This is a genomic window from Aeromicrobium sp. YIM 150415, from assembly GCF_016918125.1.
GTDB lineage: Bacteria > Actinomycetota > Actinomycetes > Propionibacteriales > Nocardioidaceae > Aeromicrobium > Aeromicrobium piscarium.
In genome coordinates, this window is the sequence record NZ_JAERWM010000035.1 from 1 (window position 1) to 48,541 (window position 48,541).

38 protein-coding genes are annotated in these 48,541 nt (G+C 68.2%); 7 read left to right on the forward strand and 31 right to left on the reverse strand.

From position 1 onward, the window contains the following. Positions 1-140: 140 nt before the first annotated feature. From JL108_RS18970 to JL108_RS18980, 3 genes are read right to left on the reverse strand one after another with little or no spacing between them, the layout of a single operon-like run. Positions 141-893: an SDR family oxidoreductase gene (locus tag JL108_RS18970; protein ID WP_205199670.1), complete on the reverse strand. Its 753-nt coding sequence runs from the start codon at positions 891-893 to the stop codon at positions 141-143. After that, entirely contained in the window at positions 893-2,110 is a 1,218-nt protein-coding gene (locus JL108_RS18975) for an acetyl-CoA C-acetyltransferase (RefSeq protein WP_143912963.1), read from the reverse strand. The genes JL108_RS18970 and JL108_RS18975 overlap by 1 nt, the downstream gene beginning before the upstream one ends. 30 nt (positions 2,111-2,140) lie before the next feature. Beyond that, a complete protein-coding gene (locus JL108_RS18980; protein ID WP_205199671.1) occupies positions 2,141-3,286 on the reverse strand; it encodes an acyl-CoA dehydrogenase family protein in 1,146 nt (381 codons plus the stop codon). A 68-nt stretch (positions 3,287-3,354) separates the two neighbouring features. Here JL108_RS18980 and JL108_RS18985 point away from each other — a divergent pair, with 68 nt between their 5' ends. Continuing rightward, a complete protein-coding gene (locus JL108_RS18985; RefSeq protein ID WP_205199672.1) occupies positions 3,355-3,957 on the forward strand; it encodes a TetR/AcrR family transcriptional regulator in 603 nt (200 codons plus the stop codon). 203 nt (positions 3,958-4,160) lie between these two features. Here the strand turns inward: JL108_RS18985 and JL108_RS18990 are convergent, their stop codons facing one another. From JL108_RS18990 to JL108_RS19030, 9 genes are all read right to left on the reverse strand, one after another. After that, on the reverse strand, positions 4,161-5,492 hold the full coding sequence (locus JL108_RS18990; protein WP_205199673.1) for an acetyl/propionyl/methylcrotonyl-CoA carboxylase subunit alpha: 1,332 nt from the start codon (positions 5,490-5,492) through the stop codon (positions 4,161-4,163). A 162-nt stretch (positions 5,493-5,654) separates the two neighbouring features. Beyond that, positions 5,655-6,509, reverse strand: coding sequence for an ABC transporter permease (locus JL108_RS18995; protein ID WP_143912967.1), 855 nt, complete (start codon positions 6,507-6,509; stop codon positions 5,655-5,657). Next, positions 6,509-7,453, reverse strand: coding sequence for an ABC transporter permease (locus JL108_RS19000; RefSeq protein ID WP_143912968.1), 945 nt, complete (start codon positions 7,451-7,453; stop codon positions 6,509-6,511). The genes JL108_RS18995 and JL108_RS19000 overlap by 1 nt, the downstream gene beginning before the upstream one ends. Then, complete coding sequence (locus JL108_RS19005) at positions 7,450-8,445, reverse strand: ABC transporter ATP-binding protein (RefSeq protein WP_205199674.1); 996 nt, start codon at positions 8,443-8,445, stop codon at positions 7,450-7,452. Before JL108_RS19005 ends, JL108_RS19000 begins: the two co-directional genes overlap by 4 nt. After that, positions 8,442-9,431: an ABC transporter ATP-binding protein gene (locus tag JL108_RS19010; protein WP_205199675.1), complete on the reverse strand. Its 990-nt coding sequence runs from the start codon at positions 9,429-9,431 to the stop codon at positions 8,442-8,444. Before JL108_RS19010 ends, JL108_RS19005 begins: the two co-directional genes overlap by 4 nt. A gap of 14 nt (positions 9,432-9,445) precedes the next feature. Next, the gene (locus JL108_RS19015; RefSeq protein WP_205199676.1) at positions 9,446-10,960 is read right to left on the reverse strand and encodes an ABC transporter substrate-binding protein; all 1,515 of its coding nucleotides are present in this window, start codon (positions 10,958-10,960) and stop codon (positions 9,446-9,448) included. Next, positions 10,957-12,627 (reverse strand): class I adenylate-forming enzyme family protein, encoded by a 1,671-nt coding sequence (locus tag JL108_RS19020; RefSeq protein ID WP_205199677.1) that lies wholly within the window; start codon positions 12,625-12,627, stop codon positions 10,957-10,959. Before JL108_RS19020 ends, JL108_RS19015 begins: the two co-directional genes overlap by 4 nt. Position 12,628: 1 nt before the next feature. Beyond that, positions 12,629-14,170 carry a carboxyl transferase domain-containing protein gene (locus JL108_RS19025; protein WP_307837329.1) on the reverse strand — a complete coding sequence of 514 codons (1,542 nt, stop codon included), beginning with the start codon at positions 14,168-14,170 and terminating at the stop codon, positions 12,629-12,631. Positions 14,171-14,320: 150 nt separating this feature from the next. Continuing rightward, positions 14,321-14,533, reverse strand: a complete 213-nt coding sequence (locus JL108_RS19030) for a biotin/lipoyl-binding carrier protein (protein WP_143912972.1) — start codon at positions 14,531-14,533, stop codon at positions 14,321-14,323. Positions 14,534-14,687: 154 nt separating this feature from the next. Between JL108_RS19030 and JL108_RS19035 the strand changes: the two genes are divergently transcribed. After that, positions 14,688-15,353: a TetR/AcrR family transcriptional regulator gene (locus JL108_RS19035; protein WP_205199678.1), complete on the forward strand. Its 666-nt coding sequence runs from the start codon at positions 14,688-14,690 to the stop codon at positions 15,351-15,353. 76 nt (positions 15,354-15,429) lie between these two features. Beyond that, positions 15,430-15,930, forward strand: a complete 501-nt coding sequence (locus JL108_RS20345) for a thioesterase family protein (RefSeq protein WP_205199679.1) — start codon at positions 15,430-15,432, stop codon at positions 15,928-15,930. A 68-nt stretch (positions 15,931-15,998) separates the two neighbouring features. Here the strand turns inward: JL108_RS20345 and JL108_RS19045 are convergent, their stop codons facing one another. After that, entirely contained in the window at positions 15,999-16,544 is a 546-nt protein-coding gene (locus tag JL108_RS19045) for a YceI family protein (RefSeq protein WP_205199680.1), read from the reverse strand. Positions 16,545-16,776: 232 nt separating this feature from the next. Here JL108_RS19045 and JL108_RS19050 point away from each other — a divergent pair, with 232 nt between their 5' ends. Continuing rightward, complete coding sequence (locus JL108_RS19050) at positions 16,777-17,277, forward strand: MarR family winged helix-turn-helix transcriptional regulator (protein WP_205199681.1); 501 nt, start codon at positions 16,777-16,779, stop codon at positions 17,275-17,277. A gap of 150 nt (positions 17,278-17,427) precedes the next feature. Here the strand turns inward: JL108_RS19050 and JL108_RS19055 are convergent, their stop codons facing one another. The 7 genes from JL108_RS19055 to JL108_RS19085 form a co-directional block, all read right to left on the reverse strand. Then, a complete protein-coding gene (locus JL108_RS19055; protein ID WP_205199682.1) occupies positions 17,428-17,844 on the reverse strand; it encodes a DUF1810 domain-containing protein in 417 nt (138 codons plus the stop codon). A gap of 278 nt (positions 17,845-18,122) precedes the next feature. Then, complete coding sequence (ettA, locus tag JL108_RS19060; RefSeq protein ID WP_143912978.1) at positions 18,123-19,805, reverse strand: energy-dependent translational throttle protein EttA; 1,683 nt, start codon at positions 19,803-19,805, stop codon at positions 18,123-18,125. Positions 19,806-20,109: 304 nt separating this feature from the next. Further along, positions 20,110-21,660 carry a GTPase gene (locus tag JL108_RS19065; RefSeq protein ID WP_205199683.1) on the reverse strand — a complete coding sequence of 517 codons (1,551 nt, stop codon included), beginning with the start codon at positions 21,658-21,660 and terminating at the stop codon, positions 20,110-20,112. After that, positions 21,657-23,372: a dynamin family protein gene (locus JL108_RS19070; protein WP_205199684.1), complete on the reverse strand. Its 1,716-nt coding sequence runs from the start codon at positions 23,370-23,372 to the stop codon at positions 21,657-21,659. The genes JL108_RS19065 and JL108_RS19070 overlap by 4 nt, the downstream gene beginning before the upstream one ends. Before the next feature lie 58 nt (positions 23,373-23,430). Then, positions 23,431-23,625: a Trm112 family protein gene (locus JL108_RS19075; protein WP_143912981.1), complete on the reverse strand. Its 195-nt coding sequence runs from the start codon at positions 23,623-23,625 to the stop codon at positions 23,431-23,433. Between the two features lie 247 nt (positions 23,626-23,872). Continuing rightward, complete coding sequence (locus JL108_RS19080; protein WP_307837330.1) at positions 23,873-25,231, reverse strand: phosphomannomutase/phosphoglucomutase; 1,359 nt, start codon at positions 25,229-25,231, stop codon at positions 23,873-23,875. After that, complete coding sequence (locus tag JL108_RS19085; protein WP_205199685.1) at positions 25,228-25,569, reverse strand: DUF3499 domain-containing protein; 342 nt, start codon at positions 25,567-25,569, stop codon at positions 25,228-25,230. Before JL108_RS19085 ends, JL108_RS19080 begins: the two co-directional genes overlap by 4 nt. Before the next feature lie 48 nt (positions 25,570-25,617). Here JL108_RS19085 and JL108_RS19090 point away from each other — a divergent pair, with 48 nt between their 5' ends. Then, positions 25,618-26,061 (forward strand): metallopeptidase family protein, encoded by a 444-nt coding sequence (locus tag JL108_RS19090; RefSeq protein WP_143912983.1) that lies wholly within the window; start codon positions 25,618-25,620, stop codon positions 26,059-26,061. Between the two features lie 290 nt (positions 26,062-26,351). On the opposite strand, the gene tuf is transcribed toward JL108_RS19090, so the two are convergent. From tuf to JL108_RS19125, 7 genes are all read right to left on the reverse strand, one after another. Continuing rightward, positions 26,352-27,545, reverse strand: coding sequence for an elongation factor Tu (gene tuf, locus JL108_RS19095; protein WP_143912984.1), 1,194 nt, complete (start codon positions 27,543-27,545; stop codon positions 26,352-26,354). 92 nt (positions 27,546-27,637) lie between these two features. Beyond that, on the reverse strand, positions 27,638-29,749 hold the full coding sequence (gene fusA / locus JL108_RS19100) for an elongation factor G (protein WP_205199686.1): 2,112 nt from the start codon (positions 29,747-29,749) through the stop codon (positions 27,638-27,640). A 72-nt stretch (positions 29,750-29,821) separates the two neighbouring features. Next, positions 29,822-30,292, reverse strand: coding sequence for a 30S ribosomal protein S7 (gene rpsG / locus JL108_RS19105; protein WP_143912986.1), 471 nt, complete (start codon positions 30,290-30,292; stop codon positions 29,822-29,824). After that, positions 30,292-30,666, reverse strand: a complete 375-nt coding sequence (gene rpsL / locus JL108_RS19110) for a 30S ribosomal protein S12 (RefSeq protein WP_087622693.1) — start codon at positions 30,664-30,666, stop codon at positions 30,292-30,294. Before rpsL ends, rpsG begins: the two co-directional genes overlap by 1 nt. A gap of 468 nt (positions 30,667-31,134) precedes the next feature. Beyond that, on the reverse strand, positions 31,135-33,963 hold the full coding sequence (locus tag JL108_RS19115; protein ID WP_307837331.1) for an FAD-binding and (Fe-S)-binding domain-containing protein: 2,829 nt from the start codon (positions 33,961-33,963) through the stop codon (positions 31,135-31,137). Between the two features lie 10 nt (positions 33,964-33,973). After that, complete coding sequence (locus JL108_RS19120; protein ID WP_205199688.1) at positions 33,974-34,663, reverse strand: GntR family transcriptional regulator; 690 nt, start codon at positions 34,661-34,663, stop codon at positions 33,974-33,976. A gap of 42 nt (positions 34,664-34,705) precedes the next feature. Continuing rightward, a complete protein-coding gene (locus JL108_RS19125) occupies positions 34,706-35,995 on the reverse strand; it encodes a hydroxyacid-oxoacid transhydrogenase (RefSeq protein ID WP_205199689.1) in 1,290 nt (429 codons plus the stop codon). A 145-nt stretch (positions 35,996-36,140) separates the two neighbouring features. Here JL108_RS19125 and JL108_RS19130 point away from each other — a divergent pair, with 145 nt between their 5' ends. After that, a complete protein-coding gene (locus JL108_RS19130) occupies positions 36,141-37,292 on the forward strand; it encodes a hypothetical protein (protein ID WP_205199690.1) in 1,152 nt (383 codons plus the stop codon). A 166-nt stretch (positions 37,293-37,458) separates the two neighbouring features. Here the strand turns inward: JL108_RS19130 and JL108_RS19135 are convergent, their stop codons facing one another. Continuing rightward, a complete protein-coding gene (locus JL108_RS19135; RefSeq protein WP_205199691.1) occupies positions 37,459-37,944 on the reverse strand; it encodes an NUDIX hydrolase in 486 nt (161 codons plus the stop codon). 17 nt (positions 37,945-37,961) lie between these two features. Between JL108_RS19135 and JL108_RS19140 the strand changes: the two genes are divergently transcribed. Then, positions 37,962-39,104, forward strand: a complete 1,143-nt coding sequence (locus tag JL108_RS19140) for an acyltransferase family protein (protein ID WP_205199692.1) — start codon at positions 37,962-37,964, stop codon at positions 39,102-39,104. 424 nt (positions 39,105-39,528) lie between these two features. On the opposite strand, the gene JL108_RS19145 is transcribed toward JL108_RS19140, so the two are convergent. The 3 genes from JL108_RS19145 to JL108_RS19155 all read right to left on the reverse strand — a co-directional run bounded on the left by JL108_RS19145 (position 39,529) and on the right by JL108_RS19155 (position 48,129). After that, positions 39,529-43,350 carry a DNA-directed RNA polymerase subunit beta' gene (locus tag JL108_RS19145; RefSeq protein WP_205199693.1) on the reverse strand — a complete coding sequence of 1,274 codons (3,822 nt, stop codon included), beginning with the start codon at positions 43,348-43,350 and terminating at the stop codon, positions 39,529-39,531. 56 nt (positions 43,351-43,406) lie between these two features. Continuing rightward, on the reverse strand, positions 43,407-46,883 hold the full coding sequence (gene rpoB, locus JL108_RS19150) for a DNA-directed RNA polymerase subunit beta (RefSeq protein WP_205199694.1): 3,477 nt from the start codon (positions 46,881-46,883) through the stop codon (positions 43,407-43,409). A 262-nt stretch (positions 46,884-47,145) separates the two neighbouring features. After that, positions 47,146-48,129 (reverse strand): hypothetical protein, encoded by a 984-nt coding sequence (locus JL108_RS19155; protein ID WP_205199695.1) that lies wholly within the window; start codon positions 48,127-48,129, stop codon positions 47,146-47,148. Positions 48,130-48,541: the final 412 nt, after the last annotated feature.

Here is a 48,541-nt window from a genome sequence, read left to right on the forward strand (position 1 = left end):
CCCCCACTACCCGAGACTCGGTACGGCTGCGGCGGGCCGGTCGGTGAGCTATCCCGTACTTCGGGGCGCGTAGTACGGGATAACTCACCGCCCACCATTCAGGTGCGTGATAACTCACCGCCCACCGCTCGGGCGAGGGATCAGACCCCGCCGGTGAGGGTGAGACCGCCGTCGAGGGTGATGTTCTGGCCGGTGATCCAGCCGGCATCGTCCGACAGCAGGAAGGCGACCGCGGCGGCGATGTCCTCGGGGACACCGAGACGCTTCATCGGATACGCGGAGGCGACCTCCTCCTCGCGGCCCTCGTACAGTGCGCCGGCGAACCTGGTCTTGACGACCGCCGGGGAGACCGCGTTGACCCGGATAGCGGGAGCCAGCTCGACGGCGAGCTCCTGCGTGAGCCGGATGACCGCGGCCTTGGACACCCCGTACATACCGATCATCGGCGACGGCTTCAGCCCGGCGACCGAGGCGATGTTGACGATCGCGCCGCCGTTCTTGCCGAGGGACGCGGCATAGGCCTTCTGGGCCCACGCCGTCGCCGCCAGGACGTTCACGGTCAGGATCTTCTGCGCGGCGGCGAGGTCGATCTCGACGGTCCGGCCGTACACCGGGTTGATGCCGGTGTTGTTGACCAGGAAGTCGAGCCCACCGAACCGGTCGATCGCGGTGGCGATCGCCTCGTCCTGGTGCTCGGACACATCGGCGGCACCCGCGACGAAGGTCGCGTTCTCCTCACCCAGGTGGGCGACAGCCTCCTTGAGGGCGTCCTCCTTGCGCGCCGTGATGAGGACCTTGGCCCCCTCCGCGACGAGCCTCTCGGCGACGCCGAGACCGATCCCCCGGCTGGCGCCGGTGACGATCGCGACCTTGCCGTCGAAGCGCCCCGTCATCAGCTGAGCCTCTCCAGCACCATGGCCATGCCCATGCCGCCGCCGACGCACATCGACTCGACGCCGAACTGCTTGTCATGCCACTGCAGCGAGTTGATGAGCGTCGAGGTGATGCGCGCGCCGGTCATGCCGAAGGGGTGGCCCACGGCGATGGCACCGCCGTTGACGTTGAGCTTCTCCAGCGGGATGCCGAGCTGCTTGGCCGAGCCCCACGCCTGGACGGCGAAGGCCTCGTTGATCTCGAACAGGTCGATCTGGTCCAGCGACATGCCCGCGTGGCGCAACGCGGCCGGGATGGCCTCGACCGGGCCGAGACCCATGATCTCGGGCGAGAGGCCGGTCACCGCGGTCGAGACGATCCGCGCGAGCGGGGTCAGACCGAGCTCCTTGGCCTTGGTGTCGCTCATGATCACGAGCGCGGCGGCTCCGTCGTTGAGCGGGCAGGCGTTGCCGGCGGTGACGGTGCCGTCGGGACGGAAGACGGGCTTCAGCTTGCTGACCGCCTCCATCGTGACGCCCGCACGGGGTCCGTCGTCGGCGGAGACCACGGTGCCGTCGGGCAGGGTCACGGGCGTGATGTCCTTGGCCCAGAAGCCGTTCGCGATACCCTCCTCGGCGAGGTTCTGGCTGCGGACGCCGAACTCGTCCTGCTCCTCGCGGCTCATGCCGAGGTGCTGGGCGACGTTCTCGGCGGTCTGCCCCATGGCGATGTAGAGGTCCGGCAGGTCGCCGTTCTGGCGCGGGTCGGTCCACGTGTCGGCGCCGCCCTCGGCACGCGCGGCGGTACGAGCGCGGGCCTCGTCGAAGAGCGGGTTCTCGGTTCCCGGCACGTCGGCGAAGCCGTTGGCGAACCGGCTCACGGTCTCGACACCGGCCGAGATGAAGACATCGCCCTCGCCGGCCTTGATCGCGTGGAAGGCCATCCGTGTGCTCTGCAGCGACGAGGAGCAGTAGCGGTTGACCGAGGTGCCGGGCAGGTGATCCATGCCGGCGAGCACGGAGACCGCGCGAGCGATGTTGTGACCGGCCTCGCCCGCGGGCTGGCCGATACCGCAGATGAGGTCGACGATGTCGCGACGGTCGAGCTCGGGCACCTTCGCGAGCGCGGCCTCGACCATCTGGACGGTCAGGTCATCGGGTCGCATGTCCTTGAGCGATCCCTTGCCGGCGCGCCCGATCGGCGAGCGCGCGGTGGAGACGATGACTGCTTCGGGCATCAGTTGTCCCTTTCTGTGGAGACGGAGTTCTCAGAAACCGAGGTCGCGGCCGATGAGTTCCTTCATGATCTCGTTGGAACCGGCCCAGATCTTGGTCACGCGGGCGTCGCGCCAGGCACGGGCGACGCGGTATTCGTTCATGAAGCCGTACCCACCGTGCAGCTGCACGCAGTGGTCGAGCACGTCGTTCTGCACGTCGGCGCTCCACCACTTGGCCTTGGCTGCGTCGATGGCGGTGAGCTGGCCCTCGCTGTGCGCGAGCACGGCCTGATCGGTGTACGCCTCGGCGACCTCGATCTTGGTGACGAGCTCGGCCAGCAGGAACTTGTTGTGCTGCAGCGAGCCGATCGACTGGCCGAAGGCCTTGCGATCGTGGCAGTACTGGATGGTCTCGGCGAGGATCTGCTTGGCGTGGGCGATATTGGAGACCGCGGCGCCCAGACGCTCCTGGGGCAGCTTCTTCATCATCGAGATGAAGCCGTCGCCGAGCTCGCCGATCACGCGATCGTCGCCGAGGCGCAGGTCCTCGAAGAACAGCTCGGCGGTGTCGGACTCCTCCTGGCCGACCTTGTCGAGCTTGCGACCGCGGCTGAAGCCCGCGTCGCCGGCCTCGATGCCGAACAGGGTGATGCCGCGGGCGCCCTTGCTGGGGTCGGTACGCACGGCGGTCACGATGAGGTCGGCCGAGTAACCGTTGGTGATGAAGGTCTTGGAGCCGTTGATGACCCACTCGTCGCCGTCACGCACGGCCGTGGTCTTCAGGCCGGCGAGATCCGAGCCGCCCGAGGGCTCAGTCATGCCGATGGCGGTGACGATGTCGCCGCTGGCGCAGCCGGGGAGCCAGCGCTGCTTCTGCTCCTCGGTGCCGAGGTCGACGATGTAGGGCACGACGATGTCGGCGTGGATCCCGACACACGAGGAGATCGAGGCGTTCAGCTTGCTCAGCTCCTCGGCCCACACGGCGTTGAACCGGTAGTCCTGGGCATCGGCACCGCCGAACTCCTCGGGGATCTCCAGACCGAGGAAGCCCTCGGCCCCCGCGGCGGTCCAGAAGTCACGGGGAAGGCCCTTGCCGGCCAGGTGTTCCTCGACGTGCGGTTGCACCTTCTTGGAGAGGAAGGCGGCGCACGACTCGCGGAACGCCTCGTGGTCGTCGGTGTAGATAGTTCGCTTCATGGGGCTCTTTCGCGATGGGGTTACTAAGCGCTTGCTTAGCATGCCATCCCTGGGAGATGATGTCCACCATGACCGCTGAAGCCCCCTCGTCACGCTCGCGATCGGCCGCGACGCGCGAGCGGCTGATCGAGGCCGCCGTCGAGGCCTTCGCCCAGAAGGGCTTCGCCGCCACCACCACTCGCGACATCGCCTCACGCGCCGGGATGAGCCCCGCGGCGGTGTACGTCCACCACGCCACCAAGGAGGAGCTCCTCTTCGAGGTGAGTCACCGTGGCCACCTCGCCGCGCTCGCCCGCATCCGCGAGGCCGCCGCCGCCCGCACCGACCCGGTCGCGCGGATCGGTCACATGGTGAGCGAGTTCAGCCGCTGGCACGCGGTCAACAGCCGGGTCGGACGGATCGTGCAGTACGAGTTCCACGCACTGACGCCCGAACACCGTCGCGAGATCGCGGAGTACCGCCGCGGCATCGAGCGCGAGATGCAGAACGCCCTGGCCGAGGGCGTGGCCGCAGGTGTGGTCGACGCCGAGGATCTCAAGGGCACGGCGCTGGCGCTGCTGTCGATCAGCATCGACCTCGTGCGCTGGTACTCCCCCGACGGACCGACCACGCCCGATCAGATGGCCGAGCTCCACGCGAGACTCGCCATCCGCATGGTCGCCCGCCGCTGAGGTGGACTCTCGGGAGCGTGCGTATCGCTCGCCAGTGAGGGCGCCCCGCGCCCGAACGTGAGCCCGCGAGGAACGAGCGGGCGAGGCGAGATACGTGAGCTTGCAGACTTACGTATCCCGCCTCGCTTCGCTCACAGTCGTCGCTAGCGCTCCTCCCAGGCGGGCGAGCTGCTCGACACCCCGCGCCCGAACGTGAGCCTGCGTCACCCGTCTCGTTCGTCGACCACCAGCCCGGTGATGTAGTCCCCGGTCGCGAAGGGCTCGCTGTCCAGCACCCGCACTAGATACGGCAGATTCACCCCCGGCCCCTCGACGGCCATCTCTGCCGCCGCCTTCCGGGTCCGCTCCAGCGCTTCCTCACGGGTGGCCCCCCACACGATCATCTTGGCCATCAGCGGATCGAAGAAGGGGGTCACGGCCGTGCCCTCGCGGTAGCCGGCATCGACTCGGACCCCCGCGCCCGATGGCATCTGCCAGCGGGTGACCGTCCCGGGCCTGGGCAGGAAACGCTCGGGATCCTCGGCGTAGATCCGCAGCTCGATCGCATGTCCATTCGGGGTCGCGGAGAAGCCCTCCGGGATCTCGCTGTCCCCTCGGGCCACGGCGAGCTGCCATGCCACCAGGTCGACCCCGTGGACCGCCTCGGTCACCGGATGCTCGACCTGCAGACGGGTGTTCATCTCCAGGAAGTAGAACTCCTCGCGGTCGACGTCGTAGATGAACTCCACCGTGCCGGCATTGCGATACCCGACGGCCTCGCCGAGAGCGACGGCCTGGCGTGCGACCTGCTCGCGCACCGCCGGTGTGAGCGCGGGCGACGGGCTCTCCTCGACGACCTTCTGATGCCGGCGCTGAACCGAGCAGTCCCGCTCGCCCAACGCGATCACCCGGCCGTCGGGCAGGCCCATGATCTGCGCCTCGATGTGTCGTGACCGCTCGACATAGCGCTCGACGATCATGCGCCCATCGCCGAAGACGGAACGACCGCGTCCGGCGACCTGCTCGACCGCTGCGGCCAGGCCGGCCTCCTCGGCCACCACCGCCATCGCGATACCTCCCCCGCCGGCCACCGCCTTGACCATCAGCGGGAAGCCGATGGCCTGGGCGACCCCGTGGGCCTCCTCCAGGCTCTCGACCGGCCCCGGCGAGCCCGGTGTCACCGGGACACCGGATGCCTGCGCGAGCCGGCGCGCGTTGGCCTTGTCTCCCATCGAGGCGATAACTTCGGCCGAGGGGCCGACGAAGGTCATGCCCGCCTGCGCGACCGCCCGCGCGAAGTCGGGGTTCTCCGAGAGGAAGCCGTATCCGGGGTGCACCAGCTCCGCACCGGCGGCCACCGCCGCGGCGACCATCGCCTCCACATCGCCGAAGGCCCGCGGCGAGTCCAGCGGCACAACGATGTCGGCCTCCTCGACATAGGGCAGCCCGGCATCGACCTCGGGGCTCCCGACCGCGCACCGCAGCCCCAGAGTCCGGGCGGTGCGTTCGATACGGGCGGCGATCTCACCGCGGTTGGCGATGAACAGCACGGTCATGTCGACACCGCCTGAAGAAGAACACGATACGCCGATGCCGACATGAGAACCCCCATCGTTCGCTCGCTGCGCTCGCTCATGTCGACACCGCCTGAAGACGAACACGATACGCCGATGCCGACATGAGAACCCCCATCGTTCGCTCGCTGCGCTCGCTCATGGTCACTTCCGTTTCGGGTCGAGGAGGCGCTGGATCTCATCGCCGATGATGTTGCAGGCGAAGACCGTCGCCGCGATCGCCAGGCCCGGGATGAAGATCTGCATCGGCGCCTGGTCCAGGAACGTGTACGACCGGGCGAGCACCGCACCCCACGAGGCGTTCGGCGGCTGCACTCCCAGCTGCAGGAAGCTCAGGCTGGCCTCCGCGATCAGCGCGAAGCCCATGAGCACGGCGACCTGCACGAGGATCGGCTGGATGATGTTCGGCAGCACATGCGGCAGGACCATCCGTCGCAGGCCCGATGCGCCGAAGGATCGCGCCGCCTCGATATAGGTCTCGGAACGGATCGTCATCGTCTGGGCCCGCGCCAGGCGGATGATCGCCGGAGCGAGGACGACGCCCACCGCGATCATCGCATTGGTGATATTCGGACCCATGGTGGCCGTGATCCCGATGGCCAGCACGATCGCGGGGAAGGACATGACGGCGTCGACCACCCGCATGATGCCGACGTCCAGCCAGCGATTGCCCCACCCGGCCGCGATGCCGATCGGCAGGCCGACGACCAGCGCGATCCCCACGGCCAGCATCGCCGCGAGGACGGAGACACGAGTGCCGTGCAGCATCCGGCTGAGCACGTCGCGCCCGAGATCGTCGGTGCCGAGCGGATGCGCGCCGCTCATGGGCAACAGGATGTCGTTGAGGTTCTGCGCCGTGGGCGACGAGGGCGACAGCACACCGGCGAAGACCACCACGAGGGCGACCGCCGCCAAGATGGCGTAGCTGACCCACACCGAGAACCGGCCGGCGCGGCGGCGAGCCGTGGTGCCCTGGACACGTGAGGCGATGACGGACATCAGGAGATCCTCGGATCGAGAAGCCGGTAGGACACGTCGACGATGAGGTTCGTCAACAGGATGATCATGGCCGCGACGAAGACGACCGCCTGGATCACGCCGTAGTCGCGCTGGTTGGTCGCTTCGACGGCGAGCGAGCCGATACCCGACAGCCCGAAGACGGCCTCGACCACGACGGCGCTGCCGATGAGCCGCGAGACCTGGATGCCGAGGATCGTGGCGAACGGCAGGCTGGAGTTCTTCAGGGCGTGCTTCCACACGATGCTCGCCGTCGAGAGGCCTTTCGCGCGGTGCGTGCGCACGTAGTCGGTGCTGAGGCTCTCCACCATCGCGCTGCGGACCTGCCGGCAGATCTCCGCACCGCCAACGAGACCGAGCGCGATCGCCGGCAGCACCAGGCCCCGGAGGGCCTGCGCGGGATCCTCGGCCAGGCTGGCTCCCCCCGGGCCGGGGAACCAGCCGAGATTCAGTGCGAAGACGATGATGAGCATCATCCCGAGCCAGAAATTGGGGATCGCGATGCCGAAGGTCGCCGAGGTGGTGAGGAAACGGTCGAAGGTCGTGTCCACCTTCTGCGCGGCCATCACGCCGAGCGGCAGCCCGATCGCGATCGCCACGATGAGGGCGAAGAGCATGAGGATCAGCGTGAGCGGCAGGCGCTGCCCGATGAGCGCCGTGATCGACTCGCCCGTCTGATACGACGTGCCGAGGTCTCCGGTGAGGGCCCCGGATATCCAGGTGAGGTACTGGGTGACGAGGGAGCCGTCCAGGCCCAGGTCCTCACGGATCCGCGCCAGGTTCTCCGGTGTCGCGTAGTCTCCGGCGATCGCGACGGCCGGGTCGCCGGGGATCAGCCGTTGGAGCAGGAAGACGATGAGGGTCGCCAGGATGAGGGTGGGGATCGCCGACAGCACGCTCGTGCCGACGACGCGCAGGATCCTCATGATGCCTCCCGGCCGACCGGCCGCTCGCGACCGTAGAGCTCAGCCGTGCGCAGGCACGCCGAGTCGTGTCCGTGCCCGACCTCGGCGAGCTCGGGCACCGTGGACCGGCAGCTGTCGATCACGTGCGGGCACCTGGTGCTGAACCGGCATCCCGGTGGCGGAGAGAGGGGACTGGGGATGTCCCCCGAGAGCACGATGCGCCGGTGGGCGGAGCTCTGGTGCACGAGCGGCTGCGCCGAGAGCAGCGCCTCGCTGTACGGATGGAGACTCCGGTCGACGAGCGAGGGTGTCGTGGCCTGCTCCACGATCCGGCCGAGGTACATGACGCAGATCCGGTCGGCCAGGTGGCTGACGACACTCAGGTCGTGGCTGATGAACAGCACGGTGAGCTCGTATTCGGCCTTCAGGTCCTGCAGCAGATTGAGGATCTCGGCCTGCAGCGCCACGTCCAGGGCGGCCACCGACTCGTCGCAGATCAGCACCTTGGGGTCGGTGACCAGGGCCCGGGCGATGTTGACGCGCTGCTTCTGCCCACCGCTGAGCTGATGCGGGTACCGGGTCAGGAACTGGGCGGACAACCCGACGTCCTCCAGCGCCTTGACGGCGATCTGCTCACGCTCGCGCTTCTCACCGCGGCGCATGACGTCGAGCGGCTCGCGCACGCTCTGCAGGATCGTGCGTCTCGGGTCCAGGGCGCTGTGCGGGTCCTGGAACACCATCTGCACCGATTCGGTGAAGCGTCGGCGTTCCTTGCCGGCGAACGATGCCACGTCCTGGCCCCGCCAGCGCACGGTTCCGGCACTGACCGGGGCCAGGCCGATCGCCGCACGGGCCACGGTGGACTTGCCCGAGCCGCTCTCGCCGATGAGGCCGAGCGTCTCGCCCTCGAAGAGGTCGAGGCTGACCCGGTCGACCGCGGTGACGTGACGGCGCCGTCCGACCGGGAAGCGGACCGAGACCGATTCGAGGGAGAACAGCGGTGGGCTGGTCATGTGTCGGCTCCTGTCGTGTGGATCTCGTGCGCGCGCACGCAGCGCACCTCTCGGGCCGCGCTGAAGGGGCCCAGCTCGACCGGCTCGGCGCAGATATCGGCGCGGTGCTGACACCGCGGCGCGAACACACAGCCGGTGATCCGCTCGCCCGGCGGCGGGACGCGTCCGGGGATGGTGGCCAGCCGCCGATCGCGGTGCTGCGGCGACGGCAGCGCCGCGAGCAGACCGGAGGTGTACGGATGCGCGGGTGCAGCCAGCACCTCGCCGACCGGCCCCCGCTCGACGATGCGGCCGGCGTACATCGTGATCATCCGGTCGCAGGTCTCGGCCACGACGCCGAGATCGTGGGTCACGAACAGCACCGACATCCCCCGGTCGGCGGCGATGCCCTTGATCAGCTCCAGTAACTGCGCCTGGATCGTCACGTCGACCGCCGTGGTGGGCTCGTCGGCGATCAGCAGCTGCGGGGCACAGGCCAGCGCGATCGCGATCATCACGCGTTGCCGCATTCCGCCGGACAGCTCATGTGGGTACGCCCGCAGACGGGCTCGCGGATCGGAGATCCCCACCGCGTCCAAGAGCTCCAGCGCAGCTGCCCGCGCTCGCGCCTTCGAGAGCCCCTGGCGCAGTCGCAAGGTCTCGATCAGCTGATACCCGACCGAGAACACCGGATCCAGCGCCGTCATCGGCTCCTGGAAGACCATCGCCATCGGCACCTCGGCCTGGGGCCGGCGCCGGTTGGCGTCGTCCCAGAGCCGCGTGCCGTCGAGCTCGGCCTGACCCTCGATCCGCGAGGACCGGGGATCGATCAGGCCCATCAGGGCGAGGGAGGTGACGGTCTTGCCGCTGCCGCTCTCGCCGACCAGCCCGACGATCTCACCGCGCTCGATCGTGAAGCTGACATCGTGCAATGCCTGCACGCGCTCCTCGCCGTGGCCGAAGAACACCTCGAGTCCCTGGACATTGAGCACCGGCACCGTGGTCACCTCCCTCACCCTGTTCAGCCGAAGGACACGCCGAGGAACTTCGGCTTGCCCAGCAGATTGGACTCGAAGCCCTGGACGTCGTCGCGCAGACCGATCAGCGAGTCCTGGAAGGCCAGCGGGAAGAAGGGCGTGTCGGCGTAGACCGCCTCGGCGGCCGCCTCGAAGCCCGGCACGCGTTCGGACGGCTCCACCGACTCGTCGGCCTGTGCCAGTGCCTCGTCGATGCCCGGGACGGCCTCGTCGGAGGTGTTGAAGTACCCCTCGGCGGAGAACATCAGCCGGTACGTCATCGCCGGATCGGGCCGACCCGTCCACTGCGACAGCAACGCCGGAGCCTTGCGGTCGTTGAAGTAGTCGTTGGTCGCCTGCACGATCTCGCGTGGGATGAGGTTGACGGTGACGCCGATCTCAGCCCACTGCTCCTTGAGGATCTCGCCGACGCGCGTCGTCTGGGAATCGGCGTTGACGATCATGTCGAAGGACAGCCCCGACACCCCGGCCTCGGCCAGCAGGCGCTCCGCCTCCTGCGGGTCGTGCTCGTAGACCACCGACTCCGGGGGCTCCGCCCAGTAGCCGTCGGGAAGCGCTCCGTAGGCGACGCTGCCGCGATCGAAGTAGCCGCTCTTGAGCACCACGTCGCGGTCGATCGCCAGCGACAGCGCCCGGCGGACCTGTGGGTCGCCCAGCTCCTCGGAGGCGCGGTTCAGATAGACCTGGTGCAGATTGACGCGGGGCGACTGGTCCAGCGTCACGCCGCTCGCCCCTTCGAGCGAGTCCGCGTCCGAGGGTGCGACCTCCATCGCCACGTCCTGTTGTCCTGATCGCAGCGAGGTCACCCGGGTCTTCGGGTCGGGGATGATGTTGAAGGTGATCCCGGCGACCCGGTCGACATCGGTGTCCCAGTAGTCGTCGAAGCGCTCGACCTTGAGCGAATCGCCACGACGCCACTCCACGAAGGACCATCCGCCCGCGCCGACCGGCTGGGTGCTCAGGTCCCCACCGGCCTCGTCCGCGGCCTTGGGCGAGACCATCATGCCGGCCCGGTCGGCCAGCACGAGAAGGAGCGACGCGTCCGGGTGGTCCAGCACCAGCGTCACCGTCTGCTCGTCGTCGACCCGCACCTCGCTCACGGCGGCGAGATCGGCCTGGATATTCGAGCCCTCCCCCATCGCCCGATCGAGGTTGTACTTGACGGCTTCGGCGTCCAGGGGCTCGCCATCGTGGAACGTGACGCCCTCACGCAGCGTCAGGCTCAGCTCGGTGGGCGAGACCTGTTCCCACGACTCCGCCAACCCCGGCTCGGCCTCCAGACCGGAGTCGAAGGAGACCAAGGTGTCGTAGATCGGGTAGAGCAGCATGTGGTCGGTTCCGGCGTTGCCGCGGATGGGATCGAGCGACGACGCGTCGGCGGCCGCCGCGACCTTCAGGTCCTTGTCCTGGTCCGAGGAGCCACCACCACCGCCGCACGCGGTGAGCGTGGCGAGCAGCGTCGCGGCCGCGAGCGCTCCCCAGCGAGATCGTCTCATCATGATTGACGTCCTTCCGTCCACTGCTGACGCAGCTTGTATTTTTCGATCTTGTTGGTGGGAGTACGGGGGATCTGCGTCACGGGCACGAAGGCCCGCGGACGCATGAACTTGGGCATGGACTCGTGGCAGTACTGCGCGAGGACGTCGACATCGAAGCTCGCGGCATCGGCCGGCTCGACGAAGGCGATCACGTCGTCCTCGTCGCCCTCCGCGCTCGGCACCGCCACGACGGCGGCCAACTGAACCGAGGGGTGCTTGGCGACGATCTCCTCGATGTGGAAGCTGGAGATGTTCTCTCCGCGCACCCGGATCCGGTCGCCGAGACGATCCACGTAGACGAAGACACCGTCCGGCTGGCGGATCGCCGCATCGCCGGTGTGGAACCAGAGGTTGCGCCAGGCCTTGACCGTCGCCTCGGGCTTCTTCAGGTACTCGTCGAAGATCAGGGCGGGCAGCCGGGGCCGCATCGCGAGTTGACCGACGACGCCGTCGGGGCACACCCGGTCGCGGTCGTCGAGGACCACGACCTCCATGAACGGTGCCGGCATGCCCATGATCCCCTTGGGCATCGGGTCCGCTCCCTCCAGCACCGGCAGCCCGTGCTCCTCGAACACTCCGCGGAGCGCGGCGTGGTCGCGGCCGCGGTACAGCTCGACGGGCGTGCCCTCGCCCTCGGCGGTCTGCTCGGTGAGCGTCATCAGCGCCGCGCCGGTCTCGGACTGCCCGAAGCCGGAGGTCACGAAGTCGATGCCGAAGCGCACCGCGAAGTCGTGGTGATTCGCCGGCAGCGGCTGCATGTGCACCTTGTTGAGCGGATTGCGGCGGTCGTCGTCCCGGGCCTCGGCGTTCAGCAGCCACGGCGTCATGACGTCCAGCAGCACCGCGGTCGTGCAACCGGTCGAGCGGACCCGCCGCCAGAAGTCCGAGGGACTGAACCGGTCCCACAGGCTGACCGACGCCCCGGTCCACAGGGCCCGGACGACATTGAAGTGCGCGCCGCCGACGTGATACATCGGCAGGTCGTTGTAGACGACGTCGTCGCCGGTCAGCATCGAGCGTCCGATCCAGGTGTAGCCGTTGATCCACCGATGGGACTGCACGACACCCTTCGACGGACCGGTCGTCCCGGAGGTGTAGATGACATTGGCCGGATCGTCGTAGGCGACCTGGACCTGCGGGCGCTCGGCCGGTCGGAGCAGCTCACCGAACTCGCCGCCCATCGCGTCCTCCACGACGAGCACGCGGGGCGGATGCTCAAGCTGGGACTCGACGGCTCGGACCCGCTCGAGCAGTTCCACGTCGACGATGAGCAGTGCCGGGGCCGTGTCGCCCAGCTGATAGGCCAGGAGGTCGCCGGCGTACTGGAAGTTGACAGGCGCGTAGACGGCGCCGGCCTTCCAGAGGCCGTACATCGTGAGGGTCGACACCAGCGGCCGGACCGTGAGAACGCTGACCCGGTCGCCGGGGACGATCCCGGCCGCGCTCAGCTGCCCCGCGAGGTGATCGGTGAGGGCACCGAACCGGCCGTAGCTGAGATCCTCGCCGGTCTCGCCGTAGTGGATCGCGAGCCGGTCCGGCGTGGCCGCCACATGGTGGTCCAAGGCCGCCACAGCGGTCGGGAAGTCGAACTCGAGCAGCGACTCGAGCTCCTGGATGGGTGGGGTCATCTCAGGGCCTCGTTCCGAAGGAGGGGGGTCCGAGGAGCTCGGGGACGACGCGATAGGCATCGCGCACCCAGCTCGTGAGCAGCTCGCGGCTGCGGCGCGGGTCGATCACGTCCTGTACGCCGTAGCGCTCCGCGGTGCGGAAGGGAGAGCGCACCGCCTCGAGACGGTCGCGGATCTCGGCCAGCATCGCCTCGGGATCGTCCGAGGCCTCGAGATCGGCACGGTAGGCGGCCTCGATGCCACCCTCGACCGGCAGCGATCCCCAGTCCCCGGACGGCCAGGCCCATTGACGGTTGTACCGGTGCCGGTTGATCTGCCCCGCGCCGCCGACCCCGAACACGCGTCGGACGATGATCTCGGCCATCGGCACGCGGGCCTGGTAGACCGCCGCGACCGCGCGGGCGCCACGACGGATGGAGGCCGTCTTCTCGGCCTGGAGGCCGATCATCATGCCGGCCTGGTCGGTGAGACTGACGATCGGCAGGTGGAAGGTCTCGCACAGGTCGACGAGACGGGTCAAGGCGTCGGCGCCGTTCGGCGTCATCGTCGCGCCCTTGTACGGATCGGTGGCCACGACGCCGACCGGGTGCCCGTCGAGCCTGGCCAGTCCGGTGTAGACCGAGCCGGAGTAGCACGTGTAGTCGAACACCGACCCCGCGTCGAAGATCGCGTCGAGCACCGGACGGAGCCGGTAGGGCTGGCGGCGGCTGCGCGGCACCACGTCCGCCAGATGCTCCGCGTCACCGCTCGCCTCGCGCCCCTCGACGACCGGAGGAAGCTCATGGACGCTGGACGGCAGGTACGAAAGGAAGCCTCGGATCGCGTCGAGCGCGGACGCCTCGTCGGGAACGATCTGATCGACGGCACCACTGCGGCGATGCACCTCGGCACCGCCGAGCTGCTCCTTGTCCAGATCCTCTCCGGTCGCATGCCGCACGACCGGAGGCCCGGCGACGAAGAGCTGGGTGGAGCCCTCGATGAGCACGCTGAAGTGGCTCATCACGACCCGCGCCGCTCCGAGACCCGCCACCGGACCCATGCAAGCGGCGACCACCGGCACCAGCGACAGGTTGTCGACGACCGTGTCCCATCCGGGATTGGCGGGCACATAGGTGTAGCCGGACTGTTCCAGCATCCGCACGCTGCCGCCACCGCCGGTCCCCTCGACGAGCCGGATCAGCGGCAGCCGGTACGCGGCGGCCAGTCGCTCGGAGTCGACCTGCTTGGCCATGATCGAGGCATCGGCGGCACCGCCGCGGACGGTGAAGTCGTCCGCGCCGACGGCGACGCGCCGACCCGCGATCGTGCCGACACCGAACACGAAGTTGGTGGGGACGATGCGTCCGCCCGTCTCGTCCGGGAAGCCGGCGAGACCGCCGATCTGCTCGAAACTGCCCTCGTCGAGCAGATCGGCGACACGCTCGGTCACGGTGCTGCGACCGGCCGCGTGCTGTCGGTGGATCTTCTCGGGTCCCCCGAGCTCGTCGGCCATGGCACGGCGACGCTCGAGCTCGGCGATCTCCGCGGACCAGATCGGTGACACTACGGCACGTCCTCTCGCTGACGAATGACCTAAGCGATCGCTTAGGTCGGCGAGAAGCCATGCTAGGTGATGCGCATCACACGGCGCAAGCACTTTTTCGAGGACTCGGCCGGCGACCCCCTCAGAGATCGCCGGCCGCAGGAGAGATGCTCAGAGAATGCGCGCGAGAAGAGCCCCTTCTTCGACGATATCGCCCTCATTTACCAGCAGTTCTTCGACCTTCCCTGCCGCCTCGGCGAGGACCGGGATTTCCATCTTCATCGACTCGAGGACCACCAGGACATCGCCGGCGACCACGTCCGCCCCCTCGGTCACATCGATCCGGAAGACTGAGGCGGACATCTCCGCGCGTACATCGGCCATGCTTTCCACTACCCTTCGCTGTATTGAGATCTGCGGAAGCTAAGCATACGCTTATGCCACGGCGCGATGCGCCGATCGACATCGCGGCCCGGCACCGAGCCCGGGCATCGGGTCGTGACGGGCAGACGAACGAGGATCGGCGAGAATGACGGCCATGAGCACGGACGGGACGCCGACCACCAATGCGTCACTCGAACTCGAGCCGCAGGCGGTCGACGCCATCGAGCGTTACTGGGCGGACCGAGCCACCGGTCCGTCGCGCAAGATCCTCATCGGCGCCACCCTCGCCTTCGCCGAGCTGGGCTACCACGGAGCCTCCACCCGGGCGATCGCCGCCCGAGCCGATATGAGCCCCGCCGCCGTGTACATCCACTTCACATCCAAGGTCGAGCTCTTCCATCACATCGCACTCGAGGGACACAAGACCTCCACGGGCGCCTTCAACGAGCCGGCCGAACTGGTCGCCGATCCCGCCAGCAAGCTGCGTATGGGCGTGGCGTCCTTCGCCACCTTCAACGCGGAGATGAACACGTTCTCGCGCACGATCGAGTACGAGATGCGCCTGCACCACGATCAGCGTTTCGCCGATGTCTGGCGGCTGCGCCGGGGGGTCGAGGACCACATGCGGCGCATCCTGCAGGCCGGCGTCGACGAGGGGGTCTTCCGAATCGCCGATATCGAGTGGATGAAGATCCTCCTGCTCTCCAACTGCATCGACATCGCGCGCTGGTACCGCCACGAGTCACCACACACGCCGATGGCGCTGGGGTTCCGCTATGCCGATCTGGCCATGTCCCTGGTCGGCGCCGTCGCCCCTTGACATCAACGTCAATACCTGCGGTACCCTCGGTCGCGTGAGACCGGCATCACACCGTCACGACCCCGAGGAGACTGCCGTGACCGATACCCCCACGATCGAGCAGCTCGACGAGCTCGGCATCATCCACCGCCGGACCGTGCCCCCCGAGTTCGAGGATCTCAACGGCCATGTCAACGTCCGGCACCACTACACGCTGCACATGGAGGGCGCGCACGCCGTCTTCGCCGACGAGCTGGGAGTGGACGAGGAGAGGGCGGCGCGAGGCGAGGGGACCTTCAGCCTCTCCCAGTACATCCGCTTCGCCTCCGAGATCCTCGTCGGCCACGATGTCTCGGTGCACTGGCGCCTCCTCGACCGGTCCGACAAGATCATCCACGGCATGACGATCCTCGCGGACCGGACGACCGGCAAGGTGGCCAGCACCAGCGAGTTCATCGAGGCCTTCGTGGACCTGAACACCCGACGTGTCGCCCCGATGCCCCAGGACCTCGCCGATCTCCTCGACAAGCTGCTCGCTACCCACCGCGAGCTCCCCTGGGAGCTGCCGCTCAGCGAGCCCCTGGCCGTGCGCCGCTGATCGGCCCAGATGTATTCGAGCCCCCGGCAGGGTGATCCTGCGGGGGGCTCGATGCGGAGCGCGAGAGGTCACTCGGCGGGCTGGAGCACCGCCTCGGCGACGATCTGCAGGATGATCTTGTCGCCGATCATCACCTTGTCGCCCTCGAGGGGGATGTTGAAGTCGATGCCGAACTCCTTGCGGCTGATCTCGCCCTTGGCCTCGACGCCCACGCGGGTGCCGCCCCACGGGTCGCCGCCCTCGCCGAGGAACTCGACCTTGAGCTCGAGCGGCTTGGTCACGCCCTTGATGCTCAAGTCGCCGGTGACCACGAACTCCTCGTCGTCCTTCTGCCGCACATCCGTGCTGACGAAGGTCATCGACGGGTAGCTCTCCACCTCGAAGAAGTCGGCGGAACGCAGATGGGCATCGCGATCGGCGGTGCCGGTGTTGATCGAGCTGAGGTCGACCGAGACCTCGACGCGCGAGGCCGTGATGTCCGGGGCGGTGACGAGGGTGCCGTCGAAGGTGTCGAACTTGCCGCGGACCTTGCTCATGATGTGCCGCACCTGGAAGCCGATCTCGGTGTGGGTGGGGTCGAGCTTCCAGGTACCGGGGGTCACGGTGGTGGTCATGGTGTCTCCTTGAGAACGAGAAATCCGGGAGCCGAGGTGGCTACGAGTGACACGATACCCACTAGTTTAACTTTCAATCAAGTGCTGTCTCCCGTAAACTGGATCACATGAGCGAGCGCAGCGAGCGAACCATCAGCACTGACGAATGCCGCCATCGTGGGGGGACCGCCCTGCACGGAGCGCAGCGGAGTGCTTGGGGGACTACCCTGCTCTTCTTCCAGGCGGTGACGGCATGAGCGAGCGCAGCGCCGACCTCGAACTGACCGAGGTCAACGAGACCCCATGGTTGTCCCGTCAGCAGCAGGAGATCTGGCGTTCCTTCCTGGGCGGCTCGACCGTGCTCATGGATCAGCTGGACCGTGATCTGCGCCGAGAACACGGCCTGTCGATGTCGGAATACGAGATCCTCGTCCGCCTCTCGGAGGCTCCGGCACGCTCCATCAGGATGGCCGAGCTCGCAGCCCTCGTCGCTCACTCGCGCAGCCGCATCACCCACACCATCGCCCGCCTGGAGAAGGCGGGCATCGTCGCACGGGATCAGTGCAGCACTGACGGACGCGGCGTCACCGCCACGTTGACCGACCACGGATTCGGCGTCCTGGCCCATGCCGCGCACACGCACGTGCGCGGCGTCCACACGTACCTGCTCGGCAACTCCACTCCCGAAGAGTTCGCCGCGCTCGGCCGCATCATGGAACGCATCAGCGCCCAGCTCGGCGGCCGCACCTTCTGATCTCGCCCACGAGCGGTAGGCCTTCAACCTCTCCTCTCCCGTGGCGGTAGGTCCTCAACCCCTCGTCCTCCGTGGCGGTAGCCGATCAACCTCACCGCGTCCTGATGAGGTTGAGGATGTACCGCCGCCGGTCCGGTCGAGGGCGCCCGTTCAGGTCAGCAGCGCGAGGGTGCGGTCGTCTCGCTCGCCGGCATACAGCCGATCGAGCACGGTGGCGAACACGGGTTCGGCAGGATCGGCCAGCTCGAATAGCGTCATGCTGGACCGCAGCTTCAGCGCGTCGATCTGGCCCAGGAGCGCGACCGGGTCGCCCTCGAACGCGGCGGCGACCCCACTCGCCTCGAGCAGTCGCGGTCCGAGCACTCGATGTGCGAGGTACTCGCGGGCCTCGTCCAGCGAGGCGATGCCGTAGCGCTGCGCCATCGGGCTGGAACCCAGTCCGAGTAACTGCGGGAACACGAACCACATCCAATGCGTGCGCTTGCGACCGGTGCGCAGTTCGGCGACGGCACGCTCGTACGTGCCTCCGTCGTCCTGCGCCTCGACGAAACGATGCAGATCGTCCATACCGCCATGGTCGGGCCTCCGCTCCCGCTCCGCACATCGCCTCCCTCACCCGAGCGGTGAGTTACGCACCCCTCGCGCGTCGGGGCGGTGGGCTACGCACCCCTCAGCACGGTCGAGAGGTGCGCAAGTCACCGCCCACGAACGCGAGAGGTGCGTAACTCACCGCCCAGTCGCGAGGAGGTTCAGTCGCGGGTCAGACGGCGCATGCGCCGCTGTGGTCACCTCACGACTCAGTCGCGGGTCAGACGGCGCATGCGCCGCTGTGGTCACCTCACGACTCAGTCGCGGGTCAGACGGCGGTGCGTGACGCGGTGGGGACGGGCGGCCTCGGCGCCGAGGCGCTCGACCTTGTTGGCCTCATAGGAGGCGAAGTTGCCCTCGAACCAGAACCAGTTGCCCGGCTCCTCGTCGGTGCCCTCCCACGCGAGGATGTGGGTCGCCACGCGGTCCAGGAACCAGCGATCGTGCGAGGTGACCACGGCGCAGCCCGGGAAGTCCAGCAGTGCGTCCTCGAGGGCCGACAGGGTCTCGACGTCCAGGTCATTGGTCGGCTCGTCGAGCAGCAGCATATTGCCGCCCTGCTTGAGCGTCAGGGCGAGGTTCAGGCGATTGCGCTCACCGCCGGAGAGCACCCCGGCCTTCTTCTGCTGATCCGAGCCCTTGAAGCCGAAGGACGCCACATAGGCGCGGCTGTTCATCTCGAAATTGGCGACCTTGATGAAGTCCAGGCCCTCCGAGACGACCTCCCACACGTTCTTGTTCGCGTCGATATTGGCGCGGGTCTGATCGGCATAGCTGATCTTGACCGTCTGGCCGACGGTGAGCGAGCCGGCATCGGGCTGCTCCGAGCCGGTGATCATCCGGAACAGCGTCGTCTTGCCGACGCCATTGGGGCCGACGATGCCGACGATGCCCGCGCGCGGCAGCGAGAACGAGATGTCGTCCCACAGTGTGCGACCCTCGAAGCCCTTGGTGAGCCCCTTGGCCTCCAGCACCACATCGCCGAGGCGTGGTCCCGGAGGGATGTTGATATCCGTGGTGTCGATCTTGCGGGCCTTCTCGGCCTCCGCGGCGAGCTCCTCGTAGCGGGCGAGACGCGCCTTGCTCTTGGCCTGGCGGCCCTTGGCATTGGACCGCACCCACTCGAGTTCCTTCTCGAGCATCTTGGCGCGCTTGGCGTCCTTCTGCCCTTCGATCTTGAGGCGATCCTTCTTGGTCTCCAGATAGGTGGAGTAGTTGCCCTCGTAGCCGTGGATCTGGCCGCGGTCGACCTCGGCGATCCACTGGGCGACGTTGTCGAGGAAGTACCGGTCGTGGGTGACGGCGAGGACGGCGCCCGGGTAGTTCTTCAGGTGACCCTCGAGCCACTGGACGGACTCGGCGTCCAGGTGGTTGGTGGGCTCGTCGAGGAGCAGCAGGTCGGGCTGCTGGAGCAGCAGCTTGCACAGAGCCACGCGACGGCGCTCGCCACCGGAGAGATGGTCGACGAGGGTGTCCGGCGGCGGGCAGCGTAGCGCGTCCATCGCCTGGTCGAGGCGCGAGTCCAGCTCCCAGGCGTTGCTCGCGTCGAGATCGGTCTGCAGCTCACCCATCTCGGCAAGCAGGGTGTCGTAGTCGGCATCGGGATCGGCGAGCTCCTCGCTGATCTGGTTGTACCGATCGAGCTTGCCCTTGATCTCGCCGACGGCCTCCTCGACATTCTCCAGCACCGTCTTGCCCTCGGTCAGCGGAGGCTCCTGCTGGAGCATGCCGACGGTGGCATCCGGGTCACGGACGAGGTCGCCGTTATTGGGCTGCTCGAGTCCGGCCATGAGCTTGAGCAGGGTGGACTTGCCCATGCCGTTGGGACCGACGACGCCGATCTTCGCGCCGTGGAGGAACGAGAGGGTGACATTGTCGAGGACGACCTTGTCGCCGTGGGCCTTGCGGACGTTGCGCAGTGTCAGGATGTACTCAGCCATGGTCGTTCCAGCCTAGCGAGCCTCCCCCGATCCCGAACCGGGGCCCGTCGGTGGAGAGGATGCGCCCCGCCGGGCTGTACAGGCTCGGGTGCCGCTGAGCCACACGCAGGATGTGCTTCGGTGGTCGTCATAGCAACCACCGAAGCACACCTGCGTGAGCAACGGCCCGGCTGACGCACCTCCGGTGAGTGGCGCACCCCTGCACAACCGGGGCGGTGAGAGGTGCACACCTCACGGTGCGTGAGACGTGCGTAAGTCACCGCCCAGGCCCGTGAGACGTGCGTAAGTCACCGCCCCAGGCGGGTCAGCCGGCCGCGTCGCGCACGCCGGTGCGGAACCGCTCATAGGCGGCGAGCTCGGACTCCATCCGGCCGACGAGCTCGTCGTCGACGACCTGCGCCACGACATCGCGCAGCCGTTGCTCGACCTCTCGCTCACGCCCCCGCGCGGACGCACGCACCGAGGAACGAGCGGCCCAGGTCATCACCAGGCCGCCGATGGCACCGACCGTGGCGACCCACACAGCCAGCGGCAGTCCGATCAGCCGTGGCCCGGACGCCACCACACCGGTGACTCCCAGCACGAACCAGCCGAGTCCGAGAACCAGAGCAGCCAGCAGCACCCACTGCGCCACCGCCACGATCGGCCACCAGCCGGGAGGCGAGGACGGACGCAGGTCGACCGCGCGGACGGCCGCATCGATGCGGTTGACCGTGCCGCCGCTGCCCGACGCCGCCCGGATCATCGAGACCCGCCACGGCTCCGCGGCACCCTGCACCGCCGACTCCGCGGCCTCGCGGATGGCCAGCTCCGCACGCGCCTCCTCGACCGGCGTGGGCCGCAGATCGTCCTCGGCACCCTCGCCGGGGGAAGGCCGGGACCCACGCGATGCTAGTTTCAGCGGCGGCCACTCGGTCGCCGCCGTCCCCGCGCGCAGATGCGCCGCACCCGCCGCCTCGGCCAGCTGGTGCGCACCGGTGCTCTCGTGCAGCGCGTCCACGAGACGCTCCCGGTCACCGCTCTGCAGGCCACGCGGCGCTGCCGCGCCACCCGCGCTCTCCAGGCTCTCGGCCGCGGCGCGTGCCTCGGCGGCCAGACGCACGGCGGCGGCATCCTTCGCCGCTGTGCGCCGCGCGATCTCGGTCCGCAGCTGATCGAGCCCGAGACCCGACCTGGCCGACGTGGCGATGACCGGCACGCCGGTGAGCCCCTCGCGATCGAGGAGACGCCGCAGGTCGGTCAGAGCGATCTGGCGATCGGTCTCGTTCAGGCGGTCGATCTGGTTCATGACCACGACCGTGGTCTCACGGTGGCGCGACAGCGGATGCAGATAGCGCTCGTGGATCGCCGCATCGGCGTACTTCTGGGGATCCAGCACCCACACGAACAGATCGGCGAACTCCACCACCCGATCGACCTCGAGCTGATGGGCGTCCACCACCGAGTCGTGATCGGGCATGTCCAGCAGGACCAGTCCGTCGAAGACCGAATCCGTGTCATCGCCGAGCGGTCCCTGGCGGGTGAGCTGATGGCGCGGCGGCACGCCGATCCAGTCGAGAAGCTCGGAGGCGTCGTTGGGCCCCCAGGTGCAGGCGAGAGTCCACGAGGTGGTGGGGCGCTTGACGCCGACGCCGGCCAGATCGATGCCGCTGAGCGCGTTGAACAGCGACGACTTGCCCGAGCCCGTCGCGCCGCCCAGCGCGACGATCGTGTACTCGGCGGAATTGCGGAGCCGTACCGACGCCCGCGACAACGCGTCGCGGGCCGTCTCGAGCTGGTCATCGCGCAGTCGCCCCTCGGCGGCCGCGACGGCATTCTCCAGGGCCGTGAGCCGATCCTTCAATGGCGTTCTCACAGGCCCTCCTCGGTGTCTCGTCGGATATCGGCGGCCAGCCGGACGGCATCGGTCCGGTTGGCGAGACGCCGCAGGTCACGCTGCGCCGAGCGCACGCTCCGCGGCTCGGGCACGAGGCGGGTGAAGCGATCGGCCTCCGCGTCGAACAACGTCTCGACCCGCCCGGCGAGGTCGGCGGCGGCACGGTCGGCCAGCTCCCGCACGGCGTCCTCGCCGAAGGCCTCCTGCAGGGCTCGTTGCGCGGCGACGGCAGCTCCGATGCCGGCCTCTGTTCCGGTCACCCCGCCAAAACCGGCGAAGACCGCGACCATGAGCGCCACTCCCCCGGCGCTGACTCCGCGTGCGGCGGTCGTGGCCTGCGACGCGGCCTCACCGTCTCGTTCGGCGAGGAGCTCGCGCACGTGCTGCTGCCATTCGCGGCTGACACGCTCGGCCTCCGTCGCGAAACCGTTACCGGCACGTCCGAGATCCTGATATTCGTCCAGGAGCGCCCTCCCGGCGTGATGCGAGGCCCACGCACGCACCGCCTCCTCCGCGGCACGCTCAGCGCGCTCCACGAGGAGCAGCGCGAGACCGCTCCCCAGCACGGAGTCGACGGCCTCGGCGTCCGCGGCGGGCGAGCCGCCGCGCTCCCGGCGCGTGTCGAGGGGACCGCGCAGGCTCAGCAGCTCGCCGTGGGCCGCGAGCTGCTGCCAGCGAGCGAGCACCTCGCCACGCAGCACCGTGCCATCGGTGGCCGACGAGACGGCCTCGTCGCGGGCCCGTCGGTAGACCGACTCGATATCGGCGGTCAACGCATCGGCGGCCTCGGCCTGCTCGTCGAGCTCGTCGGCGAGATCGCGAGCGGTGAAGACATCGTGGCGGATGGCGCCGTGCAAGGTGGCCGCGATGATCGTGCGGCGCCCCACGAGGTCGGCCGCCAGGTCCTGCAACCACAGCACGATCTGGCCGACTTCGTCGAAGGGGAGCATCCCGCGTCCGTCGACGCGTGACTCGCGGACGGTGAACAGCGGCGAGTCCGAGAGCCCCCGCGCCGTCATCATGCGCGCGAGATGCCGCCGGACATCGTCGACTCCCTCGGCCGGCGCTCGGTCCAGCACGACCGCGACCGATGCGCTGCGCTCGGCGGCACGACGCAGGTAGTCCCAGGGCACTTGATCGGCGTACCGCGCGGCCGACGTGACGAACAGCCACAGATCGGCAGCGGCGAGCAGCTGCTCCGCCAGTTCGCGGTTGCCGACGTCGACCGAGTCGATGTCGGGGGCGTCGAGCAGCGCGATGCCCGCCGGCACCGTCGGGCTGCTGATCTGCCGCAGCGCGTAGACCTCCTGCACGTTCTCGTCGGTGCGCTTGAGATCGGGGAGCACGCGGTCGGAGCCGAACCAATCCGCGTCATCGGGATGATGCACGAGCACCGGAGTGCGGGTGGTGGGCCGCAGCACGCCCGAGTCGCTCACATGGCGCCCGACGATCGAGTTGACCAGGGTCGACTTGCCCGCTCCCGTCGATCCCCCGACGACGACCAGCATGGGAGCGTCGAGCCGCTTGAGTCGCGGGACCACGAAATCGGAGAGCTGATCGGCGACCTCGCGGCGCAGCTCCTTCGCGTGGTCGACGCGTGGTGTCGACAGTCGCAGCGGGACGGTACGCACGGCGCCGAGCAGGTCCTCGGTGGCGGTCAGCAGTTCGCCGATGCCGGGTTCGCTGGCCACCCTCAACTCCTCGCGCCTGGACTTGGTGTCATCGTGTCAAGACTATGCGACGCGGCGATCAACCGGGCGCATTCGCCGCAGGATCGGGCAGCGAACGTGCCTCATCGACCAGCATGATCGCGATGTCGTCGCGGACCGGGTAGGCCAGCGCGCACGCATTGCACACCAGCTCATCCGCGTCGGCGTCCACGAAGAGCGTGGAACGACACTGGGGACACACGAGGATCTCCAGAAGCGCGGGGTCGAGGTTCATGGGTCCAGCCTAGGGCGTGTCGCGGAAGTCCGCGTGAGTGGCCCGGACGGCATCCGCGCCCGGCTGACAATCCCCCGCAAGCGGGTGGTACCCCCACCGAGGGCCGAAGCCATACCAGTGTCGTCTCGCGAGGACCGAGAACGCCGTCAGACGGGATGCGGGGCCGTTCGGACGCCGCGGGGGCTTCGGCGAGACGCCCAGGGGCGTACGGTGCCTCGCCCGGGGAGGCGCACCACCCCGTCGACGGTCAGGAGCGGATCAGCTCGAGCAGATCGTCGCGCACCCGCTCCATGGTGGGCGTGTCATCGGCCTCGACATTGAGACGCAGCAGCGGCTCGGTATTGGAGGCCCGGACGTTGAACCACCAGGTGTCGGCGGTGACGGTGAGGCCGTCCAGCTCGTCGAGGGCGTAGCTGCCGTAGCGCTCACGCAGCGTCACGAGCACGGCCTGCTGGTCGGCCACGGTGCTGTTGATCTCGCCCGAGGCCGTGTACCGCTCGTAGGACGCCATCAACGCCGACAACGGCTGATCGGTCTCGGCGAGCGCCGCCAGCACGTGCAGCGCGGCCACCATGCCCGAGTCGGCCAGGTAGAAGTCGCGGAAGTAGAAGTGGCCCGAGTGCTCGCCGCCGAACACCGCATCCGTGCGTGCCATCTCGGCCTTGATGAGCGAGTGACCGACCGGCGTGCGGACGGGGACGCCCCCGGACTCGCGCACGATCTCCGGCACGGCACGCGAGCAGATGACATTGTGCAGGATCGTGGCACCCGGGTGATCGGCGAGATGCCGCGCGGCGATGAGCGCCGTGATCGCGGACGGCGAGACGGGTTCACCGCGTTCGTCGATCACGAAACACCGGTCGGCATCGCCGTCGAAAGCGAGTCCCAGGTCGGCGCCCTGATCGCGGACCGCGGCCTGCAGATCGACGAGCGTGGAGGGATCCAGCGGGTTGGCGTCGTGATTCGGGAAGCTGCCGTCGAGCTCGAAGTACATGGCGCTCAGCCGGATCGAGGGGAGGCCGTCGAAGACCGCGGGAACGGTGTGACCGGCCATGCCGTTGCCGGCATCGGCCACCACCGCCAGAGGCCGGTCGCCGACCGGCACGAGCCGGTGCAGCAGGTCGGCGTACTCGCTGAGGAAGTCGCGCTCGGTGCGGGTTCCGCGCGGCTCCGCGGGCTCGGCGCCCAGGTGCTCGCTCGCGAGCTCGGCGATGGCGCGCAGGCCGGTGTCGAAGCCGATCGGGCGTGCCCCCGCTCGGCACAGCTTCAGTCCGTTGTACTGGGCCGGGTTGTGGCTCGCCGTCACCATCACGCCCGCTACGTCCAGGCGCCCGGAAGCTGCGTAGAGCTCATCGGTCGAGGCGAGGCCGATATCGACGATGTCTCCCCCGCGGGAACGGATACCGTCGCCGACGGCCCTCGCGAGGCCCGGGGAGGATGAGCGCATGTCGTGGCCGATCACCGCCGCACCACGGCCCTCGCTGATGCCGACCTCGTCGGCGAAGGCGCTGCCGAGGGCGCGCGCGACCGGCTCGGAGAGCTGTTGGGGTGCCAGCCCGCGCACATCGTAGGCCTTGACGATGGGGGACAGCGCGGGATCGATCACGGGTGGTCAGGCCTCACGAGACGCAGGGATGGACGGGGCGGTTCGGCCGGCTCCTGGGTGACCGGGCGGGTGCCCACCTCGCGCACCGCCTCGGCGAGGGCGACGAGATCGTCGACCGAGGGTTCGGGCGGCTCGGCGGTGGCCGACGCCAGCCGCACCACCTGCCAGCCTTGGGGTGCGGAGAGACGGGTCGCATGCTCGGCGCACAGGTCATAGGAGTGCGGTTCGGCGTACGTGGCCAGCGGACCGAGGATGACGACCGAGTCGCCGTAGTCGTAGGTGAGCGTCGCGACAGCGGCCTGTGAACAGCCTGTGCGCGTGCATCGTCTCGGTCCCACGTCCCGAGGATATCCGGCGGGTCAGACGCCGGGCGATAGGCTCACCGCATGCCCGGCTCCCGCCGTCCCGTCCACGGTCCTCGTCCCGGTCGCCCGCGCGACCGACGGGGTCGCGGTCCTCGGGGACCGCTGTCGCTGGCGGGCCCCCTCTCCCCGCGCGGCGTGCCGGCCGACCGGACGCCGCGGCAGTCCTTCGACCTCGTCGTGACCGATGTCCTCGCGAGCCTGCAGCGGCAAGAGCCGCCCGCCGCCCCGCCGGTCGAGGTCGTCGTCGAGGAGGCACCGCTGCTTCCCGGTGACTGGACCGATGCCGTCCCCACGAGCAGCATCAACCCGCGTGGGGCCGGACATCGGATCGTGATCTACCGGCTGCCGATCACGACCCGCGCACGAACCCCTGAGGAGCTGACCCTCCACGTGGTCGATGTCTTGCTGCACCGGCTCGCCGATGCCTGGGACGTCTCCCCCGACGACCTCGACCCGCCCACCTGACCAACCCCGACCCCGCACCGGGCGGTGAGCAGTCAACCACCCCGGCTCGCTCGATCCGCCGAGCCTTCGGCGAGTGGTGCACCTTCGCCCTCCTACCCTCGGCTCGAGGGCGAATTGCCACCACTCGCGGGCACCATGCCACCACCCGCGAGACGACGGTCGCGACGCCACCTGCCCGGCCGGGGACATGACGAAGCCCCCGGGTCCGATGGACCCGGGGGCTTCGTCAGCAGATCAGCGTGTCGAGATCCTTGGATCGAGTGATCCGAGGAACGAGGATCGTACCGAGATCACTTGAGGATCTTGGTGACACGACCGGCGCCGACGGTACGGCCGCCCTCGCGGATAGCGAAGCGCAGGCCGTCCTCCATGGCGATCGGCTGGATGAGCTGCACCGACATCTCGGTGTTGTCACCCGGCATGACCATCTCGGTGCCCTCGGGCAGCGTGACGACGCCCGTGACATCCGTGGTCCGGAAGTAGAACTGCGGACGGTAGTTGTTGAAGAACGGCGTGTGACGGCCACCCTCGTCCTTGGACAGGATGTACACCTGGCCCTCGAACTCCGTGTGAGGAGTCGTGGTGCCCGGAGCGATCACGACCATGCCGCGCTCGACATCCTCGCGCTTGGTGCCGCGCAGGAGCAGACCGACGTTCTCGCCCGCCTGGCCCTCGTCGAGGAGCTTGCGGAACATCTCGATGCCGGTGACCGTGGTGGTCTGCTTGTCGTCGCGGATACCGACGATGTCGACGGTGTCGTTGACCTTGACCACGCCGCGCTCGATACGGCCGGTGATGACCGTGCCGCGACCGGTGATGGTGAAGACGTCCTCGACGGGCATGAGGAACGGCTTGTCCGTCTCACGCTCGGGAGTCGGGATGTACTCGTCGACCGCGTTCATGAGCTCGAGGACCGACTCGGCCCACTTCTCGTCACCCTGCAGCGCCGGGTGAGCGGCGACGCGCACGACCGGCACGTTGTCGCCATCGAAGTCCTGATCGCTCAGGAGCTCACGGACCTCCATCTCGACGAGCTCGAGGATCTCCTCGTCGTCGACCATGTCGCACTTGTTGAGCGCGACGACCATGGCGGGAACGCCGACCTGGCGGGCCAGGAGGACGTGCTCACGGGTCTGGGGCATCGGGCCGTCGGTGGCCGCGACCACGAGGATCGCACCGTCCATCTGCGCCGCGCCGGTGATCATGTTCTTGACGTAGTCGGCGTGACCGGGGCAGTCGACGTGGGCGTAGTGACGGTTCTCCGTCTGGTACTCCACGTGCGCGATCGAGATCGTGATGCCGCGCTGACGCTCTTCGGGCGCCTTGTCGATCATGTCGAATGCGGACGCCTCGTTGAGGTCCGGGTACTTGTCGTGCAGCACCTTGGTGATCGCCGCGGTCAAGGTGGTCTTGCCGTGGTCGATGTGACCGATGGTGCCGATGTTCATGTGCGGCTTGGTCCGCTCGAACTTCGCCTTAGCCACTTGGGGCTCCTCCTGGATTGATTGTTGCTGTTGAACGCCGTGTGGTCACCCGCGGACGAGTACCTCAGGCCACCTTAATGGATGGTCCGCTGTTACTCGCCGCGGGCCTTCTTGATGATCTCTTCCGCCACGGCCTTCGGAACCTCGGCATAAGAGTCAAACTGCATCGAGTACGAGGCGCGGCCCGAGGTCTTGGACCGCAGATCGCCGACGTAGCCGAACATCTCGGACAACGGAACCAGGGCCTTGACCAGCTTGGCTCCGCCGTATCCCTCTTCCATGGACTGAACCTGTCCACGGCGGGAGTTGATATCGCCGATCACATCGCCCATGTAGTCCTCGGGCGTCGTGACCTCGACCGCGAACATGGGCTCGAGGAGGACCGGGTCGGCCTTGCGAGCGGCCTCCTTGAAGGCCATGTTGCCGGCCAGCTTGAACGCGAGCTCGCTGGAGTCGACGTCGTGGTAGGCGCCGTCCTCGAGGGTGACCTTGACGTCGACCATCGGGTAGCCGGCGAGCACGCCGAACTCCATGGCGCCCTGCGCGCCCTGGTCGACCGAGGGGATGTACTCCTTCGGCACGCGGCCGCCGGTGACCTCGTTGACGAACTCGTAGCCGCCCTCGCCGCCGGCATCGGCCCCGTTGGGCGCGACGCCGATGACGACCTTGGCGAACTGGCCCGAGCCACCGGTCTGCTTCTTGTGCGTGTAGCTGTGACCGGTGATCGTCTTGCGGATGGTCTCGCGGTAGGCGACCTGCGGCTTGCCGACATTGGCCTCGACGCGGAACTCGCGCTTCATGCGGTCCACGAGGATGTCGAGGTGGAGCTCGCCCATGCCGGCGATGATGGTCTGGCCGGTCTCCTCGTCGGTGTGGACCTGGAAGGTCGGGTCCTCCTCGGCGAGCTTCTGGATCGCGACGCCGAGCTTCTCCTGGTCGCTCTTGGTCTTGGGCTCGATGGCGACCTGGATGACCGGATCGGGGAAGGTCATCGACTCCAGCACGATCGGGTGCGCGGAATCGGCGAGCGTCTCACCGGTGGTGGTGTCCTTGAGGCCCATGACGGCCACGATCTGCCCGGCGCCGACGGACGCGATCTCCTCGCGCTTGTTGGCGTGCATCTGGTAGATCTTGCCGATCCGCTCCTTGCGGCCCTTGGTGACGTTGAGCACCTGGGTGCCGGCCTCGAGACGGCCGGAGTAGACGCGCACGAAGGTCAGCTTGCCCAGGTGCGGGTCCGTGGCGATCTTGAAGGCCAGGCCGGCGAAGGGGGCGTCCTCCGACGGGGGACGCGTGTCCTCGAGGGACTCGTCCTTGGCGTCGTGGCCCTTGACGTCGCCGACATCGATCGGCGAGGGCAGGAAGTCGACGACCGCGTCGAGCAGGGGCTGGACGCCCTTGTTCTTGAAGGCGGTGCCGCACAGCACGGGGTTGAGGGCGGTCGACAGCGTGGCGCGACGGATCGCGGCCTTCAGCTGATCGACGCTGATGTCCTCGCCCTCGAGGTACAGCTCAGCGATCTCGTCGTCGACATCGGAGAGGGTCTCCAGCAGGGCCTCGCGGGCCTCGGCGGCACGATCGGCGAGATCGGCGGGGATCTCCTCGATGTCGTAGTCCTCGCCGATGCTCGTCTCGCCGCGCCAGGTCAGCGCGCGCATGCCGACGAGGTCGACGACGCCGATGAAGTCCGACTCGGCGCCGATCGGCAGCTGCAGGACCAGCGGGGTCGCACCGAGGCGCTCGCGGATGGTCTTGACGCAGAAGTCGAACGAGGCGCCCGTGCGGTCGAGCTTGTTGACGAAGCACATGCGCGGCACGCCGTACTTGTCGGCCTGACGCCAGACGGTCTCGGACTGCGGCTCGACACCGGCGACGCCGTCGAACACCGCGACCGCGCCGTCGAGGACGCGCAGCGAGCGCTCGACCTCGACGGTGAAGTCGACGTGCCCGGGGGTGTCGATGATGTTGATCTGGTTGTTCTTCCACCAGCAGGTCGTCGCGGCGGACGTGATGGTGATGCCGCGCTCCTGCTCCTGCTCCATCCAGTCCATGGTGGCGCCACCGTCGTGCACCTCACCGATCTTGTAGGTGATGCCGGTGTAGAAGAGGATGCGCTCGGTCGTGGTCGTCTTACCGGCATCGATGTGCGCCATGATGCCGATATTGCGGACGCGCTTGAGATCAGTGGTGATATCTGTTGCCACGAGTTTGGTTGCTTTCCTTGGTTGCGGAGCAGGTGACCGGTGCGGCGCGGTGGAGCCGCACCGGAACGGCGATTACCAGCGGTAGTGGGCGAAGGCCTTGTTGGCGTCGGCCATCTTGTGCGTGTCCTCGCGCTTCTTGACGCTGGCGCCGAGGCCGTTGCTGGCGTCGAGGAGCTCGTTCATCAGGCGCTCGGACATCGTCTTCTCACGACGCTCGCTGGAGTACTTGATGATCCAGCGCAGCGCGAGGGTGGTCTGACGGGCCGGACGGACGTCGACGGGGACCTGGTAGGTCGCGCCACCGACGCGGCGGCTCTTGACCTCGAGGCTCGGCTTGACGTTGTCGAGCGCGCGCTTGAGGGTGATGACCGGATCGGTGCCGGTCTTCTCGCGGGTGCCTTCGAGCGCGCCGTAGACGATGCGCTGAGCGACCTGCTTCTTGCCGTCCAGGAGGACCTTGTTGATCAGCTGGGTGACCAGCTGGCTGCCGTAGACCGGATCGGTCTCGATGGCACGCTTGGGAGCGGGGCCCTTACGAGGCATCAGCTCTTCTCCTTCTTCGCGCCGTAGCGGCTGCGAGCCTGCTTGCGGCCCTTGACGCCCTGGGTATCGAGCGAGCCGCGGATGATCTTGTAACGAACACCCGGCAGGTCCTTCACACGACCACCGCGCACGAGCACGATCGAGTGCTCCTGGAGGTTGTGGCCCTCGCCGGGAATGTAGGCAGTGACCTCGGTCCCGCTGGAGAGCCGCACACGAGCAACCTTGCGCAGCGCCGAGTTGGGCTTCTTGGGCGTCGTGGTGTACACGCGGGTGCACACGCCTCGCCGCTGGGGCGAACCCTTGAGAGCTGGCGTGCTGTTCTTGGCCACCTTGGTCTCACGACCCTTGCGGACCAACTGGTTGATCGTGGGCACTACATGCTTCTTTCTGCTGACCGATGTTGTTGCCTGAAAAGGTGACGCGGGCGTTGGTGACACGCTTCTTCATCGCCGGGCACACGCGTCGGCCTGATAGGAATCAGGCACAGCGCAATAGCCTACCGGAGGCGATCAGACGGGTCAAAATCGCGGTACCCGTCACCAGCTGCCAGTCTACGTGGTGACCCCAATCGTCCCGCCGCGCGGGGGCGGATTCCGGGAGCCGGCGAAGGAGCGCCAGCGACGGAAGCGCCGCAAGGCGGCCCGCCCCGTGGCGGTAGACCACCAACGCTACGTAGCCCGCCCCCCATCTTCGGCGGTAGCTCATCAACCCCATTCCGGACCGATGAGGTTGACCACGTACCTCCGTCGAGTGCGTAAGGTTGACCAGCTACCGCCACCGAAGGACGGCTCAGTGCGACTGTCGGGCCGGCGACTCGGCCGACATGCCCAGAGCTTGTCGACTCACCTGGTCTCTCGGTCCAGTAGCTCGGCCAAGTGCAGGCTGTGGACGTCGGTGAGGTCGTCGATCTGGGTGCGGCAGCTGAAGCCGTCGGCGAGCACGATCGCTCCGGGCGGCGCTTCACGCAGCGCCGGCAGCAATTCGGTCTCGGCGACCGCCACCGACACCTCGTAGTGTCCCTTCTCGACACCGAAGTTGCCCGCCAGCCCGCAACACCCACCGAGCCGGGTGACGGTCGCGCCCATCCGCTCCAGCAGCGCGAGATCGGGATCGAAGCCGAGGACCGAGGCGTGGTGGCAGTGCGGCTGCACCACGACGGTGCGGCCGGTGAGATCGGGCGCCTCCCACTCCTCGTCCCGCGCCAGCAGCTCGGCGAGGGTGAACACTCCCCCGGCGACCTCAGCGGCTCGCGGATCGTCGAGCAGCTCCACAGCATCCGACCTCAGCACCGCCAGGCACGACGGTTCCAGGCCCACCACCGGCACGCCGGCGGCGACATAGCCGTGCAGCTGCTCCACCGCACGACCGACGAGCTCCCGGGCCGCGTCGAGCTGCCCCGTGCTGATCCAGGTGAGCCCGCAGCACTGCGGCCGTTCGAGCAGCTCGACCGTGTAACCCGCGCGCTCCAGCACGTCGACCGCGGCGCGGCCCGAGGCGGTGGAGAAGTACTCGGTGAACGAGTCGGCCCACAACAGCACCCGCTTGCCGCCGGCGGACCCGCGACGCTCCCCCAGCTCGCGGGTGAGCGTCCGGGTCGCGAACCGCGGCAGCCCTCGGCGCTGATCGACCCCGGCGACCCAGCGCGCCAGATGCACGATGCCCGGCACGCGCAACGCGATATTGGTCAGGCGGGCGAACGGAGCGCCGATCCTCGCCCAGAACGGCAGCCTGCCGAGCAGATAGTGGCTGCGGGGACGGCGGCGACCTCGATAGGTCTGATGGAGCACCTCGGCCTTGTAGGTGGCCATGTCGATCCCGGTCGGACAGTCGCTGAGGCACCCCTTGCAGGACAGGCAGAGGTCGAGGGCCTCGTGGACCTCCGGGCTGCTCCAGCCGCCGGTCACCTGGCGACCGTCGACCATCTCCTGGAGCACCCGGGCGCGCCCACGGGTGGAGTCCTTCTCATCTCGCGTCGCCTGGAAGGACGGGCACATGACTCCGCCACTGGCCTGATTGGCGGCGAGGCACTTGCCGACACCCGTGCAGCGGTGCACGGCCGCACCGAAGCTGCCGTCATCGTGCACGAGGCGCAGACCGCCCGGGCGCGCGGACGGCATGCCGAGGTCCCACGTACGGTGCTGGCCACGCAGATCGGCGTCGAGCGGACGTGGGTCGACGAGGACGCCGGGATTGAGCAGCGAGTCCGGATCGAAGAGGTGCTTGACTCTGCCGAGCAGCGACATCGCCTCGGGCGAGTACATCAGCGGCAGCAGCTCCGATCGGGCCCGCCCGTCACCGTGCTCGCCGGAGAAGGAGCCGCCGTGCGAGGCGGCGAGCCGGGCGGCGTCGAAGAGGAAGTCGCGGAAGACCGCATGCCCGCCGCTCGCGTCGAGATCGAAGTCGATGCGGACGTGCACACATCCGTCGCCGAAGTGACCGAACGGCACTCCCTGGACCTCGTACTCACGCATCAGCGCCTCGAACTCGCGCACGTAGGCGCCGAGATGCTCCGGCGGGACCGCGGCGTCCTCCCAGCCCGAGAGCGCAGGGCGGTCCAGGGCGCGTCCGGCGAGTCCCGCACCCTCCTCGCGGATGCGCCAGAGCACGCCCTGCTCGGCCGGGGACGTGACATGGCGGTGTCCGAGGGCGTTGGCGGCCCGCACGACCTTCGCCCCACGGTCCGCGAGCTCCGCCGGATCGTCTCCGGACAGCTCCACGTAGAGGTATCCGCCGCCATCGGGCAGATCCGGCACCGACGCCGGTCCCTTGGCAGCGCGGAACACCTCGACGATGCGAGCGCCCAGTCCCTCGCAGGCGGTCGGCGAGAACGGCAGGACGGCGGGGGTGTCGTCTGCCGCCTCCGCCATCGAGGGATAGGCCAGGACCACCAGGTGACGGTGACTCGGCGTGCGGACGAGGTCGACGGTGGCGCCGAGGGTGAGCGCGAGCGTCCCCTCGGTGCCGGCCATGAAGGAGCCCGCGTCGAACTGCCGTTCCGGCAGCAGGTGCTCGAGGCTGTAGCCGGAGACCTGGCGGCCGAAGCGGCCGAACTCGGTGCGGATCGTGGCCAAATCGGTGCCAACCAGGTCGCGCAACCGGGTGAGCGTCGGCGAGTCGACCGGCACGTCCCGCCCGGCCTGGAAACGCTCGCCTCCGATCGTGAGCAGATCGAGTGCCGCGACATTGTCGGCGCTCCGGCCGTAGCCGAGGGCACGATTGCCGCAGGCGTTGTTGGCGATCATCCCGCCGACGGTGCAGCGCGTGTGAGTCGACGGATCCGGGCCGTAGCGCAGCCCATGCGGCGCGGCGGCTCGCTGGAGCACCGCGTGCACGACACCTGGCTGCACCTCGGCGGTGCCCGTGGCGGGATCGATCGCCAGGACGCGGTTCATGTGCCGGCTGAAGTCGAGGACGATGCCCGTGCCGACCGCGTTGCCGGCGATGGACGTGCCCGCGCCGCGTGCCGTGATGGGGGTGCCGGTGGCAGCGGCGACCGAGGCGACCGCCATCACCTCGTCGATGTCGTGGGGCCTGACCACCACGTCGGGCACGACGCGATAGAGCGAGGCGTCCGTGCTGTAGAGCGCGCGAGTGAGCGAGGAGTCGTCGACATCCCTCAGTCCTGCACGGCGCAACTCGGCGGCCACGTCGAGAGCGAGCCCAGTCGTCATGAGTAGCATGCTACTCGCCTGAGGGGCTCCGCAGTCGTTCGGCCCAGGTCTCGTCGATCTCTCCCTCGGACAGCTGGCGCATGAGCAATGTGCCGGTATGCACGAGGTGCTCCCGCATCGCCCGCGCCGCCGCGGCGGGCTCCGCCGCACAGACCGCTGCCACGATCGCATCGTGTTCCCCGGCGATATCGCGCGTGGTGCGTGAACGGCCGATCGTGGAGGCACCGCGCACGTGAATGAGATCGCGCAGGCGCTCGATCTCGGCGACCAGGTGCCGATTGCCGACCGCCGAGGCGATCAGCGCATGCAACCGTCGATCGGCCACGCCGAAGGCGGTGGTGTCGTCGGTGGCCGCGAGCTCGTGCAGCCGAGCGGAAGCCTCCTTGAGCTCCACCAGCAGCGCCTCGTCGGCGGAGCCGGCCGCATGGGCCGCCGCCGGGACCTCGATGAGCAAGCGCAGTTCGAAGACATCGCGGACATCCTCGGCGGTCACGCCGCGGATCCGGATGCCACGGTTCCGCTCGACGGTGACGAGCCCGGCATCGGCCAATCGGAGCACGGCCTCGCGCACCGGAGTACGGGAGACGCCGAGCTCGCCGGCGAGCTGGTAGACCGAATGCCGCGTGCCGGCTGCCAGCTCCCCGGAGAGGATCGAGGCACGCAGCATCGCGAAGACCCGCTCCGTCGTCGTCTGCCGCACGCTGTCATCATCCCACCGCGGGGGCGGAGCAGCGCTCGGCGGCTACCAGAGTTCGAGGGACGAGGACAGGATCGCGGCGGCGTCGTCCTCGGTCACGGCCTTGGGCGCGGTGGTCAGCAGACGCTGCTGCTTGAGCGTGCCCTCGACGAGCGCCGGCACATCGTCCCCGCCGAACCCGATCTCGGCCAGGCCATTGGGGATGCCGACATCGCGCATGATCGAGCGCAGAACCGCCGGCAGCAGCTCGGCGGGATCATCGGCGCGGGCATCGGGGTCGAGCAGCCGTGCCGCCCGCACATGCCGGTCCGGATCGGCCTCGAAGGTGAAGGCGAACGCTGCGGGCGCGGTGAGCGACACGGCCATGCCGTGAGGCACCATCGCGTGGTCGGCGTCGTAGCCCTCGGGCCGGAAGCCCTCGGGAACCTGGCCGGCGATCGGGTAGGCATTGGCGTGCGGGATGTGGACGCCGGCATTGCCGAACCCCAGACCCGCGAAGGTCGCCGCGAGCGCCATCTGCTCACGGGCCCGCTCGTCGTCACCGTGGCGTACGGCGTTGCGGAAGGAATCCGCCATCAGGCTCAGGGACTTCTCGGCCCAGAGATCGGCGATCGGATTGGCGCCGCAGTAAGGCACCCGCTCATGGGCCTGCTTGTGCTCATAGGAGGTGTACGGGCGGGCCGTGTAGCTCTCCAGCGCGTGACAGAGGATGTCGAGGCCGGCGGCAGCCGTGACGCCAGCGGGCTGCGTCATCGTCAGCTCTGGATCGACCACGGCGAAGGCCGGGCGCAGCCGCGCGTGCGAGATGCCGCTCTTGACGTGCTGGCTGATGACGTCGAGCACGCAGATGGTGGTGCTCTCGCTGCCGGTGCCCGTGGTGGTCGGCACGGCGATGAGCGGCAACAGCGGGTGCTCCGGCGCGCGCCCGCCGCCGACGGGAGCGTTGACATAGTCCATGAGCTCGCCGTCATTGGTCAGCAGGAGGTTGACGGCCTTGGCGGTGTCGATGCTGCTGCCGCCGCCGAGGGCGATGACCGCGTCGAAGGGCGCGGCTGCCCGTGCGAACTCGACGGCGTCGATCAGGCTGGCATCGGTCGGCTCGACCCGCGACCGGTCGTACAGCACGGCCTCGCCACCGGACTGCTCGATGCTGCTCACCAGCTCGGCCGGGGCCCCGGTGGCGGCGACCTGCGGGTCGCTCACGACCAGTACCCGGCGGGCACCGAGCTGGGCGATGTCATGCGCGATCTCATGGCGCGCCCCGCGCCCGAACTTCAACTGAGGCGCTCCGTAGGTGAAGACGGTCTCGGGATGGTCGGGGACGAAGCTCGACACAGGGTGCTCCTTCGACGGCTGCCGGTGTGCCTGCAGGATACGCACGCGGACGCCTCGGCGAGCGCCTCACCCCGGTGCGCGTCGACGGTTATGCGACACCCCCTAGTCTTGTGCGGAGTCGAACAAGCACGAGCGCGAGGTGGACATGTACCGCAGGCTGACCGTCGCCGCAGGCCTTTTCGCCGCACTGGTGGCGGTGACCGCCTGCGATCCGGGGTCTCCTTCGCCGAACCCCACCGCGACCGCGTCCTCGACGGAGGACTCGAACGAGGACCGCGTCGAGAGCCACGAGTCCGGTCCCGAGAGTCCTATCGTCTACGGGATGGTGGTGCCGCGCGGCGCGGTGCAGCTCGGCCCCCTCGCGCGGGTTCGCAGTGAGGACCTGGTCAACACCTACCGCCCCGATCTGGAGGCCGTGCTCGCCGAGAAGGCCGCGGAGGAGGCGGCCGAGAACGAGACCGATCCCCCGGACGAGGCGACTCCGGAGGAGGAGGCCAGCCCCACTCCGACGCCGACGCCCACCGATGTCCGCCCCGAGCGCGACACCTTCGCCGATCTGGAGGACCCGCCGCGACCGGACAGCGTGATCTCGGTGATGCGCATCGACGACGACCCGACCACCGTGACCCGGGCGATGCTCGCCCAGATCGCCGCGCTGCTGCCCGATGAGGAGATCGTCACCGACGACCTCAGCGAGTACTGCACCGCCGAGAACGATCGCATCGATCACTGCGGGGTGGACGTGACCGGCACGACCCCCGGCGACCGCGAGGTGCGCGTGCAGCTCGATATCGACCCCGGCGACGTGCAGACGCGCACCGGCAACGCGTACTCCCAGGAGCACCCGGTGATGGTGCTCGAGGTGTCCTACGTCGGCGACCCGCGCGAGGGCCAGGAGAACACCGAGTCCGAGCAGCTCGGCGACCTCCCCTCGATCGACACACCCGAGGAGTCGGGACTGATCTGGCCCAAGATGGACGTGGACGCGCCCGGCGACGGCCCCCTGCTCGGCGAGTGGGCGGCGCCGGAGGACGACACCGTCCTGCTCACCGGCAGCGACCCCGCCTTCGCCTTGACCTTCTCGCTGCGCTCCACCGAGGGGGCGGCGGTGGCCCAGGGCTACATCACCGACATGACCGGTGTCGAGGAGCCCGCACGCGATGTCGTGGCCGATCTCAACGAGGTCATCGCGGTGTACACGGCTCAGGCCCCGGATGGCACCACCGCGCGGGCCGTGCATGTGGTGTCCGCGCGCGGCAACTACGTCTTCCTGTTCGCCGAGCCGCCAGCCCAGTAGGCCCGCCCTTCTCGCGTGGGCGGCGGTACGTCGTCAACCCCACCGAGCCCGCGCCCCGGGCCAGCGGTAGACCATCAACCCCATCGAGGCACCGATAACGTTGCTGACCTACCCCCACACGCGACGAGAGGTTGATGACCTACCGCCACCGGGCGCGGCGACTCGGTCAGCGGTAGTCGCCGAGGCGCTCGAGGACGTAGTCGACGACCGGCAACGTCCACATGCCGGGGACCTCGCCGAGCGGCACCCAGAGAGCCTGCTCGGTCGTGCCGTCGACCTCCACGACCCGCGGCTCGACTCCGGGCACGATGTCGACGGCGTACAGCACGTGGACACCGTGATAGTCCTCGTATCGGTCGTCGCGCCCGTGGTCGACGATGTGCAGGGAGTGGATGTCGACGAGGCGGACCGTCCGCGCCCGCTGAGCCGTCTCCTCGTAGAGCTCGCGCCGCACGGCATCGTGCGGGGACTCTCCGTGATCGACTCCTCCGCCGGGAAGCGCCCAGGCCGTCGCCGGATAGCCGCGGGCCGAGATCTGGGTGAGCAGCAGCTCGCCGGGGTCGCGGACGATCACCGCGTAGGCGCCGAGCCGCTGTGTGCGGTGCGCGTCCCCGATGCCCGTTCCGGTCGTGGAGCCGTCTTCGGAAGTCACCGCTAGAGTCAACCACGATGTCCCCACTGAGTCCCCTCCCGCATGCCGAGCGATCCGGACCCCGCGAACGGATCGCCTATCTCGACAACGCACGATTCTGGGTCATGCTGCTCGTGGTCATCGGGCACTTCCTCACCGATCTGGTCGTCATGGACTCCGCGCGTGGGCTCTACACGTGGATCTACCTGTTCCACATGCCCTTCTTCGTGCTCATCTCGGGCTACACGGCGCGTCACTATGTGGGCGACTTCCGCCAGGTGCGCCGGATCGTCTCCACCCTGATCGTGCCCTATCTGATCGTCGAGACGGCGCTGCAGCTGATGACCTGGCACTACGATCGCGACCCCGAGCGGCTGATGATCCTGTCACCGCAGTGGGTGGGCTGGTTCCTCGCCGCGCTCTTCGTCTGGCGGCTCACGACACCGATCTGGCGGGCCTTGAAGTACCCGATCACGACCTCGATCATCATCTCCCTCGCGGCCGGCATGATCGAGATCCCCAACACTCTGGCCCTGCATAAGGTGCTCGGGTTCCTGCCGTTCTATGTCATCGGCCTGCACTTCAACCGCGAGCTCTTCCTGCGGCTCACCACACTCAAGTACCGGGTGATCGGCGCCGCGCTTCTCCTGGGATCGCTGGTCTTCTGCCTGGCCTTCGCCAGCCACCTGACGGTCATGAGCCGCTGGCTGCTGTGGCGCGTGCGCTACGACGAGCTCGGTGTCTCGCTCGTGGAGGGCGTCCTCGTGCGCGGTCTGCTCATCGCCGCTGGGCTCGTGCTGGCGCTGTCGGCGCTGGCACTCGTCCCCCGGGCGAAGTCCTGGACGACCGATCTCGGCTCGCGGACGCTCTACGCGTACCTGCTGCACGGCTTCGTCATCATCTGGCTGGATCGCCAGTTCGGCCTGTGGGCCGCCATCGAGCCCTACGGAGCGGTCGCCGTGCTCGGCTGCGTGGCGGTCGGCGCGGTCCTTGCCATCGTGCTGATGACCAAGCCGGTCGGCACCCTGTTCCGTCCGATCTTCGAGCCCAAGCTCACGTGGATGTTCCGCGACCCGTCCCAGGATGTGCACCACCCGCAGTCGGACGTGCCGGTCTGGAAGCAGCCGCGCGATCCGCGTGATGAGCCCCCGCAGCCTCCCCTCATGCGCGTCATCCGCTGAGCCGGGCTCGCTCCGCAGCATTCCGGTGTCGACGCACCACCCGCTGCGGGTGGCGGTGCGTCATCAACCTCTCGCCCCGCCTGGAGGTAGGCCAGCAACCTCTCGTCCCGGGTGGCGGTAGACCAGCAACGTTATCGGGCGCCGGTGGGGTTGATGGCGTACCGCCGCTGCGGAGGCAGGTGCCGACATCGCCTCGCCTCGCCTCGCCCCACGATCGACGGAGGATGTGATTCCACGGCTGCCCTGGCAACCGTGGAGTCACATCCTCCGTCCCGACCCCACGCACGATGTGATTCGGTGGTCGCTATGGCAACCGTGGAATCACATCCTGCGTCCCGCGGTGCCGAGACGTGCGTAACCGGGCCCCACCGCACATGCGAGAGGCCCCCACCAGCGGCGCTGGTGGGGGCCTCTCGCGTACGGGTCAGTTGTCGAAGGACGTGAAGTCGAAATCGTCCAACGCGACCGGGGCAGCATCCGACGGACCGAACTGGTAGTCGAAGCTGTCGTAACCGGCGACCGCGTAGGCGTTCTGACGCGCCTCCTCGGTCGGCTCCACCCGGATATTGCGGTAACGGTCCAGACCGGTACCCGCCGGGATGAGCTTGCCGATGATGATGTTCTCCTTCAGGCCACGCAGCGAGTCCGACTTGCCCTGGATCGCGGCCTCGGTGAGCACCCGCGTCGTCTCCTGGAAGGACGCGGCCGACAGCCACGACTCCACGGCGAGCGACGCCTTGGTGATGCCCATGAGCACCGGGCGAGCCGACGCCGGCTGGCCGCCCTCGGCGACCACGCGACGGTTCTCCTCCTCGAACAGCGCACGATCGGCCAGATCACCGGGGATCAGCTTGGCGTCACCCTGCTCGATGACCGTCACGCGACGCAGCATCTGACGCACGATGATCTCGATGTGCTTGTCGTGGATGGCCACACCCTGCGAGCGGTAGACCTCCTGCACCTCGTCGACCAGGTGCTCCTGCGCACGACGGACACCGAGGATGCGCAGAACCTCCTGCGGATCGGGCGTACCGTGCGTGAGCTGCTGACCCACCTCGACCGAGTCACCGTCGCGCACCAGCAGACGCGCACGCTTGGTGACCGGGTACTCGACCGGCTCCGAGCCGTCATCGGGCGTGACGATGATCTTGCGCGTCTTGTCGGTGTCGTCGATCTCGATGCGACCGGCGGCCTCCGTGATCGGCGCACGACCCTTGGGCTGACGAGCCTCGAAGAGCTCCACGACGCGCGGCAGACCGTGCGTGATGTCGTCACCGGCCACACCACCGGTGTGGAAGGTACGCATCGTCAGCTGGGTGCCGGGCTCGCCGATCGACTGCGCGGCGATCGTGCCGACCGCCTCGCCGATGTCGACGAGCTTGCCGGTCGCGAGCGAGCGGCCGTAGCACTTGGCGCACGTACCGGTCTTCGCCTCGCAGGTCAGGACCGTACGGACCTTGATCTGCTCGACGCCGGCCGACACCAGCTGGTCGATGACCACGTCGCCGAGGTCACCGCCGGCCTCCACCAGCACCTCGCCCGTCTCCGGGTGGGTGATCTCGGTGGCCGCGTTGCGGGCGTACGCCGAGGTCTCGACGTTCTCGGCCTTGACGAGAGTTCCGTCGTCCAGCCGCTCGGCGATGACCTTGGGCAGACCACGCTCGGTGCCGCAGTCCTCCTCGCGGATGATGACGTCCTGGCTGACATCGACCAGACGACGGGTCAGGTAACCCGAGTCGGCCGTGCGCAGCGCGGTGTCCGCCAGACCCTTACGCGCACCGTGCGTCGCGATGAAGTACTCGACGACCGACAGGCCCTCGCGGTAGTTCGCCTTGATCGGACGCGGGATGATCTCGCCCTTCGGGTTGGCCACCAGGCCTCGCATCGCGGCGATCTGACGCAGCTGCATCATATTGCCGCGAGCACCCGAGTTCACCATCATGTAGATGGGGTTGTCGATGTCGAAGGTCTCGCTCATCGCATCGGCGACCTCGGACGTGGCCTGGGTCCAGATCTCGATGAGCTCCTGGCGACGCTCGTCCTCGGTGATGAGACCGCGGTCGAACTGCTGCTGCACCTTGGCCGCCTGGCCCTCGTACTTGGCGAGGATCTCCGGCTTGGAGGACGGGCTGACGACATCGTCCATCGAGATGGTCACACCCGAGCGGGTGGCCCAATGGAAACCGGTGTCCTTCAGGTTGTCCAGCGCGACGGCGACGTCGACCTTGCTGTACCGCTCGGCCAGGTCGTTGACGATCGTGCCGAGCTCCTTCTTGCCCACCTGGTAGTTGACGTACGGGTAGTCCGCCGGCAGCTGCTCGTTGAAGATCGTGCGACCGAGCGTGGTGCTGACCAGCTCACCCTCGTGGCGAATCTTGACCTTGCTCTGCAGCGTGATCTCAGCGCGCTCGAACGCCATCTGCGCCTCGGCAGAGGAGCTGAACGCGCGACCCTCACCGGGGTGACCGTCGCGATCCAGCGTCAGGAAGTACAGACCGATGATCATGTCCTGCGTGGGCATGGTCACCGGACGACCGTCCGAGGGCTTCAGGATGTTGTTCGTGCTGAGCATGAGGATGCGGGCCTCGGCCTGCGCCTCGGCGCTCAGCGGCAGGTGCACGGCCATCTGGTCGCCGTCGAAGTCGGCGTTGAAGGCCGAGCAGACGAGCGGGTGGATCTGGATGGCCTTGCCCTCGATGAGCTGCGGCTCGAAGGCCTGGATGCCCAGACGGTGCAGCGTGGGCGCGCGGTTGAGCAGCACCGGGTGCTCGGTGATGACCTCTTCGAGGACGTCCCACACGACCGGGCGAGCCCGCTCCACCATGCGCTTGGCGCTCTTGATGTTCTGCGCGTGGTTCAGGTCGACCAGGCGCTTCATCACGAAGGGCTTGAACAGCTCCAGCGCCATCTGCTTGGGCAGACCGCACTGGTGCAGCTTCAGCTGCGGGCCGACGACGATGACCGAACGGCCCGAGTAGTCGACACGCTTGCCGAGCAGGTTCTGACGGAACCGACCCTGCTTGCCCTTGAGCATGTCCGAGATGGACTTGAGCGGACGGTTGCCCGGACCGGTGACGGGACGACCGCGACGACCGTTGTCGAAGAGCGAGTCGACGGCCTCCTGCAGCATGCGCTTCTCGTTGTTGACGATGATCTCGGGAGCACCGAGATCGAGGAGGCGCTTGAGGCGGTTGTTGCGGTTGATGACCCGGCGGTACAGATCGTTCAGGTCGCTCGTGGCGAAGCGGCCACCGTCGAGCTGGACCATCGGACGCAGCTCCGGCGGGATCACCGGGACGGCGTCGAGGACCATGCCCTCGGGGTGGTTGTTGCTGCCCATGAACGCCGAGACGACCTTGAGCCGCTTGAGCGCGCGGGTCTTGCGCTGTCCCTTGCCGGTGGCGATGATCTCGCGCAGCTTCTCGGCCTCGAGATCGAGGTCGAAGTCCTGCAGGCGCTTCTGGATCGCCCGAGCGCCCATGAAGCCCTCGAAGTACTTGCCGAAGCGGTAGGTCATCTCGCGGTAGAGCATCTCGTCGCCCTCGAGGTCCTGGACCTTGAGGTTCTTGAAGCGATCCCAGACGGCCTCGAGACGGTCCAGCTCACGCTGAACACGGTCGCGACGCTGCTTGGCCTCGCGCTCCGCGGCATCCTTGACCTTGCGCTTGGCATCGGCCTTGGCATCCTCGGCCTCGAGCTGCTTGAGGTCTTCCTCGAGCTTGGCCATGCGCTCGTTGACCTCGTTGTCACGACGGTTGGCGAGCTGCTGGCGCTCCATGTCGATCTTGGCCTCGAGCGAGGACAGATCGCGGTGGCGAGCGTCCTCGTCGACCCAGGTGATCATGTACGCGGCGAAGTAGATGACCTTCTCCAGGTCCTTCGGCGCGAGATCGAGCAGGTAGCCCAGGCGGCTCGGCACACCCTTGAAGTACCAGATGTGCGTGACCGGGGCGGCGAGCTCGATATGGCCCATCCGCTCACGGCGGACCTTCGAGCGCGTCACCTCGACGCCGCAGCGCTCGCAGATGATGCCCTTGAAGCGCACGCGCTTGTACTTGCCGCAGTAGCACTCCCAGTCCCGGGTAGGACCGAAGATCTTCTCGCAGAACAGGCCGTCGCGCTCGGGCTTGAGCGTGCGGTAGTTGATCGTCTCGGGCTTCTTGACCTCACCGAACGACCAATTGCGGATGTCGTCGGCGGTCGCGAGGCCGATCTTGAGCTGATCGAAGAAGTTCACGTCGAGCACGTTGTCTTCTTTCCCTTTCGAAATTCTGTGATGTGAAGGAGGGTCCGAGCCGTGGCTCAGACCTCCTCCACGGACGAGGGCTCACGTCGGGAGAGGTCGATGCCGAGCTCTTCAGCGGCTCGGAACACCTCGTCCTCGGAGTCGCGCATCTCCAGCGCGGTGCCGTCGGCCGAGAGGACCTCGACGTTCAGGCACAGCGACTGCATCTCCTTGACGAGCACCTTGAAGGACTCGGGGATGCCCGGCTCGGGGACGTTCTCTCCCTTGACGATGGCCTCGTAGACCTTGACGCGCCCGACGATGTCGTCGGACTTGATGGTCAGCAGCTCCTGCAGGGCGTAGGCGGCACCGTAGGCCTCCAGGGCCCAGACCTCCATCTCACCGAAGCGCTGGCCGCCGAACTGGGCCTTACCGCCGAGCGGCTGCTGGGTGATCATCGAGTACGGACCGGTCGAGCGCGCGTGGATCTTGTCGTCGACCAGGTGGTGCAGCTTGAGCATGTAGATGTAGCCGACGCTGATCGGATCCGGGAACGGCTCGCCGCTGCGCCCGTCGAGCAGTCGCGCCTTGCCGTCGGGACCGACCATGCGCTCGCCGTCGCGGTTGGGGAGCGTGGAGGCCAGCAGGCCCTGCAGCTCGTCCTCGCGCGCGCCGTCGAACACCGGGGTGGCGACATTGCTGTCGGCCGGTGCCTCGGCGGCCTCGATCTTGCGCAGCCGGTCGGCCCACTCGTCCTTGACCTCGGCCGGGATCTCCCAGCCGGTCTTGGCGATCCAGCCCAGGTGCGTCTCGAGCACCTGGCCCACGTTCATACGCCCGGGCACACCCAGCGGGTTGAGCACGATGTCGACGGGAGTGCCGTCGGCCATGAAGGGCATGTCCTCGACCGGGAGGATCTTGGCGATGACGCCCTTGTTGCCGTGGCGGCCGGCGAGCTTGTCACCGTGGCTGATCTTGCGCTTCTGCGCCACGTAGACCCGCACGAGCTGGTTGACGCCCGGGCTGAGCTCGTCGCCCTCGGCGGCGTCGAACACCCGCACGCCGATGACGGTGCCGGACTCGCCGTGGGGCACCTTGAGCGAGGTGTCGCGGACCTCGCGCGCCTTCTCACCGAAGATCGCGCGGAGCAGGCGCTCCTCGGGGGTCAGCTCGGTCTCGCCCTTGGGCGTGACCTTGCCGACGAGGATGTCGCCATTGCCGACCTCGGCGCCGATGCGGATGATGCCGCGCTCGTCGAGGTTGGCGATCATCTCCTCGCTGACATTGGGGATGTCGCGAGTGATCTCCTCGGGGCCGAGCTTGGTGTCGCGCGCGTCGACCTCGTGCTCCTCGATGTGGATCGAGGTGAGCATGTCGTCCTGCACCACACGCTGGCTGAGGATGATGGCGTCCTCGTAGTTGTGGCCCTGCCACGGCATGAACGCCACGAGCAGGTTGGTGCCGAGGGCCATCTCGCCCTCGTCGGTGCAGGGGCCGTCGGCCAGCGGGGTGCCGACCTCGACGCGCTGCCCGTCGCGGACCAGGGGGCGCTGGTTGGTGCACGTGCCCTGGTTGGAGCGGCGGAACTTGGCCAGGCGGTACGTGGTGTACGTGCCCTCGTCCTCCATGATCTCGACCGCGTCGGCCGAGACCTCCTTGACGACGCCGGCCTTCTTGGCGACGGTCACGTCACCGGCGTCGACGGCGGCACGGAACTCCATGCCGGTGCCGACGAGCGGGGCGTCGTTGCGGATGAGCGGGACGGCCTGACGCTGCATGTTCGAGCCCATGAGCGCGCGGTTGGCGTCGTCGTGCTCCAGGAACGGGATGAGCGCGGTGGCCACCGAGACCATCTGGCGCGGCGAGACGTCCATGTAGTCGACCTCGTCGGCCGGACGCAGCTCGGCCTCGCCACCGCGGTGACGCACCAGGACCATGTCGTCGGCGAAGCGCGCCTCATCGGTGAGCGGCGAGTTGGCCTGCGCGATGATGTAGCGGTCCTCGTCGGTCGCCGTCAGGTAGTCGACCTGCTCGGTGACCTGGCCCCCCTCGACCTTGCGGTACGGGGTCTCGACGAAGCCGAAGGCGTTGATCCGACCGAAGGACGCGAGCGAGCCGATCAGGCCGATGTTCGGGCCTTCCGGGGTCTCGATCGGGCACATGCGGCCGTAGTGCGACGGGTGGACGTCACGGACCTCGTAACCGGCGCGCTCACGCGACAGACCACCCGGGCCGAGGGCCGAGAGACGACGCTTGTGCGTCAGGCCCGCGAGCGGGTTGTTCTGGTCCATGAACTGCGACAGCTGGCTGGTGCCGAAGAACTCCTTCAACGCCGCCGTGATCGGGCGGATGTTGATGAGGGTCTGCGGCGTGATGGCCTCGACGTCCTGCGTGGTCATGCGCTCGCGGACGACGCGCTCCATGCGGGCCAGGCCCGTGCGGAGCTGGTTCTGGATCAGCTCGCCGACCGTGCGCATACGACGGTTGCCGAAGTGGTCGATGTCGTCGGCCTCGACGACGATCTCACCGGCGGGCGCCTCGAGCTCGCTGCGCCCGTCGTGCAGGGCGACCAGGTACTTGATCGTGGCGACGATGTCCTCGATCGTCAGCGTCTGCTGATCGAAGGCCTCGTCGGTGCCGATCTTCTTGTTGATCTTGTGGCGGCCGACCTTGGCGGTGTCGTAGCGCTTGGGGTTGAAGTAGTAGTTCTCCAACAGCGTCTGCGCGGCCTCCTTGCTCGGCGGCTCGCCCGGACGCAGCTTGCGGTAGATGTCGAGCAGGGCCTCGTCCTGGCCGGCGACGTTGTCCTTCTCCAGCGTGAGACGGATCGACTCGTAGTCGCCGAACTGCTCGAGGATCTCCGCCTCGCTCATGCCGAGGGCCTTGAGCAGGACCGTGACGCTCTGCTTGCGCTTGCGATCCAGGCGGACGCCCACGGTGTCGCGCTTGTCGACCTCGAACTCGAGCCACGCACCACGGCTCGGGATGACCTTGGCGGTGAAGATGTCCTTATCGGACGTCTTGTCCGCCGTGCGCTCGAAGTAGACGCCGGGCGAACGGACCAGCTGGCTGACGACGACACGCTCGGTGCCGTTGATGATGAAGGTGCCCTTGTCGGTCATGAGCGGGAACTCGCCCATGAAGACCGTCTGGCTCTTGATCTCGCCGGTGTCGTTGTTCATGAACTCGGCGGTCACGAACAGCGGGGCCGCGTAGGTGACGTCGCGGTCCTTGCAGTCCTCCACCGAGTACTTCGGGGGCTCGAAGCGGTGATCGCGGAACGACAGGCTCATCGTCTCCGAGAAGTCCTCGATCGGGGAGATCTCCTCGAAGATCTCCTCGAGGCCGGACTTGGTGGAGACGTCGGTCCGGCCGGCGCCGAGATCGGCGTCGACGCGAGCCTTCCAGGCATCGCTGCCGATGAGCCAGTCGAAGCTCTCGGTCTGCAGGGCCAGGAGCTCAGGGACCTCGAGTGGCTCGGAGATTTTGGCGAAGGAGATGCGGCGCGGAGCCGAAGCGTTCTGGGTGGTGCGGGCGGTACGCGAGGCGGCCAAGAGAAGTCCTTCCGAAGACTCGCAGGCGGATGACTCATTCAGTTCGATAGTGTTGTCGCACAGGGTCATGCCGACGAGATCGAGCAGAGGGCATGACAAAGGGCGCGCGAAGATTCAGTCTAACCCATGCGCCACGCCCATGACAAGGGGCATCTTGACAAACGACGAGACTTCCGCCACTATCGAACATTTTCGCCCTTGATCTCGCCTGGGCGGTGAGTTACGCACCTCTCGTCCCGCGGAGCGGTGGGTTACGCACCTCTCAACCGGCGCGAGAGGTGCGTACGTCACCGCTCGCCGCGTGAGGGCGCTCAGCAAACCGACCAAGCTGAGCGATCGGCCGAAACAGCGACGCCCAGCGACCTCCGAAACACGGCGGCGGTCCCGTGTAACCGTGGCGGACGATCCTGTCGTACACCTGAGCTACGAAGCGCTGCGGTGACGTCTCCTTGGTAGCGATGACGTACTCCAGGCCCAGATCGCGATAGTCCTGGTTCCTGGCCAGATCGTCGAGGTACTGCCGCCGGTCGCGCTGATGATGGCCGCCGTCGTATTCGGCCACCGTCCGATATCGCCGGTACAACAGATCGGACGCTGTGATCACGCGCCCCTCATGCACGATCAGTCCGTTGAGCTCCGGCTCGGGAAGGCCCGCGAACATGAGATAGGCACGGGCCGACGATTCCCGCCGCGAACGCACATTCTCGCGCAAGAATGCCGAGATCCAGGCCGCCTCGCGCGCTCCGGCCCGCCAACGGTCGCGACGGGCCAGCTCGGCCAATTCGAGGACCGACATCGCACCCGTGCGGAGCAACTCGTCACCGACCCCGATCGCCTCGATCACCGTCGCACGGCCGCACCAGTGCAGGTAGGCGCTGGCGAGTGACACCCCCTCGGTATCGAGCGGAGGCAGCCGGTCCGTGCGGTGCACGACGATCCTTTCGAGGTCCAGGTGGAGATCCCCCTGCACGACGAAATGCACGGGTAGAACAGGACCGACCTCTACCCCGGCGAGCCGCAGGCGACTGACATCGGTGAGGTGCGCACGCGAGGGGACCGCGAGGCGCGCGGCGGCAATCCAGTCGTCCTCGGACATCTCGTGGGCGCGGTGCACCCAGACACGCGGGAACAAGCGACGATACGAGGCTCCGTTGAGCATGCGCGGAGTGAGTCCCTCGTCGAGCGCCTGCGCGCGAGTGAACGGTCGGTGGCGAAGCGCATCGGGAACGCGTGGCGTGGTGGGCATGGTCCGAGCCCAGCCGACGCGGGCCTCGTCCGCCAGGCCCGCGCACGCATCTGTGGACGAGGCTGACGATCCCTCCACCAGTGGATAACCTCTCCCGCCCCGCGATGGGCGGTGGCTTGCGCACCTCTCAGGCGGGGCGGTCTCAATCGGTCGAAGCAACATCTTTGATGAGGAGTTGTTGTGAGGCATTCGGTGCAGACGCGTCGGCGGTTCTATGAGTTGGTGTGTTTAGAGGGTTATGGTCTGTCGTCTGCGGCGTTTGCGGTTGGGGCGGGGATGGGGTCTTCGACGAGGTGGTGGCGGCAGGCTTTCGGTATGGATATCGAGGTCAGCAAGGGTGTTCATGGGGGACCACGGATCGGTGTTGCGCGTGATGTCGATGTCAGTGATGGGCGGGTCCGGTCGCGGCGGG

Bases quoted from the DNA above. Each gene is read 5' to 3' on its own strand.
- JL108_RS18985 (WP_205199672.1), top strand. From the start codon at position 3,355: ATGACCGCTGAAGCCCCCTCGTCACGCTCGCGATCGGCCGCGACGCGC.
- JL108_RS19055 (WP_205199682.1), bottom strand. From the start codon at position 17,844: ATGGACGATCTGCATCGTTTCGTCGAGGCGCAGGACGACGGAGGCACG.
- JL108_RS19090 (WP_143912983.1), top strand. From the start codon at position 25,618: ATGCCCGGCTCCCGCCGTCCCGTCCACGGTCCTCGTCCCGGTCGCCCG.
- JL108_RS18980 (WP_205199671.1), bottom strand. From the start codon at position 3,286: ATGAAGCGAACTATCTACACCGACGACCACGAGGCGTTCCGCGAGTCG.
- JL108_RS19035 (WP_205199678.1), top strand. From the start codon at position 14,688: ATGAGCACGGACGGGACGCCGACCACCAATGCGTCACTCGAACTCGAG.
- JL108_RS18975 (WP_143912963.1), bottom strand. From the start codon at position 2,110: ATGCCCGAAGCAGTCATCGTCTCCACCGCGCGCTCGCCGATCGGGCGC.
- JL108_RS19075 (WP_143912981.1), bottom strand. From the start codon at position 23,625: ATGAACCTCGACCCCGCGCTTCTGGAGATCCTCGTGTGTCCCCAGTGT.
- JL108_RS19115 (WP_307837331.1), bottom strand. From the start codon at position 33,963: ATGACGACTGGGCTCGCTCTCGACGTGGCCGCCGAGTTGCGCCGTGCA.
- rpsG (WP_143912986.1), bottom strand. From the start codon at position 30,292: ATGCCTCGTAAGGGCCCCGCTCCCAAGCGTGCCATCGAGACCGATCCG.
- JL108_RS18970 (WP_205199670.1), bottom strand. From the start codon at position 893: ATGACGGGGCGCTTCGACGGCAAGGTCGCGATCGTCACCGGCGCCAGC.
- JL108_RS19020 (WP_205199677.1), bottom strand. From the start codon at position 12,627: ATGACCCCACCCATCCAGGAGCTCGAGTCGCTGCTCGAGTTCGACTTC.
- JL108_RS18995 (WP_143912967.1), bottom strand. From the start codon at position 6,509: ATGTCCGTCATCGCCTCACGTGTCCAGGGCACCACGGCTCGCCGCCGC.
- JL108_RS18990 (WP_205199673.1), bottom strand. From the start codon at position 5,492: ATGACCGTGCTGTTCATCGCCAACCGCGGTGAGATCGCCGCCCGTATC.
- JL108_RS19050 (WP_205199681.1), top strand. From the start codon at position 16,777: ATGAGCGAGCGCAGCGCCGACCTCGAACTGACCGAGGTCAACGAGACC.
- JL108_RS19030 (WP_143912972.1), bottom strand. From the start codon at position 14,533: ATGGCCGATGTACGCGCGGAGATGTCCGCCTCAGTCTTCCGGATCGAT.
- JL108_RS19155 (WP_205199695.1), bottom strand. From the start codon at position 48,129: ATGCCCACCACGCCACGCGTTCCCGATGCGCTTCGCCACCGACCGTTC.
- JL108_RS19005 (WP_205199674.1), bottom strand. From the start codon at position 8,445: ATGACCAGCCCACCGCTGTTCTCCCTCGAATCGGTCTCGGTCCGCTTC.
- ettA (WP_143912978.1), bottom strand. From the start codon at position 19,805: ATGGCTGAGTACATCCTGACACTGCGCAACGTCCGCAAGGCCCACGGC.
- JL108_RS19140 (WP_205199692.1), top strand. From the start codon at position 37,962: ATGTCCCCACTGAGTCCCCTCCCGCATGCCGAGCGATCCGGACCCCGC.
- JL108_RS19130 (WP_205199690.1), top strand. From the start codon at position 36,141: ATGTACCGCAGGCTGACCGTCGCCGCAGGCCTTTTCGCCGCACTGGTG.
- JL108_RS19015 (WP_205199676.1), bottom strand. From the start codon at position 10,960: ATGATGAGACGATCTCGCTGGGGAGCGCTCGCGGCCGCGACGCTGCTC.
- JL108_RS19045 (WP_205199680.1), bottom strand. From the start codon at position 16,544: ATGACCACCACCGTGACCCCCGGTACCTGGAAGCTCGACCCCACCCAC.
- JL108_RS19000 (WP_143912968.1), bottom strand. From the start codon at position 7,453: ATGAGGATCCTGCGCGTCGTCGGCACGAGCGTGCTGTCGGCGATCCCC.